A 41285-nucleotide genomic window follows, 5' to 3' on the forward strand; every position below is an offset into this window, starting at 1 on the left:
ATCTAAAATCATAGGATGGGTAATCGTATGGTTAAGCGTTGCCATCACATAGGCATGACCTTTCTCGGTGTACTTCATCGGTAAAGTGAGCGATTGTGGCGCGGTAGACGCGGTGATCCCACAACCTACGGTGGTACATGCCAATGCTGATAAAATAATTGCTCTCATAATCTTGCTCTCAAACTGTTGATGTCGTTGTTGAGCTAACTATGCCGAGCAATTGTCAAGCAATTATCAAGTTAGTCGAGAAAACCGAAGTGAAAAGCTTGCGCCTTGATTTTCAGTGCTGGTCGCGGTCAATGTCGCCCCCATCAACTCGGCAAGTTGACGGCAAATTGGTAAACCGAGCCCCAAACTGGATGTATCGTGGCGCGACCCCTGCGCACGATAAAAGCGCTCAAACACCTGCTCGAGTTGATTAGGCGACATACCTTGGCCGCAGTCAGCAACCGTAATCACCAGTTCATTATCTTGATAACTGAGCTTTAAGGTCACAACGCCACCATCAGCGCCATATTTAAAAGCATTATCTAATAAGTTCACCACTATCTGTCTGACTCTTCCGGCATCAAGCGTCACGCTCACACCTTCTTGAATATCTGCGTCCAATTTCACGCCTCGCGCTTCGGCCTGTGCTTGGTAACGCACTAAGGTCGATGTTAACAGCTCAGAGAGATTTACTCGTGTTGATGACAACGTCAGCTGCTTTGACTCGGTTAATGACAACAAACACAAGTCGTCGATAATACGATTAACGTTGTGAAGGTCTTGGGTTATCACCGCTAACTGAGCCTTATCCATCGGCACTATACCGTCTTCCATCGCCTCCAAGCGCGAACGAATGCCGTTAAGTGGTGTTCTAAGCTCGTGAGATAAGTCGGAGTTCATTTGTTTATATTGCTGATGCAAACCTTGTAGCCAAGCCGCAAGATTATTGAAACTATTGATGATTTCACCCACTTCATCATGGCGTTTTAGCGCTAAGCGGGTGTCTAACTCGCCCGACTCTATCGCCTTAAAGCTACGTTTGAGCTGTTTAAGTGGCGACAAAAAGTACCACGACCCCAACCAAGCAAGTAATGCAGCAATAATCGATAAGATGACCAAAGTAAGCATAAAATCATCCAACATAGCTTGCTGCAGCGCTTCCTTTTCAAACGACCTATCTAGCAATACCTCAGGCAACCAAAACAACTCCCCCTGTGGTGATAACACATATTGCGCCTCATTAAATTGCACCACAAACGCCGCAACACCGGGGTGATGGATAGAAAATTGATGACCGGATTTGACCTGCTCATAGTCTATGGTGAGATCGGGGTTGAGGATCTTTACATCCGCTGTTGAGTTAGCATCTCGCCAAATAAATAGCTGCTCAGGAAAGGTTGATGCTAAAAACGTTAAGGTCGCTTCTGGGCTCGCAAAGGTTTTACCAGTCAATGCTTCTTCCACTAAGTCATCATCAAGCAATGAATGACCAAACGTTACCGCACTTTGCTTATTAAATGCTAAAAAAGTGCGCTCGGCTGAGTTTTTAGATAGTTGATAAAAGCTTCCGAGTAGCGCAAAAGTACAAAGCGCCACGAGTAAGGTAAATTTGGTTTTTAGCTTCATGAAGACACCTTACGCGCGATAAATTGATAGCCTTGCCCGTAACGAGTGGCGATAAACTTGGGCTCAGCCTTACTGTCGCCAAGTTTTTTACGCAAGTTAGCCAAGTGAGTATCGACTGCCCGATCCGTAATAGGCGCATCACTTCCCCATACTTGTTCGATTAATTGCGCGCGGCTAAATACTTGTTTCGGCTGCTTGGCCATGGTCAGTAATAACTCGAACTCCACAGCCGTTAACGCTGGTGTTTGCTGTGTTACCGTTACGGATTTGCTCTCAAGATTGATACTTAAGCCATCAAACAACAAAGCGGCACTCTGCTGACCACGATAGCTACGTTTACATAGTGCCTTTGCTCGTGAGATCACTTCTCGTGGGCTGTAAGGCTTACATACATAATCGTCCGCACCAAGCTCAAACCCCTCAAGACGATCAGTTTCAGACACTTTGGCGGTCACCATAATGGTAGGAATGTTGCGCGCAACGGCTTCTTTTAGTAGCTCACGGCCATCACCACCGGGTAGCATGACATCTAAAATAGCGAGTTGAAATGTTAGGTTTTGTAGGGCTCGGTGGGCATCTGGGGCGTTATCGAAATGGACAACCTGCATATCCGCTTGTGCCAGATATAAACGTAAGATCTCAGCACTGCTTGGGTCATCTTCTACATATAAAACTGTATATTGGTCAGACATAGGGAGGCGCTTTTTGTCCTGATTGTAATTATTAGATGTACAATTGTGAAGCACAAAAGTCGCGATGGCTGGAACCTATCGCGACCAAAAGACAATGAGAACAACAATGGAATCTAACTAATTTGCGCGCTGATCAAAGCTCTGATCTCACCCAAAGTGGTTTCTTTTAGTAACTCTCCATCTTCAAACACCACTTCTAACAAGCCTTGCTTTTCTTCTTCCTCGGTCACATTGTCCTTGCAGATCAACTCACCGTTTACGCGTTCTACTTTCAGCAGTCCCTTTGCTGAGCGCTTTTTGCTGTCGGTTCTTGGCTCTTTAAAAATTGCCACACGCTGGTTGTTTTTAACCACACTAGTTGCTTTTACCGCAGAGCCATGGGTATCGCGGGTGACATATTGGTAACTGTATGAGCCAATGCCGAGCACCACTTTGGACGCAAATCCTTTGTCCATCAGTCGCTGTAGAATTTGACGCTGACGCTCAAGGGTAATTGCATCGCCATATATTGCGCCAATATGCTCATCTAGCAATTTAAAGCCTTTATCAGTCACAGTGCCACCAAAGGTATCCCAGAGACATTCAATCAGTCCTTTTACTTCACACTCCTGCAGCTGCGTTGGGTGTGGTTCAACTGAATAGTAATTTCCCTGCCAACGATACGCTTCAAAGCCATCTGTCATTGCCATTTCTTGCGCTTGCTGCTGAGAGTCAACCAACTCGCTATATTCTGATACTGGTGAGACACAATACCCAGTCAGGATTTTCACCGGATCTCCGGAGTCTGGACGGATCACCACAGTGCCATCACGCGCCATGATCTCTGCTTTTAATTCCGGTAAATACTCGGTGACTAGCTTCCAAAAATCCCAAGTATCAGAGACCACACTGAGGATCCCGGTCGGTGACTGCTCACGCATCAAATATTGGAAAAACTCGATTTCACCTTCTTGGATCCAAGAACAGGTTACTGAGTGCTCGGTTGCATCTACTGAGCAGCCAACCAGCTCTTTGTCGACATCTGCGCCATAGTACTTTTCAGCAAATAGTACCGCAGGGATAGTATCCGTCCCTACAAGACCTGACGCGAGGTGACCAAAACCACTCATAGCCGCAGCGTGCTTACCAAACATACCGCGAAAGCTAAAATCATGACCCTGAAACGGCACGAACTCCTGAGGTAAGCCGGTTTTTTGAGCAAACTCTCGGAACACTTTTAAATATGCAACTGAGGTGGTAGTGCTCGTTTGAATTGGCCAGTTTTCGCAGCTTAATACCGTCTCAATCATATTGGTTAGCCATTCAAATCCAGGCTTGGTATTGACCACAGTGATGGGCGGCACCTGATACGGCACTAAAGTCCCTTCTGGCAGCGCTTTAATCCTCAGCGGTAAATAACCTAAGTCGTGTAGCGCCTCGAGATAACCCACGTCCACCGGATAGCCCAACATTGCTGTCATGATCCGTCTATGATTTGCCACAGCGGTGTGCTTGTCTGCTGCGAAAAAGTCTTGCCACTCTTCTTGTAAGTAACTTTTGATAAAATACTGCAGCCCCACAAAAGCCACTTTATCGTTATTTGCAACATTGCTTAATTTGCCGCTGCGTGAGGTAAAGTTTGCATAAACCTCTGTCACTTCAGGGTGATAAGCGCGGCTGTGAAATTCTTTATACACGTCTTTTTGCATACTTGCTGCGGTAATTGTCATGGCTATATTCCTTATAATTCAATCATGTTGAGTTGCACATCGTGGTGTTCGACCAAGTCGCCTTTATCACGGCACGAATTAGTCGTGTAAACGGTATCGATCAGTCCACTAAAAACGCCTAATCCTTGAGAGAAAATACCGTGTGTTACGTAAAGCGCAATTGAGTTAGCGCCTTGTGCTTTTAGTACCTTAGCAAGTTCAGTGAAGGTTCTGCCACCATCGCAAATATCATCAACGATCAGTAAATCTTTACCTTTTACCTCACCAAGTACCTGCGTTTGTACAATTTCACCCGTTTTAAGATTTCGTACTTTTTGTGCTTGGATAACCTCAACCTCACCACCAAAATGCTGCGCAATTTTCAGTGTTTTTTTACTCGCTCCAGCGTCTGGTGAAACTAAACTGAGTGCACCGCACTGCAACTGTTGCTTTAAAGCCGGACACTGCGATATCAATGTCGTTTGCTCAACATTCTCCACTCGCTCAAGGAGTGCAGGTACAACGTCGCTATGTGCATCCCACACGGTGACTTTGTCTAGCGCCAGTTGATTGATAAGTGACGCCATCACTTTTGCACCTAGCGCCTCACCCGTTACACATACTCTATCTTGGCGCGCGTAGGGGAAATAGGGTAACACTAATTCTATTGGCGTCCGCGCCAAACAAAGTCGCTTCAATGCATCCACCGCCATCAGTAAACGCATGATATGAGAAGAATTGGTCACTCTGGCTGTGATTTGAACTTTTTCGCAATCACGGAAATCAAATGCCTTGAAACGAATATGCTCCTCCCCACCAGAGAAGGTAAATGCTTCATATTGAACATCTTTTTTGTTTCCAGAGAATTCATAACTCGTGACTTTCATAACCTTTCCTTAATAATGTCCCTAAGACACAAATAAGGTATCAAACATTTTTTGATCAATCAACATCTTTATGTCCAAAAGACATTTAATGTTTATTTTTAACATAAGGATATTCAGTATATTTGCCATACTGACTACAATTGTTTATTGTGTCTAAAAGACACAAACCAAAAATATCATGAGCCCTGATTACGATTTAACCCAATACCAAAACCCACTGTTCACGGTAGACAGCGTGTTATTTACAATTTTGCAGGACAGCTTAAAAGTGCTGCTGGTGAAACGCGCTAACGCTCCCTTTAAAGGCCGCTGGGGATTACCTGGAGGGTTTGTTGATGTTGAGCTGGATGACAACACGGATATGAGCGCACTGCGTAAGATCAAAGAGAAAACCAGTGTTGCCCCACAATATCTAGAGCAACTTCAGGCCTTTTCTGGGATCAACCGTGATCCGCGAGGCTTTAGTGTCACCTTGGTTTATTACGCCTTGATTTCACCTCAGCAAGTGGCAACGCAAATAGACTCGGTAGATGATGTGAGATGGGTGGATCTTAGCGAGATCCCAGATCTTGCCGTGGCTTTTGATCATAAGCATATTATTGAAAAGGCCAAGGCAAGGCTGCAGCAAAAGGCGTTATATTCCATGATCCCGGTTTATTGTTTGCCAGATCAATTTACCATTGGACAACTCAAAACCGCCATCGAAGCCATTATCTCCAAACCCATTCAGCGCAAGAGCTTGGTAAGACGAATTGAAGCCTCAAACATGTTTGAAGCACTGGATGAAAAGGTAAAGTCAGGCGGACGGTTAGCGCAGCTCTATAAGCTAAAGCCTGATGTCGATATCGTGCATTTTGAGCGCAATCTGAGCTTAGGATAAAATGCGATTGTGCGGTGTTCATTACAGAGCTATCACTGCCCCTTGCAGATAATCAAGCTCCTGACACCGCATTTGCAGTAACTCAATAAAATCTCTGGTGTAAGTCGGTGGAGTTCGTTGATTTGGCCAAAGCGCGTAGATGTTGCGAGTAAATTGGCAGTCACCGATATAGCTAAATGCGGTTTGAGGTTGCACTGCCAACGCTGCAATTTCTGTCATCGGCAATACGCCAGCACCGTTAGCCGAGCCTACCAATTTACGCACTAAGGTAATATCACCCACATAAGAGACGTGACTAAACTGCGCCAGTAGTGCTCGCCACGCATCGGTTGCAGGCAGTTGCGATGCTTTAAAGGGCAAAAACAGGGTTTGTGTAGTCGCAATTTCCTTGGCGACCACCGCTCTTACCGCAATTTGCCCCAGCCGCTTTTGATAGACGCTTGAATCTTCCTGCTCCCCGACTCGTACGGTTAAATCAAACCGCTTTTGGCTGAGTAAGGCCACACTATTGGCAGGCTCCACATGCAATTGGATCTCAGGATGCTGGGCCTGAAACGATTGCAGCGCATTATACAAAGGACCAATCATTAAGTTTTGCGGACATAACAGATGGAAAGTGGACGCTTCTAGTGTTGATAGCGCCTCACTTTGCGCTTGCAAGGCGAGCAAAGACTCCGCCATTTTATCCACCACTGCCTGACCATGATTCGTTAATGTAAGTCCTCTGGCGCTACGCAGTAAGAGCGGATAACCAAGTTTATCTTCCAGCGCTAACATCCGCTTAGATAAGGTCGGCGCGCCTATGCCAAGGTCTTCTGCCGCCTTGGCAAAACTTCCTCGGCGGCTTACCTCAACAAAGAGTCGTAAGTCATCTAGCATAGTTATCTCCGCAATCTTAGCTTTCCATTTTTGCCATTCTGATCGGCTGGCAATTCCCTACAATCATATCAACAGCCAAAGGAGGAAACATGCAAAAACTCATTTTTACATTACTGCTGTCATTGTGCCTGTCGTTTATGGTGTCTGGATGGGTTACGTACATCAATTTGGGATTAGTGGCGGACTTTACTACGCGATGGGCGCATGCCTTTGCCAATGCTTGGCCGGCCTCGTTCATCGCCGCCTATGTTTTATCAGCCCCAGTTACCGCCGTTACTAAACGCATTATGGAGAAATACCATGGTCAACAGCCACAATAACGTCAACTTTATCGCCCATATCACGCCTAAAACCGAGCACTATCAAGATTGTATTAACGCCATCCAAGAGATCTTGCCAGCCACTCGAGCAGAAGCAGGATGTTTACGCTTTGAACTTTATGAAAGTGAAAACCGCACCCAGCTTACCTTAGTTGAACGCTTCGTCGATCAAGCCGCGTTCGATTTTCATCATCAGCAAGCTTACACCAAACAGGTATTTACACTGTATCAAGGATGGTTGGCAAAAGCGGTGGATATTATCGCCATCAAACCGCTTTAATTTGCGCTTTTAAGAAGTTAAGCGCTTCTTCAAAAGCAATGATAGAAGCGCTCAGCGTTAACTATGTATTTGACGCCAACTTAAACCAAATTTAGCGAGATATTTTTGCAGTCTTGTGGAGTCATTCACCTGTGACTTTTTGGTGCGGCTCACATTAAACAACTCTCTGCCTGCAGCCGCCATACTGGAGTGGCGAGCACAGATAGTAAGCACATAATTTAACTGGTTTATATCAAACGTATCTAACTCGGCAAGCTGTGCTTTGGATAAATACCTATCTAGATTTTTATCTCCCGAAACTTGTTCTCCTGCATACCAATTTTGCTCAAGCCGCTGAATTTCTTCCTGTACGTCGCTAACTGCTATCCGAGAGGAATCTGCCAAAGTGCACAAACGCGTGATAGCCGAACTTAAATCACGAAAGTTGCCTGACCACAAGGCTCGCTCCGACAAGGCAAAACGTTCAAATAACGTTTTTGCTTCTTTATTAAAGCGCACCCTTTCACCCATTTTTTGCGCGTACAGATCTATCTCGTAATCTATATTAGCCGGAATATCTTCCTTGCGGTCTCTTAACGCTGGTAATCGATACGTCCATAGGTTGATCCGTGCGAGCAAGTCTTCTCGAAATCGACCTTTGCAGACCTCTTTAAACAAGTCGCGATTGGTTCCTGCGATTAACTGAAAGTCACTGGTTACGGGTTGATCGCTACCGACTGGGTGAAACAACTTATTTTCTATTGCATGCAATAGCATGGCCTGCTCTTCAAGACCTAACTCACCGATTTCATCTAAAAACAACACGCCTTGGTTAGCAGTGCGTAAATACCCGTCTCGCGCTTGTTGTGCCCCTGTGAACGCACCTTTGGTATGACCAAACAATGCTGCCATGGCATTTTCGCCCTTGAGCGTAGCGCAATTTACCGAAACAAGTCTTCCGGCCAGCATCGCCCGCTTTTTCTTTAATTGAAAAATACGTGTTGCCAACTGGCTTTTCCCTGCACCAGTAGGTCCTGTTAGCAACATGGGATCTTTAGCGCGTATCGCCACCTTTTCAACTTGGGTGATCAGCTGGTTAAATGCCTCATTTTTAGTTTGGATCCCACCTTTTAAAAATGCTTTACCCTCTAGGTGCTCACTGTCGAATCGAGTAGCTAGCTGGTCGTATTTGGATAGGTCTAAATCGATTATTTGAACTTGCCCAACCGATTTGTTTTTATTGCTGTTGTCGGGAGAGGTTTGCACCAAGCGGCCAGGAAAATGACGGCTCTCAGTCAATAAAAAGCTGCAGATCTGTACCACATGAGTACCTGTGGTGATATGAAACAGGTACTCACAGTTGTCGGTATCGAATGCTTGAGCTTGGCACCAATCAAAAAGTTTGGCATACACCTCCTCAAAGTCCCACGGGTTACTGAAGTTGAGGTTGTGCAATGTAACTGTCGACTCTGGCGACACACTTTCAATATCAACCGCCACATTGTTGGCCAACCGTGTACTGTGATTGTCGTGTAATAAATGCAATTCATCAATGACCAGATCAGGTTGGCTACATAGGCTTACATTGGGCCGCCAACGCGCCCACCTATCCACTCGCTTACCAACAAAATCGAGCTGAGTACCAATCAAACTTACTGCTACTGTCTTTTTCAAAACCATATCCATATAGATATATTATATATCCTAACAATTATATTTAGATACTTTTCAAATCTCCACCAATTTCATAAACCATCACCAAAAATAGAAAATAAACCAATAAATTCAAAATGTTATTAATTTATTTTTAATTAATCCTCGTTATTGGCACATAGCTTGATATCTATAGGCTGTCTGGTTATGTGGAAGTGACTCAATCCTCACTCCGGTGCGCTGAACACTGTGACTGCGTATGCCTAACCACACAATAATTTAAGTAGCTCAGTCTGGTAGAGCAGCGAAACACGATTTCGTCGGTCATGGGTTCAAATCCCATCTTAAACCTTGGTAGCTCAATGGTAGAGCCGTGAACATTACTTCGCTTGTTGTGGGTTCGAATCCCACCCAAAAACTCATAAATATACGTAAATACATATTGTTAGTAAGCCGTCATGGCCGCTGACTGGTAACCGCAACATGTCGCCGGATTGGCATAGGCAGGACGCCACTTCCAATCACTAAACATGGCGCCGTTACCACTCAAGCCAGCGACCCTTACTAACACAACATAAAGGAAAACTAATATGTTAAGAAAAACAATTACGGTCAAAGAGAACGAAAGAGCTTTTGTATTCAAAGAGCAGCAACTAACACAGGTGTTAATACCAGGCAAACATGCTTTTTGGGATGTGCAAAATACTCTTTCGTTTCGCACTTTTGATATTAACGGCTTGTATTTTTCTGAGCCAAATGCGGAACGTTTATACCGTAATAACCCAATACTTCAGGAACACATAAGCCACTGGAAATTAAATAGTAATGAAGTTGGCCTGTTATACATTGATGATTTGCTACGCGGCATTGTGGCACCGAGTGAGCACCTGTATTTGTGGCAAGATGCTGGTGAAATACGGCTTGAGCGGATCGCTATTGATAGTCAAATAGAGCTCAATGAACGCATACTATTTTTAATCAACCGAGCGGGTGCAAACACAGCCTCAAGGTTAATTAGAAGTGATCGTACCGTTGCGATAAAACCCATTGCCGATGTCAGCGTGGCCGCAGAACATGTAGGATTACTCTATGTTGATGGCCGCTTTGTTAGACGCTTAGCACCTGGACAACACGCATTTTGGCAATTTAACCACAGCATCACGTTAAAATCGTTTGATACCCGAGCACAACTACTGGAAATATCTGGCCAAGAAATTTTGAGCAAAGACCGCGTGAGTTTGCGAATAAATTTAACCGCTGGGATCAAAATTGAAGATGCCGAGTTGCTCGCCCAAAGCGTGGAGAAAGTCGACGAGTACATATATAAAACGCTGCAATTGGCCTTGCGTGAAGCCGTAGGAACCAAATCATTGGATGATATCTTATTGGATAAGTTATATATCAATGAAACCGTGAGAGAACTTGTGACTGCGTCACTGGCAGGCATTGGCGTATCTTTACAAAGCGTCGGCGTGAAAGACATTATTCTGCCTGGAGAAATTAAAGCCATTTTAAATCAAGTGGTTGAAGCGCAGAAAGCAGCTGAAGCTAATGTCATTAAAAGGCGAGAAGAAACCGCAGCGACACGGAGCCTGCATAACACCGCAAAAGTGATGGAAAACAACCCAACATTACTGCGCTTGAAGGAGCTTGAGGCATTAGAAAAGGTTGCAGACAAAATCGAAAACCTAACCGTCTACGGGGGCTTAGAAGGTTTGATGAATAACACAGTCAAAATTGTCTAACGATAAAAAGAAAAATAACGATAGCATAAGGAACAAATATGTGTAGTAACTACAACACCATCCACAATGATGGAAACGCGCCCATTAAGGCATGGACACAAGGCGTACCTTTTGAAATAGAGGCGCAGCAACAGCTTAATAATATTGCCAGCTTGCCGTTGATCCATTCGCATATTGCGGTAATGCCTGATGTGCATATGGGCAAAGGCGCAACGATTGGTAGCGTGATCCCATCGGTAGATGCAGTGATCCCCGCAGCGGTAGGTGTGGATATTGGCTGCGGCATGGTTGCCACCAAGACATCACTTACAGCCAACCAGCTTCCAGATAATTTGGCTGGTATTCGCCATGCGTTTGAAGCGGCTGTGCCACATGGTCGTACCGGAGGAAAACGCGGAAAGCGTGACCGAGGAGCCTGGCATAACATCCCTGACATTGTTACCTCTGAATGGCAAAAGCTAGTATTAAGATTTGAGAAAATTTGCGCCAAGCACCCCGCTATCAAAAAAAGTAATCATGTGAACCATCTTGGTACAATGGGAACAGGCAACCACTTTCTTGAGCTTTGCTTGGATGAGCACAACGCAGTGTGGATTATGCTGCACTCAGGCAGCCGAGGCGTTGGTAATCGAATTGGCACCTACTTTATAGAGCTGGCTAAGAAGGAAATGCAACGTCATCAAATTCACCTTCCAGATATGGACTTAGCCTATCTAAAAGAAGGAAGTGACTACTTTGATGATTACGTTGAAGCGGTTGAATGGGCGCAGGACTTTGCCGCTAAAAATCGTGAAATCATGATGTTTAACGCGATAAAAGCTTTAAGGTCGCAGATCTCAACGCCATTTACAACCGCAGAAATGGCCGTGAACTGCCACCATAATTATATCTCTCGCGAGCACCATTTTGGTAAAGACTGCTACGTCACGCGCAAAGGCGCAGTACGTGCACAAAAAGGCGAAATGGGGATCATTCCAGGCAGCATGGGCGCACGTTCATTTATTGTAAGAGGACTTGGCAACCCCGACAGCTTTAATAGTTGTAGCCATGGCGCAGGGCGCATCATGTCGCGCACTAAAGCCAAAAAAGTATTTAACGTGAAAGATCAAATCGCTGCAACTGCTGGGGTAGAATGCCGCAAAGATGAAGCCGTTATTGACGAAATCCCTCATGCGTATAAAGACATTGAAAAGGTCATGGCGGCACAACAAGATTTAGTAGAAGTAGTACACACACTGAAACAAATTGTGTGCGTAAAAGGATAAGTTTTGAACATGTCATATTTAGTTATAGATGGCGCACAAGGAGAAGGAGGCGGACAAGTATTACGCACCGCCTTAACCCTATCGATTTTAACCGATCAGCCAATTGAGCTGATAAACATTAGAGCCAATCGCAATAAACCCGGCTTACTACGCCAACACCTTACTTGTGTACTGGCCGCACAGCAGATCTGTAATGCAAAAATAGAAGGTGCAGCGCTTGGCTCTGCGCGCATTCGCTTCACCCCTGGTAAAATAAAAGCAGGGAACTATCGCTTTGCCATAGGTACGGCTGGTAGCACCGTATTGGTTTGCCAGACCATTTTACCCGTATTGGCAATGGCTTCTGAGCAGTCTCATGTCATCTTTGAAGGTGGGACGCACAACGGCATGTCTCCTTCTTTATGCTTTTTAACGCGCTCTTATTTACCAATCTTAAAAAAGATGGGTATTGATTGCCAAATTGAGACTGAAAAGCTTGGGTTTTATCCAGCAGGTGGAGGAAAATGGACATTGACGATACACCCAACCAAGGCACTCAACGCGCTTCCAGAGCTCTCGGCGAGTAGCAGCCAGATTACCGCTGAACAATGTGCAATCACCGCTTTAGTCAGTAAGTTACCTGAACATATTGGCGAGCGAGAAGTGACTAAAGCAAAAAAGGAGCTCAATTGGTTTGGCGCAAAAACAACCGTCGTAAGCGCAGTCACACCGGGACCGGGCAACTCGCTACAGCTGATGATCGACCAAGGCTCGCACACGAGTTTGTTTGAGCAGCAAGGCGAATATGGCGTGTCAGCCGAACGCGTTGCCAAACGTTGCGCAGCCGAAGTAAAGCAGTTTTTAAAATCAGAAGCCGCGGTGGAAGAACACTTAGCAGATCAGTTATTGCTACCTATGGCTTTAGCGTACAGCGGCCAGTTCACCACCACCAAACCAAGCTTGCACACGCTAACCAATATTGATGTAATTCAGTTGTTTATGGACGTTAAATTTGCAGTAACTCAGCGCACAGAAACACAATGGAATATTAGCGTGGTAGGAAATTAATGATGACAAATAACAGTGAGCTAGAACCAATAGCAGCCGATATCAAAGCAGAAATACTTAAACGGATCCGTGCCGCAGAACAAGAGCATGGTGTAAAGGTATTGTATGCCGTTGAATCAGGCAGCCGCGCCTGGGGTTTTGCCAGCCCAAATAGTGATTACGACGTGCGGTTTATTTATGCGCATACAAAAGAGTGGTATCTCACCCTTGATGTCGAAGAAAAACGTGATGTCATTGAATACCCTATTGTTGATGAGATTGATATTAATGGCTGGGATGTAAGAAAGGCATTAAAGCTTTTTAGAAAGTCAAACCCTGCTTTTATTGAGTGGTTACAATCACCTATCGTTTATGTTGATGATGGCGTATTCTCGGCAAAAGCAAAACAGTTAATGCCTCAAATTATGTCTCCAAATAGCGGTATTTATCACTATTTACATATGGCGCAAGGTAACTATCGCGAATACTTAAAGAGAGAAACCGTACCGCTAAAAAAGTACTTTTATGTTCTTAGGCCTTTGTTAGCCATTATGTGGCTAGAAAAATATGCCACACCAGCACCTATAGAATTTGAGACATTACGCCAACTAATTGCAGATAATACGGCGCTAAATGATGCAATTGCTGACCTACTTGAACAGAAAAAAGTAAGCTTAGAGAAACAAGTCATTCCAACTGTGCCTGTAATAAACCAATTTATCGAGTCTGAACTCAACCGCCTTGCGGATTACCGAGCCAAAGAAAAACAGATGAAAGCCAATTACCGCGAGCTTAATGCACTATTTAAAAGCACCATTAGCTCATAGCTGCTCAGGCTGTCAGGCATGGGGTTCAAGCTTTACCCACGCTGCCAGCCTTTTAATCGCGACAAAACGACTTATTGTGTTCTCAATTGCTTGTTCCCGATGGAATTACATTGCTCTATCCTCTTCCTTACAATCTTATTAACACCCGAAATGGGCAGAGCTAAATCACTAAAATACTCGCGACGCTGTCTTGTAGTAGCGTCACTAGCTCGTCATCCATAAATTGATATTCGTCAGGAATATCCAACACTTGAACATTTTTATAGCGCAATAGATTGGCGTATAGTGCACGCAGCCGCGATTTATGTTTTTCTTCCATGACTAAAATAGTATCGGCCCACTCAATATCACTCGCATTTACGCTGCGACGTGCTCTTGGGCTTGTGCCTGCCGATCTCACGCTAATACCCGGATGATTTTTCCAGATACGCTCAGCGGTTGGACTGCGCCACTGGTTGCGACTACAGATGAATAACACATTAGTTGTCATGCGAAGTGCCTTTATTAAATGGCACCGTTGGGCTGAACTGGTTTCCTTTAAAAGTATTTTTAGGATTACCGCGTTGTAGCGCCTGATGCTGCTGCCACCTTGCTTTATCACGAGCCATTTCCTCAGCATCTCCCTGCGCGGCCAATTTCTGTAGCAATAACGCCTTTGCAACGCGCTTGTTGGCGTGCTGACTACGTTCACTCTCCACTCGCACACTCAATCCTGATGCTATATGCGTCGCTCGTACCGCTGAGTCTGTGGTATTAACATGCTGCCCACCAGCTCCTGACGCGCGACAAGTTTGATAGCGAATATCGGATGCCATTGCGATTTCATCTATCTCGGCCATGCTGCCGCTAAAGAACCAATTTTTCCGTTTATGTTTGGCACGAAATGGGCTCTGGCACACCCACAACTGCGGGCCATGCCAATACTCGGCAAGCGCTTTTGCGTCCCTCGAAAGCTGTAGCAATACGGATTTCATGCAGCCTTTGTGTGCATGCATTTCTTGCGCTAATACGGTACATTCTGCGCCTATTGCCTTGGCTTGTTTATCGACTAAGTTGAGCGCCAATGCAACAGCTTTCCCGCACTCTGCTGGGCCTTGACCGGCTGAAAGTTGCAACAAGATCATGATGAACAGTTCCCGTTGGTTTTAAATGTCAGTACCGGACGCAATATGGCGATCACTTCTATCAATCCAGCGTCAACCAAATCACTGACAATGGTTTCACACTTTTTATAAGCCTGCGGCGCTTCATCGTAAAGCAACTCCTTATTGCCACAGATCACACGACTCCCCAATGCTGTGCGATAAAGATCTTCGCGTTTATATTTGTGACTCAAGCGGCTTTGGCAGTCACCTCGCTTCCACTTTCGACCAGCACCATGAGCCAAAGAATATAAACTGGCCGTTAACGCAGGCGCATTGTTTAAAGGCTGAACCACATAGCTATAGTCACCTCGTGAGCCGGGGATCACGACAGCACCTTTGTCACTTGGGGTCGCACCTTTACGGTGCAGCCAACCAGCGCGGCCATCAATAACTTTTGGGCACACGAGGTTGTGATTAACATCTAGAGTACATTCACCATCGCTACGAATGGCTGCGAAAAATCTTTTTGCAATCAAAAAGCGGTTTAACTCAGCCCAGCGCACCGCTTCATCATGGCGTGCCAAATAGCGTGAACTTTCACTACCTTGAGCCGCTTCAGCCACCAAACCATCATGATTAAAACGCGCAACATGGTCGACTAAAATGGCTTGCCCAAGCCCACGCGAGCCTGAGTGAACCAGCAGCTGTAAATACTTTTTATCAAGGCCAAGCGCAGTAAACGCGGCTTCATTGTAAACACGTTCCACCGCTTGAAACTCGGCGAAATGATTACCGCCGCCAATCGTACCCAGTGCACTTTCAAATAATCCAGCTGAAATATCCCGGTGTGTCATTTCAGCTTGAATCGTCTCTTGCCAACTGGCATCGAGCGGTTGCTCGATATCTTCTAGCCGTTTAGCAAACTTATCGACATTAACTTTGGCAACCTTTGTAGTGGTCTGCCACAGCGCCATACCACAGCCAATATCGTTTCCGACTAACGCGGGATACAGCCTATCTAGGCTAAAAAATGCCGCGCCGATCGGATAACCACGTCCCGGGTGCAAGTCAGGCATACCTGCAACACGATGCATACTGGCTAGTTCAGCGGTTTTTGTAAGTTGTTGGATCGCAGCGCCTTCAATCCAAGTGTCTTGAGATGCAAATAGACACACGCGATCAGAAATTTGTTGGACGGATCTGCCCATAGTTACCAATACCTTTCAATGGGGTTTAAAAATAATTGTGTATTGGCAGGTCTAGAATGGCTTAGTTATAGCAATCAAATGTTAGGTTACATAGGCAACATAAAATCGCTAAATACAGCTTTCGCAAGCTAGGAAATATTTATTCGCGCTCGCGAATTACAGAGAAAGACCTGCAAAGGATAAAGTTGTTTGTGTCATGTTTTTTCTCCTCTACAGTGAATGAATGGTTAGAATCGCGGCAAGTGTAAACAGTTTGGGAACGTAATGCAACCTTGGATTGCCTGTGCGCTGAATGATAGAATTGCAACTTGTGATATTAACCTAAACAAGGCAAGGATAGCAGCTAGATATTCAGCAACAAGCGCTTAATCACTCACTCCTGCGACTATTATCGATTAAGGAAAACAAATATGACGCAATTCTATTTTGGAGGTTGGTACAACGAGGATACTCCAACTCGCCTCGACGCCTTAAAACAAGCTTTATCTCAACAAGATAAGGCAAAGGTAGAAACCTTATCGGAAACCCTGTTTGAAAGTTATTTGGATGTCACCGCAGCACTCACGAAAGCACAAATTATCCAGTATGCCGACTTGATGGGTGATGAGTTGAGTACGATAGAGCTCGATATTTGTATGGGAGAATTAGTTGATCATCACCACCCAGACGATATCGAAACGGCCTGTCGTCATTGCCTAGAACTTGGCATTGATTTTCCATTCGCCGACTACTTTTTGATGGAAATGACGGCGAATCGCTCAGAGTTCGACATTGAGTTTTTTGAGCGCACCGTAGCCCCCTCTTTTATGGAACTACGCAAAGCAGGCAAAATGTCTGTCACAGACTACTTTGCGCTGATGTGCGAAATTGTTTGTCGCCTTGATAAGTGTGAATATGGCGCGAATTGTTTAGAAAAGTTACTTAAAGACCCAGAGCTCGATTTAAGTCAGCTAACCGAAAACGACTACACTGCGTGTTTAGATACCTGCCACTACGGCTACTTTCTCAAACCTGAACTGTTTCGCTTGTTTGTGAAGAAAGCGAATGGTCGTCAAGTAATCGAATCCACAACAGAATGGCAAGAATCGGGGGAGTATTTTCTTATCACCTATCAATTTAAGTCCATTTTCGGTGAAGCCAATGCATATTGTGGCGGTTGGGAAGAATATAACGACAGTTTTACCGATGCCTTTATCGAACTAAAGCGCAGCAACTTAGTTACTCAAGTAGAACAACAAGTTATCGATTGCTTAGAAAGAGGTGGTCACCATGATCTTGCCCAAGCTTTTATCACTGCGTAGTCAAGCTAGCTAAATAGAAGTGCTTAAAGCAATGGAAGGTGTACACACTTTCCATTGCGAAATAGCAAAGCTTAGAAGCTTAGCATTTTTTTAACATGACAAACTTGAGGTAATACATTTTTTTGCACCTCAATTTGTACTCTATCACCTTCTGAGATAGTCGCTGCGATGTTCGTTACTCTTTCAAGAATAGCAGGATCGCTGTAGCTTGAAGTGCCATTCATTACGCAGCGGAACTTACGTCCATTAGAGTCTTGAGCATTTACAGTTAAATGGTTTTCGCTCACATTCATAGAGAAAGTGCCTGCTTGGCTGTGGTTTAACACAACATCAGCAGTTTGGATGACCACGCTACCATAATCTACTTCTGTGATTTTTACTTCAGCAGCAGAAGCCGACCCTGCAGATACACCTAGCGCTAAAACGGTTGCACCAAAAACTTTGTTCAATACTTTCATTGTATATTATTCCTTTATACATTTATTAAGTTCATTTATTAGAAAAGCCCTTGAAATTTAAGGCATTGCAAACCTAACACATAACAAATTTAAATAAAACAAAACAAGTTTAAATATTTTTTAACACGCTGCGTAGTTAGTTTAAGATTCAATTTGAACAAGCATAAGCAGACAGCATTACCGCATTAATAGCCTAGGGCGCAGTATTCCCCGTTGCCGTGCGCGATACACTAGTTTTAGTGTCGAGAAATACGTAAACACCAACAGCTACCTTATTTTAGAAGCGCTTTTGATACGAATAATGAACAATTTAGTACAATGCTAAGTCGAAACTGTCATAACCATGGTAAGCAAATACTAGTGGGTGTCGGTGTTGTTTCACTTTCGGTGTTGTTTCACTTTCGGTGTTGTTTCACTTTCGGTGTTGTTTCACTTCAGTGTCATTTCATTGTTTGCTGTTTTTTCACTTTCAGTTCGCTCAACCCTGCTTGGAAAGTCTCGTTATCAGGGTGGAAGTGTAAGCCTAACTGATAAAACGTTATCGCTTCTTGTTTTCGCCCTTCGTTTCGAGCATGAGTAGCAAGTCTTTCAAATGTCGTTATTCGCGTTAATAGCGTATTTGGGTATGCTGCGACCCAGCTTTTATACGCATTTAAGCCTATTTTATATCCACTGTTCCTAGCATGCACAAAAGGAGGTTGGATGTCCTTGGTAATGCGTGTGAGCGCAGTTGCAGGTTGGTCAGCACCTTTGTGAAAAAATGCAATATTACCTTTGTACAAGCCAATCTCGGCACTAACAAACTGATCTATTCGATAACGGCCATTCTCTGTTGGTAAGAGTTCGTATGGCATTCTGGTGCCAAATGAGTTATCTAAAAGTAACCTTCCATTTTTTACAAAGACGGTAACTGTTTCATTAAACGGCGAAAAAAAGCCTCTATTGATATTGTAATAATGCCCCACCATATCCGAATGCTGAGATTTATTTGACACAATTTTAGTGCCATTGATTTCTCGTCCCCAGTTGCGTTCACTAATTATGGAGCTAATTACGGATTCAATAACAGGGACGCGGCTTTTGTGTGCTCCGTTGCCAAAAATGATAATTGCTTTCCCTCCCTCCATCGTCGCCATCACTTGTCCGCCAAACCCCGTTCCGTAGCCTGAATGAGAAAACCACTCTAGGTTTCCGTCAGCCATATACCTCATCCAACCTAATCCCCATCCACCTGCCTTTTTTAGTGTCTGAATTTTAGTTGTTTCTCTTGCAACTTTTGATGAAATTACTGTTCCAGACTGGTGCCGTAAAGCACGTTGAAAATCAATTATCAGTTTTGCCATATCTGTCGGAGTCGTCCACATCCCCGCAGCAGCCACTTGCGGATAGATAGGAAGCCCTGTCCCACCGGCAAGTGTACCGTCAAAATTGTGCGCTTTAGCTACATTCTTTGGGAAATTTGGACTACCGTATTGCTGCAAGGTGCTATTGGTCATTCCAATTGGCTTAAAAAGCATATTCTGAGCTATCTGAGCTATGGGTTGCCCTACCACATCCTCAATAACCATCTGCGCAATAACAAAACCACCTCCGCTATAACTAAAGCGGCTTCCAGGTGAGGATTGAACAGTAATAGGGTCCGCAGGTTTCTTTAATTTTTTACCGTTTAAACTTTCAACCAGAGTAGGTATATCATCTCCCGTAAAATAAGCAGAATATCCGCTTTGATTCACCCCACCGCTATGACTGAGCAAGTGGCGTAACGTAACGGGTTGTTCGGTTGTATATTTGTTTTCAGGGAGTTTCCACCTCCGCAGGTAATTGTTTACAGGCACATCTAAATTCAGTCTGTTTTGTTCCGATAATTGAGTTGCAATAATGGCAGTTATCACTTTAGAAATAGAAGCTGCGCCAAAAGCGGTATGCTGATTTATGTATGCTTCAGCACCATATTCCTTTTTCCCATACGAGCCAATAAATGCCACTTCGTAATTCTCCACTACCGCAACACTTAGCCCGGGCAGATTGTGCTGCTTGAGTAATGCTTCGAAGTCCACGTTCGCAAAATTAACAGGTTGCTTTGCTAATGCCGCAACTGAAAACAAAGCAAACAATAAATATAAACACCTTAAAAGCTTCATAAAACTGCTTTTCCTCTTAATAAATGTGCAGACCGCAGTGGTTGTGCTGTCATGTGTCTGAAAGTTATATAGAATGTGCGTTTGAATATATCTACGATATTCCTTTTTGCTCGCTTTTTTATGCTAACGGTCGGTTTTTTTATGCTAACGGTAGGGTTTTTTCAGGGTGTCACCTGTCTTTTTTCCAGACATGCTTCAATTTGTGCTAGCCACGTTTTACGTTTTTGTATGGTGATAAGTCTCTTTTATTCAATAATGGTAAACGCCACCTCAACCTCTCCCGTTCATATCTCATCAGTATCTATCTGTCAGGATGTATCTAAAAATACACAGGGAACACTGACAAAAGTCGAAAACTGTAGACCAGCGTCAATCAATCAGGTCAACCCAAAGCAATCATTAGTTTGGATACAAGTTCATTTCGATGTGGCAAACGCAGGGCAACCTAGGGAGCGCCCTCTTGGACTGGTTTTGTCAGCCGAAGCATCTACGACGGTTTATCTTAATGGAGTAAAGATCGGCCGCAATGGCTCGCCAGCTGAGGAAGCAAAAAATGAAGTTGCCGGCCGCATAGATAAAAGCTTCTATTTACCCGACAGCCTCCTGATAAAACAACATAATACTTTAGTCATCGAACTATCTTCACATAACAGGCTATTGCAGATTGATCCGCCTATACAAAGGTTGCTTATCACCGATTATCAAACACCCAAGGACTATCTTACAAACCACTACCTACCCGTGTTTATCCCGCTTGGTATTTTAATTATCGGTTTTATCTACTCAACAGTATTAGCCTTGCAAAGTAATAACACCAAGCAAAATCTATTCATCCCTATTGCATCGCTTTTCGCAGTTATCCAATTAATTGCTGAAGTATCACGCGGATTGTTTGATTACAGTTACCCATACAATGGGATCAGGATGCTAACTATTCTTTGCTCAAGCTTAATAGTTTCATTCTTTTTATTGAGTTATGTATGTAAACGCTTTTTAACAAAAAGGGGAAAAACAGCCTTAACCGTTGGTTGTTTAGCGACCCTCATATTTGTCTTGTTATTGGATCATATGGAATCAAAAACGCTTGCATCAGTACTGCTCCCTATGGGGATAGGGACACTAATTACCGGATATGCTGCGATAAAGAAAGCCCGCAACGCGCTGCCACATAGCATTGCACTGTTTGCATTTGTTTTATTGACTGCTAGTAGCCCAAACCAGTTTTTAGATATTTACTACTACTATTGCATTGCTTTGCTTTTCGTCTTCTTTTTTGCTCAACATGCTATCGATTATAAGAAAGAACAGGAAAAAAAGCGGTTTGAGCAAGATCGGGCAGATCGACTACAGCGCATATTGGACGAACAGAAAGAACGGGAGCAACCATCTAAAATAAAAATCAGCCATGCTGGAAAAACAGACTTTATATCTTGCGAAGAAATCTGTTTTTGTAAGGGGGCAAGAGATTATGTTGAGCTGGTTATAAATAATAGGGGAAGTGTATTGCACCACAACAGCTTGTCTGAACTCGAAAGTACACTTCCTGCCACTTTTTTACGGGTTCATCGCTCGTATATAGTGAATACTCAGTTCATAACCTCCTTATCCAGAAGCGCATCAGGAACTGGCATTTTACATTTATCGACAGGTGACGAAGTCCCTGTTAGTCGCAGGATCATGCCCAAAGTTCGCGACGCATTAGGTTAGACGGCTATCCAAATTAGACACTATTAGGCAAAAAAGCCGTTGCAATTAGTGTGTGACTTAGGAATATAGCTTCTATCCTTGGGCTGATGGAGTAGCCCCTTTATTGTTCACCCACATCTGATGTCGCCCAGCAATAAAGAAGTGCATATTGAAACTATATTCCTAAGTCACATCTGATGTCGTCCCGCAATATAGTTTCATACTGAGCGGGGCTGTAGGGTCTGTGTTTTGGTTTGGGAATTTGAGGTTGGGAAAATAGAGTTTCATACTCAACCCAACCATATATCTAGAGAGTCTCAAAAGTTAGATAATAAAGTGTCATACAAGGCTTTTTATACTCAGTAATGTATCTCTATAATTTAAAACTTTATGCCTGAGCGATAAAAAGTCTTCTTTCTCGAACTTACTCTCTTTCATATTGTTTCTGACAGTGTAAATTCCTCCTGTGGAGTCAATTTCCATTGAGTGAGCCAGTCTATTTCTAGGTTGGATTATATCCTCACAATATCGCTTTAGGTTTTCTACATGAGTAAACAGCTGTTCATCTTCTAATTCATTAAGAACTTTCAGGAGTAGCTCTATTTTAGGCTGGCTAGTCAGCAAGTGAGTATAATCAGAAATATCGCCAGTTCTGTCACTTTTCCCTATTTCATTGGCCTTCTTCTGATGAAATTTCAAGACAGTATCGAAAATATGATCAATAGTGCTTTTTTTTACATTACTACAACTAATCTTACTAAAGGAGTTATGGATTATTTCATCAATGAGATGATCAAAATCGGCAACGGCGGCTAAGTATAACCCCCTCATTTGATTTAAATCTAACAGGCGGTTTAAACGAGTTTCAATCAAGTGTATTAGCTGATTTGGAAGATCTGCGCGGTTAAAGCAATAAACACCATCGACGTTTATCTTAGCTCTCAAGTTTTGAGGTGTATCACTACTATAAAATGCTATATCTGTCGCTGTACAGTGCCTTCGAATAACCTTAATCAGTTCGCTACCATCTTTAGCACCCTGTTGCATTTTATAATCTACAACCAACAGGTCATACTGGATAGATTTAAAAAGACCTTTTAACTCAGAATCATTATTTATTTTGCTAACTTTCTTAAGTTCTAATTCAAACCCCATTCTAGCAAGCTTTTCTCTCACACGGTTTTGCGCTTTCTCAACCTGATTTTGACGATCATCAATCCAGAGAATATTGTATGTTTGTTTCATCGTGCGAACCTCACAACAAACTTAGCTCCATCCTCATATTCCAGATCAACTTTTATACTTCCACCCATACTATTGATAACTTGTCTAACATGATAAAGTCCTAACCCAGAACCATCTGTAGTCGTTACGCCCATATCAAAAACAGATTCAATATCAAGTTGCAAATGTTCTGCGAAACCTAACCCGTCATCAAAAATATCAATCTCTAGTCTATCTTTGCTAGTAGTTCTTGATGCAAATGTAATTTTAGTACAACCAGTATTTGGCTTCGCAGCATTATGGACAAGGTTATCAATAACAATCATTAACTCCAGTGGCATAAACTCCATTACCCACTCAGTATTATCAGTCGTCCAAGAGACCTCTATATCAGGGTGGTATTGGCTGGCCACATTTTCCAAATATTGCTTTGAAAACTCAATAATATCATCCGTTATACTTTCAGCACTCATCCTGTAATCAGCTAGCGTTGCTATTCGGCTAATAGTTAAAATCTGTTGATTTCTAAAGCTAATTTCTTCTAATAGAGATTTTGCATCGTCTATGCTCAACGGTTCCCCATGGTTTAAAGTATCTAGCTTATGCTGAATGTAGTGACTGATATTCGAAGAATATATTCCGATCTGATGGTGAAAGTTCCGGACTGTATCTATTTCAACTGAAGATGCTTGCTTCAAGAATAAATTTCTTTTCTTTTCTTCAGTTAAGGCTGATTCAACAATACCAATTTTCTTCTCCGCACTTTTTAGTGATTGAGAAGCTTTATCTCTCTCCTTTTCAGCAGCTAGTTTTTCATCTCTGGCTCTCTTAGCTTCAAGTTCTGCTGCAAACCTAATTTTCTTTTCCCGCTCAGCTTCTTCTCTCGCAGCAGCCTCAGCAGCCTTTAGATCATTGTATCTATTTAGAGCCAAATCTATTTTATCTTGCAAATTTTCTGCATCGGACTTTTCTGCAAAGACCTGCAAGTTTCTGATAGTGCTTTCAAAGCTTTCATCTCTTATGCTGATTGTATCAATCATCGATTCACTAAATTCTAGTAATTTAATATTCTTGCCAGAAATAAGCTTTGAAAGAACTTCTATTACGCGCGTTTTCCCTTGATCCGTCAAAATACGGCTTAAATCAGCAGAGTCAGAGTCAAGCTTATCAGGCCATGATACTTTGCTAACATATGCTTCTAATCGCTTTAGAGCCTTTTCAAATACATATTCACTCAACTCTGTTGATGCTTGTGTAGGTATTAACCCTTTATCTCGACTACTTGCTTCTCTGAATTTAGAGTTGTCACCCTTTACATCAATTAACCCCAACACCTCTCGAGTACCCAGGTATCTAGCATAACCTTGTGCCTTTCTTGCGTTAAGTTGAAAATAATCATCATTGGGGTCTCCAATAGGCACAACCCGAAATCCGTTTAAAAAAAGGAATACTGAACCAAACTGATTTACCGGGACTCCCATTGACCTAGTAAAATTAATCTTAGCAACAGTATTCATATAATATAATTCAACAGATAGCGATGTTGAATGAAGAGCTTTAAAAGTTGAAGGTTCTTCAATCTTATAAACTCTCTCTCCCCTATCTATTAGCTCAGTGGTAATTTTTGTACAATCATTAGAGAGTATAGTTTTTATTCTTGTCGTTTTAGCCGCTAGCCTTTCAAACACTAAGTTACTAATTTTTCCATTGATAATATCAAAGTAAGGAGAATCTTGGTCAACATCACTGTTATTTAATAGCTCCTTTTTATCCCTGTCTTTTTCCGCTGGAGCATGTATATAGATATCGAAATCTTTTTTGATACCAAAAGGGTCTATCAACTTCGCAATTGAAGCTTTGAGCTTTTTCAACTTCGCCCGATCCCATGATTCTGGATCTCTTAATCTGGATATCTCTAAAATAGTGCCAGTATCAAACTGCAAACCGGAGAGCTCTTCTGGTAAACTAAAATCTCGCTCTTTATGATGCTCTATCAGAACATCCTGAAATTGCATGTTCTGATCTACTTCAAACTCTCCCCAATCTATAGTAACCAGATTAACTTCTGTTTCAGAGGAGCTTTTTGACTGAATAGTAAGGTTTGCTCCCAAACGATCACATGAGAATCGTCCGACTCCTTTATTCCCCGCATAGGACTGCCTTGTTGCCCTCAAATTTTTACGATAATCATTACTTAATGCTTTATCTTCTGTTTTATCTGACTTCGCAGAATAAGCAACAAACAGCCACTTATTCTCAATGTCTGATTTAGACATGCCTTTGCCATTATCAATAAGATAAATTTTATCTTCATCAAAATACAAATCTACTCTGTCAGCATATGCATCAAATGAATTTTTAACCAGCTCAAATATAGCGACAAAGTCGTCCACTATTAGCTCTTTTCCTATAATATCTTTTAGACCAGAGCTTATTTTAAACTTCACTTTTAAGAACTCCTTTCGTTCAGTAGGCCAATTAAACGGCCCAAAACTTCTCCCATTAAAGGCGGAACAGCATTTCCTACTTGCGTATAACGAGGGCACTCCTGCGTTCGTCGGCTACCACCTGTGGTATATTTCCCTTTAAACTCAAAGTCGTCAGGAAATGATTGGATACGTGCATTTTCTCTTACTGTCAAAATTCGAGGTTCCGAATAATGAAGAAGATCATCAGGTAAAGTTGTTAGTGTCCTAGACGGTTGCGATGGATCTAGAACCGTTATGACTTGCTTTCTAGTTCCTATCAACTGTTTTTGCTCGTCGGTTAGACCTTTTCCTGGAGCACATATACTTTGAATCTTTTTAAATTTCTCGACCGTTTCAGGCTTGTGGCGAGCTATTCTCAAACTGTTCGGCTTAAACTTACTTTGCAACCCTTTTCTCATAACTTTTTGATAGGGAGTTAACCTCTTTGGAGAAGTGTAGTTTAGCTGCTTAAAGCCATTATTTTCAGATCCTGAGTGGTAGATGATTTCTGAACTGCTTTGTTCAAGATCACTTATTGCAGCTCGAACACTTACAGGCTTACTTGGAAGCTGTTTTTCTTTTAAAAAGGGCTCACGAAGCTCTTCTAATATTGAAAATGGATCTAATTCTGAGTGAAGCTGGTCTTTTCTCACCCCGACCATAATAAATCTAGTTCTATTTTGAGGAACACCAAAGCAAGCACTATTTACAAAGCCAGTAAAAATTTTGTATCCCAACTCTTCAAGTCTAGCTTTCACTATTTCTGAGTAAGGTATTTTACTTCGATTACCAGTACTATCTTTAAACGTAGAGTTGAAACCTTTCACATTTTCTAGCACGAGATACCTCGGAGAAATAAGCTGTACCATTTTAATGTACTCTTCTGAAAGCTTATTTCTTGGATCATCCATCTTTCTCCTACCTGCCATTGAAAACCCCTGACAAGGAGGCCCTCCCGCGATTAAATCTACATGCCCATTTAATTCAACGAGTTGACTTTGGTAGTTTGTTAACAGTTCTTGGATTGTGGTTTCTTTTTTAGGTAACCAGTCTGGCCATCTAAAGTGATTATATTTACCGTCAATTAAGTTATGTTTAAAGGTTTCAAAAGCCATATGATCTTTTTCAACAGCAAATAAACCGGTCCACCCGGAATGGCCTAAACCCAGAGATAAGCCACCACACCCTGAAAAGAGGTCAATATAAATTCCCTTTGTTTTTCTTTCACCTAACCCCATTTAAAATACCACTCTAAAAGCTAAAAAAGCCCTCTTAACTTTTTAGTCAAGAACTGCAAAAATTTCCAGGTATGTTACTCAAAATATCTCATAACACAATATAAAAACCTTTCACAGTAACATAAATTTAAACTTTTTTGAAAACCTCTCACTCCAAGCAATAATCTCTTCCTCACTCAATCTACCTTCATTCTTTGAAGGCTGATGCGACACACTTTTATGATTGTCTTCACCAACCAGTGCATCAAAGTATTTCTTTGGCCAGCAGAATTGGTTGCTGAGCAACCTTCTTTCTATCTCGGGTATAAAGTCTCGTAACTTGCCTTTTGGCGCTAATGCTCGCGCTGAAATGACTTTGGTGGCAATGGAAGCTCTGCCATCAGAGGTATCCACCTCTAATAAGAAATAACCTTCGCTTTGATGTTCAATCTTTACAATAGCCATACATCTAGGCGAACCGTCTACCATAAGGTGGCTCTCACTGCGTCCCACTTCTGGTAGCTTACGAACAATGGGCTTATTTTGTTTAACACCATGTTCTTGTTCTAATATCTCCAGCATTTTGAAGAAGCTATCGAATTTATTGAGATATAAATCGGCGTTGTCGGTGAGGTCATCTAAGCCATCGATGGCGGCTCTGGGTGTATCGCCTCGCGAATTAGGGTCATCGGTGCTTACGGCAGGTGGTAAGGTGTTGGGTTTATCTTCGTCTTCTTTACCACCAGAGCTTTTTCTAGGCTGTGCATTGACTTTACGAGTGCGTGGCACCCTGTTGTATATGCGCTGTGTTGCATCACAGAATATCAATGCAGACTCGTTATCTTGGCTACCGTCGCTGTTTTCGTCGATTTCTCGCTGTGTAGGCAGTTGTGGGTAGGTACCGCCTTTTCCTTTACCCGAACCTGATTTATTTTCGATGAAATCTGGATGTGAAAAGCCAACGTCCGAAATATCAGGGAAGAACAAACCATCTAACAATTCTATGCGATTGATAAACCATGTGCTTTCATCAGACGATTTCCAGCCTCTTGCGGCTACTTTTACACCCTTGAGCTCAGGTGGATCGAATCGAAACGTCCAACGCTCTACGTTAGGTGCCCTAACTCGCTCTTGCGAAAAATACTGATAAATGCTGTTAAACGCGTTTTTAACGTCACTGTTTAACAATAACCAAGCGATTTGATGTCTAAACCCTTCATTATCAAACAGTACTTTTGGGCAAAGTGTTGTCGGCAAGGCGTTGATCACGAGATCTAAAGGAAACTCTTTATCATCGTTGTTGGGGTGGTGGTCAACGTAAAACTCTAAGTCGAGCGCACTATTAATGAGTGCGGCATTTGCTAGGTAGTTGTTTGTAAAAAACAACGCCCTGGCCAGTTCCAACTGTGGCAAGTAAATGGTTTTGCCTGCACTTTCAAACACAAAGCATTTTTGCGATTGCTCTTCGCTCAGCTTATACGTCACTAAACCGCTGTCGCCCACCGTGGCGGTTGGCCAAAATGCACGGTCGGGTAAAGTAAATTTAATCGGGAAACCAGACGGTATGGCATCAACTGTTTGGTTTAGTACGACTTGTCGGCTTAAATAGGGTAGCTGGCTAAACTTAAGGCCTTTACGCGTGGATTGCTTAAAGCGAACACCGATATCCCAAGTTTTGCGGTCATTGTATTTAAACAGATTACCTATCGCCTGTATTCTGGCGCTGTCTGGTAGCGTTTTAAATCTATCAACTTGGTTCATACTTTACTGCAAATCCTAGCAATTGCGACGCGAGTGGTCGGGTCCTTCTCTCGTTTAGCCCTGCCATACGTTCAATTCGCCAAGTTCTGAGTATTTGATGTTTTGCAATACAACGAATACATGCCACAGCGATACGACGGCATTGATATTCCTCTATAGTTCCACAATATTTATTAAAAAACAATTTACATAAAGGTAACTTGTGTGTTTTTTTGATCTGAGACAATGGAATGTTTGCGTGGGTTGCGAACCAAGTGATTGTATATCGCGCTATATCTAATTGATTTTCAGATTTATTCATTAAATTAATTAGTTGCCTAACAAATTTCTTGTCTCTTTTCGACCAATCGACCCTACTTGATTCTGCAACATTTGGTCGCATCGCGCCTTGATTAAATTGCATCAGCCACTGCTTATCATGCCGATATAGCCATGTGTATAAACCCGCAAAGCTGTCTTGCCTCGCGCCTTTAATGCCAAACTTGGCCACAGCTTGTTGCCACTTTGCGCGACGAGTTTGGTCAACCACCACAGGCTCAGTGCTCAATGCCATTTCATCGTATGGGGTATGCGGCAATGCTGAAGCTGTAGTGAGTATGTTCGCTATATCCAACTGCTGCTCATAGCATGCTTGCCATACCAATAGATGCTGAAGGTAGCTAAAGGATTTTCTGTGCTTTCTAAACAAACACTTCAGCCAATTTGTGTCTTCTGCCTTGTTTATATTGAGCCCAAAGCTTGCGAGGGTATAACTGCCCCAATACCCTAAAACCAATTGTGCGATCAGCTCGTGCTCAACCTGCTTACCCCTTACAAACCCCAGCTGATAAGCCAAGTGATGATAAAAATAGCGCCATTGCAACGGATGTATATGGTGCTCTGATAAGTTCAGCAGTTGCTGTGCATATTCCGCTAGTAGTGTGATTTTGTGGTTTGTTTGATTTGGATTTGAATGCAAAAGCACATAAGGGCTCAACGCAATAAATTGGTGCCTATGCAACTCACTTATCAAAATAGGGCTGTTTATCAATTGCACACCATGCTCCGCACAAACAGATAGACCTGGTAGTTGCCAGCGCCGTGTCCAAAAAGGTTCTCCATATTGCTCTATTTGCGTTGTTACGCATAATGGGCAGTAACGCAGGTAGTGCGGGCTTTTAACTTTAGATGCGGCTTTGCCTAGCTGTACTTCCGCCGAGTGCCTGCAATCAGTCAGCAACTCATGTTTAGCTTGAGCTGCAATGTTGGGATGCACAAAAGGTGAGTACAACGGAAAAAGCGTATGCCTCTGTAACAGTTTATATGGCGTTAAACTAGCGTTACCTTGATAATGAACGGAGATCTGCGATAAGTGCCCTTGAAAGGCTACTGAGGCGATTATTTGGCGATTTTGGAATACCTCATCAAGCAATTGCTTGGGTGAAGTGATACCTGCATGCACTCCGTACCTTGCGATGACGCTATACAGCAGCTCATCGGGGTAAGGTACGGGTAAACAGGCCATGCTACACGCTTTGTTTAAGCCAAGCGGTCATATCAAAAATCTTTCCTTGTTGTTTGTAGTATTGATAAAGCTCACCCGATTGCTTTTTGTGTTGAGAATAGCCAAAACGCAAATCGTCACTCGGCAGTGTATGCCAGTCTTTTGGCTTGATGAGTACTGGATTTTCTTTGAACTCCTCCACTTCGTCTGGCGTTTGCTCATACCATTCAAGAACGAGTGGAATAAGCGCTCTTACCTGCAGGTTTGGGTGATCTTTAATGGCTTTTTGCACTAATGGTACCAATAACTCTGATTCACACCCCATGCCTAGCAAAAGGTTATAAAGCCTCATGGCCTCTGAGTCGCTGGCAAAAGGGAGTGTGTCTGACTTAGCAGCGGCAACTTCAGAGATCTGCTGACTGAGTTCCAACAACCGTTTATCAATCTCTTTGTATTTTAAGTCTGAATACTTGGCAATGCTCTTAGCTTTACCAGACTTGAGCGCTTCAATCATGGGATGGATCGGCTGCAATTCGGATTCATATACCTTCACAAATAGTTTTGAAGATAGCCGTTCGACGCCAGTTATAATGGCGCGTAATTGTGCAAGCACAAATAACTTAACCACAATGTCTAGCACGCCTTGAGACAGCTCAAACCAAGTATTGCGGATCTCTTCGGTGAGTGGTTCATCGCGGTGAATAAGCCACTGGTACTGCCAAAGCTTGTCTGTCAGTAATCGCCACTCTGTGGGCTTTGGTTTACCCGTCGCTTGATCGATTCTATTTTTGTGCTGTGGCAGGGGCGCCCACACCATAGAGCCAATCCCAGTACTGCGTCTTGCTGATTGCAGCTCTAGTTCGAATATGGGCCTTGCTTTAGGAGTACCAACCAAAATCACCGGCACACCAATTATATTCACCAAGGCCACAAAAAACTCGAGCATGCGTTCTTGCCCTTCCCTTTGTTTGCGGCCTAAACGCTGTATTTCATCAATAACTAACACACCAATGGCATATTGATTGGCGACTTGCCCCATAAATGACAGCAGCACCTCAGTACTATGGCGTTTGTAACCGTATCTCTCTGTGAGATCAGTACTAAGATGTTTATCTACCTCTTTAAAGAAGTTTAAGCAGAGGCTTTTTAATGACCCATCTACTGGGCATTCGATACGCAAATAGGCGAGCTGGTACGTATTATATTTCTCGTGATAAATCGCTTGTGGGTAGGTGGCCAATATTCGTAGCACGCTGGAGCTTTTACCACATCCAGAGCAACCAATAAGTGACAAGCAACGTGCCGTAGAGGGCGCTTCGGCAAAACGAAAACTGCTAATGTCGCCCGTCATCAAGCGTTCGTAGCCATTTTGTAGATGCTGTTGGAGCTGGCCAGTTGCAATATTTCTGGCAACATAGCCCCCGCGTATCATCAGCGCTATTTTTTCCTCAAGCGCCACATGCATCGAAAGCGGCTGGAAGAAGTCATCAAGCAAGCCACATAACTCGTGAGCACGCTGCCTTGCGTCTAAATAACCTGCCGCAGGGTTGTATTTTACTTTGCCCTCCAGCTTAGTTTTCAGCTCTTCTATTTTGCTCACTCTTGGTAACGCTTCAATAAACGGGTTGCCCTTGTAACGCTCGATCTCAGACTCCTGATACACCGCACGGAAGATGTTAGAGGGTAAAGTCATACGTCGTCATCCTCTTTAAACAACTGATCTGAAAAGTCTGGAAAGTCCAAATCGTCATCGGGCTCAGAGAGATAATGCACTTGCGCTGATTTACTGGTGTCGATGTCTACAGGTTTATAGGCGCGCTCTTTACGCTCTTTGGCTTTCTCTTCTGCGCGGTTGTCGCGAATATTGCGAATGCGCTCCGCATCCGACAAACCAATGTGTTTTGGCGCGGCCTTTTCAGCCAGCTTAACCACTTCTATTACTTGTCGCTCCAAGGCACGCTTTTGCTCATCAGCGACTAATTTTGCATCAGCATGCGTCTGTTTTAACTCATCATTTTGCTGCCACACATCCCAAAAACTCGCACCTGAAAACTGTCTTGAGCGTGCTGCCAACTGACACACAAAATAATCATTGCTGTTAGGGCCGTGATAAATGTAGATGTAGTCTGCCGTTGCTAAGTCATAGGCAACTTCCACACTTTTAGGGCGTTTAACCTCCTTGCCACGATGCATCCAGCCCAATTTTAAAAGCTCAGCACTGGTGTAATACACGCCAAATATACAGGCTCCCGAATCAGATATCGTTGCCCGAGCTCTTGGCATCAATGCCACACGAAGATGCTCAGCTGCTGGCTTTTTCAACCGACCAGTGCGATGCTGCAAGCCCCAATTCCATATCGCCAGTGGGTTATTTGGTAAGTCCGTTGGCATATCAGCGGCTTTGTCATAACTTTCAATTTCGTGATATTGATTATGATAAAGTACTGCGCCCAAAATGATTTTAGTAAACTCTTGAATAGTAAGCTTAGCATCCAAGCGGTAATCTCTATCGCCTTGCTTTTTAATTTTGGTACCAGTGACCACACCAGGTGCAAACGGTTTGAATGCTTGTTGAAAGGTGCGGAAGGCTCGTTCGACAACCCCTTTAGCCTCGCTTCTAAACGGAGGCGTATTTTCAACGCGAACACCAAAGCCCTTTTCAAGGCATTCAATTTGATGACCCATTAACTCGCCTCTGTCAGCCAACAATGCTGAAGGTAAGCCAATACACGGCCATTGCTGCGGGGTTACGTCAAAACCGAACTGACGGCAATAGTCTGATTTATCCGTCGTGGCCATATGGATTGCCTGAATGGCAGCGGCATATGAAGGGTTTTCAAAACCAATATAAAACCCAGCCACCATGCGACTAAATACATCAATAACCATGTAAATCACTGGACGGCCAACAATATTGCTTCTTTGGGAGTCAGAGACTAAATAAATATCTGCGATTGTGGCGTCAATTTCATAACGCATACCAGGGCCCAAAACATCTGCGGCGGCAGTACCAGTTAGTGGTCGAATATCTTTCTTTCGCTTTATCTCACCCGCCTGCGCTTCTATTTTGTCTACTTGGCGATACTCACGTTTGTAGAAATGCTCCATTTGCCAATAGGTGGGTAACTCTTCTTCAGGTAGCTCTGGAAAGTACTGACTATAGATATCTTTTAAACGGTTGTGTGCATAGCGAAAAGTTTTACCTTTGTCGGTTAATATGTGCCTTTCAATCGCTATGCGGAAAAGCTTCTCTGCGAAATCATCAATTAAAGCGCCAGTGCCTGGCATGTATTTGCGCGGTCGCCCTAACTTTGTTGTAGCTCGACGCTTTTGGCCCTTGGCACCTGAGTTTTTATAATCGGGTAATAATGCGTTGGGGATCTGGCCACGTTGCCAGTATCTGCGAGCAAAACGATAAATAGACTGTTTGGTTTTGCCTGTCTCAGTCATTATTTGGTTAACCACTTTGCCACGCGCTTTCGGTTCGTAGCAGTTCTCAAGCTCTACCAATGGCTTAATTGCGGCATAGTTTTCATCACGTTTTAACTGAGCGGTAGAACCTGGCTCTGGAATTACAGTAGCAATGTCGCTATATGGGTCGGCTGCACGTTTGAGCACTTCATCTTGAAAACCCTGTTCTAACTCAGTTATTTCAACAAGTTCAGGAAAGGCTTTGTCATCGTGCACTTTTATCCAAAGCACGTAATAATCAAATACCCTCAAAATGCGATACAAGGTTTGTTCGTATTGCAATACTTCATTGATTTGAAACACGAAACACCTCCTGAATTTGCTCAACGTTACCCAGTTTAAGATAGCCCACTTGCAGCTTTTGTACTGGCGTAAAAGTATCAAAGGTAAAGTAACGGTCAGCCAACAAAGCTCTTATCTCAAACAACGACTCTCCTAAGTCTAGCCCATAGGCGGTATCTATCTCTTTGCAGGCGTTTATAAGGGTTTTGGTTGGGTGTTTTGCAAAGTAATCAGCATAGAATCTGGCTTGCTCAATGGCTGAGTCTGAGGCTTCATCATGTTCACCTTGCAATGGGTAAATCCACTCAACATTCGCTTTAACCACTTTGGGGATCTCTTGCTCAGTGACTATTTGCCAAGGGATCTGCTTTTCGTGCCAAAAGCGTTTCTCCAGCTCAAGTATTTCTATTTTTCGTTGCTCTTCAAAAGCGCTGACATATTTGGCTTGTAGCGCAAAATAGGGGAGATCTCGTGAGGTGGTTTCAACGAGAAAGTCGCTCGAAAGGTATTGGTCAACGCCCCGAACATTTGGGTGCTTGATGCCCGCAGATTCGGCTAACTCTTGTGTTATCTCACGTTCAAGCGGAAACTGTTCTTTAACTTGCAGCACATCCTGCCGCCACTCGAGCAAATAGAACATGGATAGTTCAAGATCGGATAATAAATGGTGTGTTCGTTTGGACTTATAACCAAAGACTCGGTGTACACGGCCATCGGATGGCGCATCATAAACCGTTAACCACGGCTTGTAATCCTGATACTCGCCAGTACCGCGTCCTTCTTTGATCCATTTATGATATTGCGCCTCAGTATGGCCAATCTTCCTAGACATAATATACCGCTATAACTGATTGAAATTTCAGCATAGCTCAAAGTAAAGTAGAATATCAATTAGAACGAGGTTGAATGAAACTAAGGAATAAAGACGGTGAAAATTGGAGAAAGAAAGCTATTAACTAGCAATATACAAAACCTAAATTAAGGCCTTTAAAAGACGAAACCCCGAGAGGGACACTTGTCTGTCTCGGGGATCTAATATAGATTGTTGAGGACGCTTGTATTAAACAGAGGGGTCACATCAACTGCTCTGATAAGGAACATATCAAAGAAATGGCCGAATGTCAAACTCAATATTGCTATACTTCAACAAGTGATGAATTAAAAAAGAGTCTCTCGGAAAACAGGTTCTTACCTTACTTAAAGAAGGCCGGTTACGACAATTCATATGCTTTTAATCTATACCTATACAATGCGAGACTTTCAAAAGCCTTTTTATATCCTCTTCACATTTTGGAAGTTTGCCTTAGAAATAGAATAAGCGCAGTATTAGAAGAAGATTTTGGTGAAAGCTGGCCATTAGCACAATCATTTAGAAGCATTCTATCAAAAGAAAGTTTAGCTAATCTTGAAAAAGCAACGGAGCGTTCAAAGTCACATTCAACAGGTGACATTGTATCCACATTGACATTCGATTTCTGGTCGAATCTGTTTCGTGCTGAGTATGACCGCTCTCTATGGCAAACTCGAATAAACAAACTACTCCCAAATACAAACAAAACTCGTAAAGAGTTTCAGGGTGTAGTTAAGGAAATTAATAAATTCAGGAACAGAGTCGCACACCATGAACCAATTCATAACCTAAATACTCAAGAACAATATCAAAAGATTTTAGAAGTGATCAGTTGGATATGCGAAACAACAAAAGATTGGACAAAAAGCCATTCAACAATCAATTCTGTACTTCGTACATCTCCAAGTTCATCAGGAGAGCCTAAACCTCACTTTGGCGACAGATGTGACAAAAGTTATAAAAAGCTAAGATATGATGATTCGCTAACTGATATTGGTAACGAAAAGTTTTTTATCTGCCTTAATGACAAAGACCAAATATCAGCCGTACTCCAGAAAGAGCAATTCTTTGACTACCTTTACTCCCTCAGAGAAGAAGATGGTACTGCACTGTTCCTTGACCTTTCTGAACTAAAAGTTCAAAAAGTTTTAGAGAGCTTAAATATAAGAAGTAATTTTTCTATTTGTGGAGCTTCAGAAAGTTTACAAAAAGCAAAACTCTTGTTTAAAACTAGTCCTATCTCATATTTGCTAGTTTACGAGGCTGATGTCTTAAAAGGTGTAATATCTAAGTCTCATCGACAATATTGAAGGAAAAGCTCGAATTTCATTAAATTATAGTATGAAACTTTATTGTTTGGGATGATACTTTATTGTATGGGGTGAAACTTTATTGTTCACCCACATCTGAGGCGCTTGCGCGCCTTTTCTTATTCTACCGTTACACTCTTTGCGAGATTTCTCGGTTGGTCAACATCGGTGCCTTTGATCACGGCTACGTAGTATGAAAGTAGCTGTAGTGGGATGGTGTAAACCACTGGGGCGATGATGTTTTCTACGTGGTTGACGTTCATTACTCGCATGGTGTCGTCCGAGGCAAAGTTTGAGTCTTTGTCCGCGAATACGTAGATGATACCGCCGCGTGCGCGTACTTCTTCAACGTTTGATTTAAGCTTTTCAAGCAGCTCGTTGTTTGGTGCAACGACGATGATAGGCATATCTGCGTCGATAAGTGCGAGCGGGCCGTGTTTTAGCTCGCCTGCCGCATAAGCTTCTGCGTGGATGTAGGAAATCTCTTTAAGCTTAAGTGCGCCTTCCATTGCGATTGGGTATTGTGAACCACGGCCTAGGAACAATGAGTGATGTTTGTCGGCAAATTCTTCTGCAAGAAGTTCAATACCATCGGCCATCGTTAAGGTTTCTTCAAGCTTGGTTGGCAGGGTTTTGATAGCGTTGACGATTGCGCTTTGATCACGGCCTTTTTCCTGCGCGATTGACGCAGTTAGCATCAATAAGCCAACTAATTGAGTCGTAAATGCTTTGGTTGATGCCACCCCAATTTCAGCGCCTGCTTTGGTCATAAAGGCAAGATCTGACTCACGTACTAGCGATGAGCCAGGTACGTTACAGATGGTCATCGACGCCATATAGCCTTGTTCTTTGGCAAGACGCAGTGCCGCGAGCGTATCTGCGGTTTCGCCCGATTGTGAAATGGTTACCAGTAGGCTGTTTTCGTGAACGAATGAGTCGCGGTAGCGAAACTCTGAGGCGATTTCAACGTTACAGCTTACGCCTGCAAATTGCTCCAGCCAGTAGCGCGCCACCATGCCTGAGTGGTAAGACGTACCACACGCGATGATCTGTACGTGTTTTACATCTTTAAAAATTTCGTTGGCTTTGTCGCCAAATGCGTCGATACTAACGCGATCGTTGTCTAAACGGCCTTCAAGCGTATTACGTACGGCCATTGGCTGCTCGTAGATTTCTTTTAGCATGTAGTGGCGGTATTCGCCTTTGCCCGACACATCTTGCGTGATGTTAGACTCAACCACTTCGCGCTCTACAGGATTGCCGTTAATGTCGAAGATTTCTACCGTTTCGCGAGTAATGCGTGCTACATCACCTTCTTCTAGGAAGATAAAGCTGCGGGTTACTGGTAATAGCGCGAGTTGATCAGAGGCAATAAAGTTTTCACCAAGGCCAAGGCCGATCACCAGTGGGCTGCCTGAACGTGCCACGATGATTTCATCTTGGTTTGCTTTATCAAACAATACCGTGCCGTATGCACCTTCGAGCTGTTTTACCGCTGCTTGCACGGCAGCGAGTAATGTAGTGTGTTGCTGTCTGAGTTGATGGATCAAGTGCACCATCACTTCGGTGTCGGTGTCAGATAAAAACTCGTAACCGTCTTCTTTTAATGCCGCGCGCAAACCTTCGTGGTTTTCAATAATGCCATTGTGTACCAGCGCAATTTCGCTGTTAGAAATATGCGGGTGCGCGTTAGCTTCTGTTACGCCGCCGTGTGTTGCCCAGCGCGTGTGCGCGATACCGGTAGTACCTTTTACTTCTGCATTTTCAAGCGCAGATTCTAGGTTTACCACTTTACCTACGGCTTTCACGCTGTTGAGTGCGCCGCCTTCGCAAAGTGCGACACCCGCAGAGTCATAACCACGATATTCAAGGCGTTTTAGGCCTTCGATAAGAATTTTGTTTACTGGACGCTCAGCAACAGCGCCTACTATTCCACACATAATCTCTCCATTATTTGCACGTTGTGTGTAGTTCAGCACAGATAAGTTGTATACCACGCGCTTCGATCGCTTGGCGGAGGTCATCGGCCAAGTTGTTGTCGGTGATCAAAGTGGTGATCTGTGCCCAAGGTATTTCTAAATTCGGAATTTTACGGCCAATCTTGTCGGATTCGACCATCACAATCACTTCACGGGCTGACTTTGCCATCACACGGCTCAGCCCAATTAATTCGTTGAATGTGGTTGTGCCGCGCTCTACATCAATGCCATCGGCACCAATAAAAAGCTGGTCAAAGTCATAGGATTGCAGTACTTGTTCTGCTACTTGCCCTTGAAAGGATTCTGAGTGCGGATCCCACGTCCCGCCGGTCATCAATAAAGTTGGCTCATTTTCAAGCGATAACAATCGATTAGCGATATTCATCGCATTGGTCATCACGACTAAACCACGCTTTTGCGCAAGCTCCGGAATTAGGGTTTCAGTGGTTCTGCCGCTATCAATAATGATGCGATTGTGATCTTTAATCAGCTCAGCGGCCGCTTTCGCAATGGCCGTTTTACGTACAGAGTCTTGCTCGTCTTTACCTGATGCGGTGATCTCTTTAGGAAGGGCTATCGCACCGCCATAGCGGCGTAGTAACAGGCCGCTTTTTTCTAGTGCCGTTAAATCCTTACGAATCGTAACTTCTGACGTTTCAAACTCAGCGGCGAGTGATTCTACGCTTACTTCACCGTATTCATTCACCCATGAAAGAATGGTATGTCTGCGCTGTTGAGTGTTTCGTTTAGTCATCAAATAAGTTTCGTTTCGAAATTTAAGGCGATTATAGTCGAAACTTCAAAACCTAAACAAGTTAAATTTTGCACTGAACAAATTTTAACTGGAAATATTTTGGTCATCAGGATACATTTCCCAGTTGAGGTACTTAAAAGGATAATTAAATGAACAAAAACTTAATAACATCAATACTTTGTTGTTCACTATTACTAGCAGGATGCGGCGGTTCAGGCGGTGACACCACACCAGTCAATCAGGATAGCGGCAAAAATGGAAATAATGGCAACACGGATTCAAATAACGATAATACAGATTCAGGAACGGATACCACGACTAAGCCAGTCGCTAAAATTCAGGCAAGTGCCTTTGGGGAGACAGGCAACGTCATTCAGCTTAGCACTGCGGGAAGTACGATCCCTGAAAATGCCGAAATAACATGGCAGTGGCAAGCCAAACCCCAAGGCAGTAACGCTCAGTTATCTAACCCCAACACTAAGCAAGCGCAATTTACCGCTGATGTTGCAGGTAGCTACATTGTAGGGCTAATAATTAAGTCAGGTAGTAATGAATCGACAACACAGTTTGAGATCCGTGTAAAAGAAAAAACCACACCAAGTGTGAACACGCCTCCTGTCGCTAATTTCACACTCACAAAACAGGAAATTGCCATCAACGAGCATCTACAGTTAGATGCGAGCAACAGCTCAGACTCAGACGGCGATAATCTCAGTTATAAATGGCAAGTTACTGCACCTGCTCATGTTGATGAATACACATTGGTAAGCCCTAACAATAACCTTGCCTCTTTCGCCTCTAAATTTGCGGGTGAATACACTATTATTTTAACCGTTTATGATGGTAAATCGTCACATAGCAAATCAGAAAAAGTCATCGTTATAGATAACCAGCCAGCTCTTAAAGCGGTTATTTCAGCACCTTCAGAGGTTACATTAAGCTCAATGACTTTTGTTGAGCTGAAAAGCGATGGTAGTCAGTATCAAGGCGCTGTAACACCGCTTTGGAGTTTTGACAGCAAACCGAGCGGCAGCCAAGCCGCAATGGCAACACCAAATGGATTTCTCACCTCGCTTCAATTAGATAAGGCTGGACAATATAAAATCCGCTTTAGCCTTAAAGACAAACAGGGCCGTTTAAGTGAAGCAACCCATACCTTAACGGCCAAATTAGGCGAAGCAAACAAACCACTTGTATTCGTCGACGCGCCGGAGTCAACCAAAATCAATGAAGCCATCGAGCTTAGTGCCAAGCGAAGTAGAGATACAAGCGGAAGAACACTCTCCTTTAGTTGGACATTTAAGCCATTTGAAGCCGGTTTGACCTATTCCGTTACGAATGAAGATACCGACACGGTGATTTTTACGCCTCACGGAGAGGGGACTTACCGTTATTTTGTGGAGGTAAGTAACGGTGAGCTAAGCCAAACTGCCAGTGGCGTGATAAAGAGCCACCCTGAAAATTATGGACCTACAGCGTCTATGAGCCCACAAATATCTACAGCTGCGGAAGGGGAAACCAAAGTTTTTGTGATATCCGCAGAAGATAAAGACGGCGATCCGCTCACTTATCGCTGGTCGCTTGAAACGAAGCCTGAGAATAGCACGGCAGTGGTCAATAATGCTGATAATCGCGCATCTATTACCTTCGATGAAGCTGGCAACTATGTGCTGAAATGCATAGTGTCTGATGGCAAGGTTGAACTAGTAGTCGCAGCACTCATCACAGTAAATGCAGTTCAAAATAGCGCTCCTGTAATTACGGCACTGGACTATCAAGGTGTACTGAAAACAGATGCAGCGCTTTGGATAACTCCAACTGTTATGGATAGCGACAGCAACGCAGGCAATTTGACCTATTTTTGGAAGGTGGTTGCTCCGTCTGGTGAAGTGATTGACAGTACCGCAGCTCATGACTCGAACCTACAATTCACTCCTGTAGCATCAGGCGACTATCAGGTAAGTTTAAGTGTTGTTGATGAAAAGTCCGCTTCCGTTGCAACTAAAACGATAACACTCTCAGTAGAATAAGGTCTCTCTACTCGATAACTTGTAAGGCTTAAGCACTCACCAATGGGCGCTTAAGCCTTTTTGTTTAAACGGATATGTCGGATGGAGTTAAGTGACGGATCTCCATATTGCTGATATGCGTTCCCGAAGAGTCCTCTGGACCAATTTCATCATAGGCGGACTCAACTCTGAGGTAGGCTTGAGTTGCGCCGAGTTCCGCCAGCTTTGTCTCGGCCTCTCGCAGCGAGTTAAACGGCGTTAGTTTACCTTCGGCATGCATTAAGATATGCAAGTTCCCATCAACATCCTGACCACCAGCTAAGTAGTGATTTGAATCCGCGTAGCTAAGCACGATGGCATGAAGTTCTTTATTAGCAATTTTCTCTTTGAGTGTGGCAGCAAGCATAATGCTCTCCTCGTTTAACCGATTAATAATTAAACGACCCTTGTGCGTGTTTGGTTCACCTTGGTTGTCGTGAATGTTTTGTCGCAAACCTGTTGTCGTGATAAATCACGACCTACCATCCAAACGTTGGTCGAGGTTTACCTCGACAGATTTAATCGAGGGGATTATCTTTAAAATTCATCTCTCAATTGCAAGGAGTGCACATGAGCTGGAATGACCTGAGAAAAGGCAGGATATCAATCCCGGACGCGGAATACTTCATTACGTTTAACTGCCATAAACGCACGCCCTATTTTACGGATTATCGGCTGGCACGATTGTTTTGCCAATCTATCTCACATAATGAACAAAAGTTTGAGTGCAGCTGGCAAACATGGGTGTTATACCAGTTGTATTAAGTAAATGATCTATCTTGAAGCGGGGAAATAGCTTTAGTAGCAAGGCAAAAATTTTGCTA

The 41285-nt window shown here is 43.3% G+C and carries 35 protein-coding genes and 1 tRNA gene (1 of these 36 cut by a window edge); 13 read left to right on the top strand and 23 right to left on the bottom strand.

From position 1 onward, the window contains the following. From EXT47_RS17470 to prs, 5 genes are all read right to left on the bottom strand, one after another. Window positions 1–168: the 5' portion of a retropepsin-like aspartic protease gene (locus EXT47_RS17470; RefSeq protein ID WP_039493307.1), read on the bottom strand. It extends 708 nt beyond the left edge of the window; only the first 168 of its 876 coding nucleotides appear in the window; its start codon is at window positions 166–168; its stop codon lies off the left edge, out of view. A 66-nt stretch (window positions 169–234) separates the two neighbouring features. After that, window positions 235–1614: a HAMP domain-containing sensor histidine kinase gene (locus tag EXT47_RS17475; protein WP_039493305.1), complete on the bottom strand. Its 1380-nt coding sequence runs from the start codon at window positions 1612–1614 to the stop codon at window positions 235–237. Then, window positions 1611–2306 carry a response regulator transcription factor gene (locus EXT47_RS17480; RefSeq protein WP_039493303.1) on the bottom strand — a complete coding sequence of 232 codons (696 nt, stop codon included), beginning with the start codon at window positions 2304–2306 and terminating at the stop codon, window positions 1611–1613. Before EXT47_RS17480 ends, EXT47_RS17475 begins: the two co-directional genes overlap by 4 nt. A gap of 113 nt (window positions 2307–2419) precedes the next feature. Continuing rightward, on the bottom strand, window positions 2420–4015 hold the full coding sequence (locus EXT47_RS17485; protein WP_130127179.1) for a nicotinate phosphoribosyltransferase: 1596 nt from the start codon (window positions 4013–4015) through the stop codon (window positions 2420–2422). An 11-nt stretch (window positions 4016–4026) separates the two neighbouring features. Further along, a complete protein-coding gene (prs, locus tag EXT47_RS17490) occupies window positions 4027–4881 on the bottom strand; it encodes a ribose-phosphate diphosphokinase (protein WP_039493299.1) in 855 nt (284 codons plus the stop codon). A gap of 178 nt (window positions 4882–5059) precedes the next feature. Here prs and EXT47_RS17495 point away from each other — a divergent pair, with 178 nt between their 5' ends. Next, window positions 5060–5761, top strand: a complete 702-nt coding sequence (locus EXT47_RS17495) for an NUDIX domain-containing protein (RefSeq protein ID WP_130127180.1) — start codon at window positions 5060–5062, stop codon at window positions 5759–5761. Between the two features lie 21 nt (window positions 5762–5782). Here the strand turns inward: EXT47_RS17495 and EXT47_RS17500 are convergent, their stop codons facing one another. After that, on the bottom strand, window positions 5783–6640 hold the full coding sequence (locus EXT47_RS17500; RefSeq protein WP_130127181.1) for a LysR family transcriptional regulator: 858 nt from the start codon (window positions 6638–6640) through the stop codon (window positions 5783–5785). 89 nt (window positions 6641–6729) lie between these two features. Between EXT47_RS17500 and EXT47_RS17505 the strand changes: the two genes are divergently transcribed. Together EXT47_RS17505 and EXT47_RS17510 are read left to right on the top strand one after the other, a co-directional pair. Then, entirely contained in the window at window positions 6730–6960 is a 231-nt protein-coding gene (locus EXT47_RS17505; RefSeq protein WP_010606951.1) for a DUF2798 domain-containing protein, read from the top strand. Next, on the top strand, window positions 6941–7240 hold the full coding sequence (locus EXT47_RS17510; RefSeq protein ID WP_130127182.1) for a putative quinol monooxygenase: 300 nt from the start codon (window positions 6941–6943) through the stop codon (window positions 7238–7240). The genes EXT47_RS17505 and EXT47_RS17510 overlap by 20 nt, the downstream gene beginning before the upstream one ends. 57 nt (window positions 7241–7297) lie before the next feature. On the opposite strand, the gene rtcR is transcribed toward EXT47_RS17510, so the two are convergent. Further along, window positions 7298–8899, bottom strand: coding sequence for an RNA repair transcriptional activator RtcR (gene rtcR / locus EXT47_RS17515; protein ID WP_165383826.1), 1602 nt, complete (start codon window positions 8897–8899; stop codon window positions 7298–7300). 250 nt (window positions 8900–9149) lie between these two features. On the opposite strand from rtcR, the gene EXT47_RS17520 reads away from it, so the two are divergent. The 5 genes from EXT47_RS17520 (at window position 9150) to EXT47_RS17540 (ending at window position 13735) form a co-directional block, all read left to right on the top strand. Further along, window positions 9150–9220 (top strand) — tRNA-Arg (locus EXT47_RS17520). 242 nt (window positions 9221–9462) lie between these two features. After that, complete coding sequence (locus EXT47_RS17525) at window positions 9463–10617, top strand: slipin family protein (RefSeq protein WP_130127184.1); 1155 nt, start codon at window positions 9463–9465, stop codon at window positions 10615–10617. Between the two features lie 38 nt (window positions 10618–10655). Further along, entirely contained in the window at window positions 10656–11882 is a 1227-nt protein-coding gene (locus tag EXT47_RS17530) for an RtcB family protein (protein ID WP_039493289.1), read from the top strand. A gap of 9 nt (window positions 11883–11891) precedes the next feature. Then, window positions 11892–12929 (top strand): RNA 3'-terminal phosphate cyclase, encoded by a 1038-nt coding sequence (rtcA, locus tag EXT47_RS17535; protein ID WP_039493287.1) that lies wholly within the window; start codon window positions 11892–11894, stop codon window positions 12927–12929. Further along, window positions 12929–13735, top strand: coding sequence for a nucleotidyltransferase domain-containing protein (locus tag EXT47_RS17540; protein ID WP_052258220.1), 807 nt, complete (start codon window positions 12929–12931; stop codon window positions 13733–13735). Before rtcA ends, EXT47_RS17540 begins: the two co-directional genes overlap by 1 nt. A 160-nt stretch (window positions 13736–13895) precedes the next feature. Here EXT47_RS17540 and EXT47_RS17545 read toward each other — a convergent pair whose 3' ends face one another. From EXT47_RS17545 to EXT47_RS17555, 3 genes are read right to left on the bottom strand one after another with little or no spacing between them, the layout of a single operon-like run. Continuing rightward, entirely contained in the window at window positions 13896–14225 is a 330-nt protein-coding gene (locus EXT47_RS17545) for a low molecular weight protein tyrosine phosphatase family protein (RefSeq protein ID WP_039493284.1), read from the bottom strand. Continuing rightward, entirely contained in the window at window positions 14215–14859 is a 645-nt protein-coding gene (gene prfH, locus EXT47_RS17550; protein ID WP_052258219.1) for a peptide chain release factor H, read from the bottom strand. The genes EXT47_RS17545 and prfH overlap by 11 nt, the downstream gene beginning before the upstream one ends. Continuing rightward, entirely contained in the window at window positions 14856–16028 is a 1173-nt protein-coding gene (locus EXT47_RS17555) for an RNA ligase RtcB family protein (protein ID WP_039493281.1), read from the bottom strand. Before EXT47_RS17555 ends, prfH begins: the two co-directional genes overlap by 4 nt. Window positions 16029–16438: 410 nt before the next feature. On the opposite strand from EXT47_RS17555, the gene EXT47_RS17560 reads away from it, so the two are divergent. Beyond that, a complete protein-coding gene (locus tag EXT47_RS17560) occupies window positions 16439–17329 on the top strand; it encodes a hypothetical protein (RefSeq protein ID WP_039493279.1) in 891 nt (296 codons plus the stop codon). Window positions 17330–17400: 71 nt separating this feature from the next. On the opposite strand, the gene EXT47_RS17565 is transcribed toward EXT47_RS17560, so the two are convergent. Both EXT47_RS17565 and EXT47_RS17570 read right to left on the bottom strand, forming a co-directional pair. Next, complete coding sequence (locus EXT47_RS17565) at window positions 17401–17787, bottom strand: hypothetical protein (RefSeq protein ID WP_039493277.1); 387 nt, start codon at window positions 17785–17787, stop codon at window positions 17401–17403. Between the two features lie 440 nt (window positions 17788–18227). Beyond that, entirely contained in the window at window positions 18228–19928 is a 1701-nt protein-coding gene (locus tag EXT47_RS17570; RefSeq protein WP_052258217.1) for a serine hydrolase, read from the bottom strand. A gap of 81 nt (window positions 19929–20009) precedes the next feature. Here EXT47_RS17570 and EXT47_RS17575 point away from each other — a divergent pair, with 81 nt between their 5' ends. Then, window positions 20010–21635, top strand: coding sequence for a LytTR family DNA-binding domain-containing protein (locus EXT47_RS17575; protein ID WP_084204200.1), 1626 nt, complete (start codon window positions 20010–20012; stop codon window positions 21633–21635). 318 nt (window positions 21636–21953) lie between these two features. Here the strand turns inward: EXT47_RS17575 and EXT47_RS17580 are convergent, their stop codons facing one another. The 8 genes from EXT47_RS17580 to EXT47_RS17615 form a co-directional block, all read right to left on the bottom strand. Beyond that, window positions 21954–22859, bottom strand: coding sequence for a response regulator (locus tag EXT47_RS17580; RefSeq protein ID WP_130127185.1), 906 nt, complete (start codon window positions 22857–22859; stop codon window positions 21954–21956). Next, window positions 22856–25285, bottom strand: coding sequence for an ATP-binding protein (locus EXT47_RS17585; RefSeq protein WP_165383825.1), 2430 nt, complete (start codon window positions 25283–25285; stop codon window positions 22856–22858). The genes EXT47_RS17580 and EXT47_RS17585 overlap by 4 nt, the downstream gene beginning before the upstream one ends. A gap of 2 nt (window positions 25286–25287) precedes the next feature. Beyond that, entirely contained in the window at window positions 25288–26544 is a 1257-nt protein-coding gene (locus tag EXT47_RS17590) for a DNA cytosine methyltransferase (RefSeq protein ID WP_130127187.1), read from the bottom strand. A gap of 111 nt (window positions 26545–26655) precedes the next feature. Further along, window positions 26656–28284 (bottom strand): Tn7-like element transposition protein TnsE, encoded by a 1629-nt coding sequence (locus tag EXT47_RS17595; RefSeq protein WP_130127188.1) that lies wholly within the window; start codon window positions 28282–28284, stop codon window positions 26656–26658. Next, on the bottom strand, window positions 28271–29788 hold the full coding sequence (locus EXT47_RS17600; protein ID WP_130127189.1) for a TnsD family Tn7-like transposition protein: 1518 nt from the start codon (window positions 29786–29788) through the stop codon (window positions 28271–28273). The genes EXT47_RS17595 and EXT47_RS17600 overlap by 14 nt, the downstream gene beginning before the upstream one ends. Before the next feature lies 1 nt (window position 29789). Continuing rightward, window positions 29790–31460: an AAA family ATPase gene (locus tag EXT47_RS17605; protein ID WP_130127190.1), complete on the bottom strand. Its 1671-nt coding sequence runs from the start codon at window positions 31458–31460 to the stop codon at window positions 29790–29792. After that, window positions 31457–33541 (bottom strand): Mu transposase C-terminal domain-containing protein, encoded by a 2085-nt coding sequence (locus EXT47_RS17610; RefSeq protein WP_130127191.1) that lies wholly within the window; start codon window positions 33539–33541, stop codon window positions 31457–31459. The genes EXT47_RS17605 and EXT47_RS17610 overlap by 4 nt, the downstream gene beginning before the upstream one ends. Continuing rightward, a complete protein-coding gene (locus EXT47_RS17615) occupies window positions 33525–34352 on the bottom strand; it encodes a TnsA endonuclease C-terminal domain-containing protein (protein ID WP_130127192.1) in 828 nt (275 codons plus the stop codon). Before EXT47_RS17615 ends, EXT47_RS17610 begins: the two co-directional genes overlap by 17 nt. 278 nt (window positions 34353–34630) lie before the next feature. Between EXT47_RS17615 and EXT47_RS17620 the strand changes: the two genes are divergently transcribed. Beyond that, a complete protein-coding gene (locus EXT47_RS17620) occupies window positions 34631–35680 on the top strand; it encodes an Abi family protein (protein ID WP_010606959.1) in 1050 nt (349 codons plus the stop codon). Between the two features lie 119 nt (window positions 35681–35799). Here EXT47_RS17620 and glmS read toward each other — a convergent pair whose 3' ends face one another. Continuing rightward, window positions 35800–37620 (bottom strand): glutamine--fructose-6-phosphate transaminase (isomerizing), encoded by a 1821-nt coding sequence (gene glmS / locus EXT47_RS17625; RefSeq protein ID WP_039493253.1) that lies wholly within the window; start codon window positions 37618–37620, stop codon window positions 35800–35802. A 10-nt stretch (window positions 37621–37630) separates the two neighbouring features. After that, window positions 37631–38413 carry a DeoR/GlpR family DNA-binding transcription regulator gene (locus EXT47_RS17630; protein ID WP_010377680.1) on the bottom strand — a complete coding sequence of 261 codons (783 nt, stop codon included), beginning with the start codon at window positions 38411–38413 and terminating at the stop codon, window positions 37631–37633. A 149-nt stretch (window positions 38414–38562) separates the two neighbouring features. Here EXT47_RS17630 and EXT47_RS17635 point away from each other — a divergent pair, with 149 nt between their 5' ends. Beyond that, window positions 38563–40443, top strand: coding sequence for a PKD domain-containing protein (locus EXT47_RS17635; RefSeq protein WP_130127193.1), 1881 nt, complete (start codon window positions 38563–38565; stop codon window positions 40441–40443). Between the two features lie 64 nt (window positions 40444–40507). Here EXT47_RS17635 and EXT47_RS17640 read toward each other — a convergent pair whose 3' ends face one another. Continuing rightward, window positions 40508–40828 carry a DUF6482 family protein gene (locus tag EXT47_RS17640; RefSeq protein WP_095729450.1) on the bottom strand — a complete coding sequence of 107 codons (321 nt, stop codon included), beginning with the start codon at window positions 40826–40828 and terminating at the stop codon, window positions 40508–40510. 203 nt (window positions 40829–41031) lie between these two features. On the opposite strand from EXT47_RS17640, the gene EXT47_RS17645 reads away from it, so the two are divergent. Beyond that, on the top strand, window positions 41032–41226 hold the full coding sequence (locus tag EXT47_RS17645) for a hypothetical protein (RefSeq protein WP_130127194.1): 195 nt from the start codon (window positions 41032–41034) through the stop codon (window positions 41224–41226). Window positions 41227–41285: the final 59 nt, after the last annotated feature.

The sequence above is a fragment of the Pseudoalteromonas sp. CO342X genome (assembly GCF_004208915.1).
Taxonomy (GTDB): domain Bacteria; phylum Pseudomonadota; class Gammaproteobacteria; order Enterobacterales; family Alteromonadaceae; genus Pseudoalteromonas; species Pseudoalteromonas maricaloris.

What these genes read in the sequence shown, in the direction of transcription:
- EXT47_RS17510 (WP_130127182.1), top strand. Translation starts at nt 6,941, where the DNA reads ATGGTCAACAGCCACAATAACGTCAACTTTATCGCCCATATCACGCCT.
- EXT47_RS17475 (WP_039493305.1), bottom strand. Translation starts at nt 1,614, where the DNA reads ATGAAGCTAAAAACCAAATTTACCTTACTCGTGGCGCTTTGTACTTTT.
- EXT47_RS17640 (WP_095729450.1), bottom strand. Translation starts at nt 40,828, where the DNA reads ATGCTTGCTGCCACACTCAAAGAGAAAATTGCTAATAAAGAACTTCAT.
- EXT47_RS17605 (WP_130127190.1), bottom strand. Translation starts at nt 31,460, where the DNA reads ATGACTTTACCCTCTAACATCTTCCGTGCGGTGTATCAGGAGTCTGAG.
- EXT47_RS17505 (WP_010606951.1), top strand. Translation starts at nt 6,730, where the DNA reads ATGCAAAAACTCATTTTTACATTACTGCTGTCATTGTGCCTGTCGTTT.
- EXT47_RS17645 (WP_130127194.1), top strand. Translation starts at nt 41,032, where the DNA reads ATGAGCTGGAATGACCTGAGAAAAGGCAGGATATCAATCCCGGACGCG.
- EXT47_RS17500 (WP_130127181.1), bottom strand. Translation starts at nt 6,640, where the DNA reads ATGCTAGATGACTTACGACTCTTTGTTGAGGTAAGCCGCCGAGGAAGT.
- prfH (WP_052258219.1), bottom strand. Translation starts at nt 14,859, where the DNA reads ATGATCTTGTTGCAACTTTCAGCCGGTCAAGGCCCAGCAGAGTGCGGG.
- EXT47_RS17565 (WP_039493277.1), bottom strand. Translation starts at nt 17,787, where the DNA reads ATGAAAGTATTGAACAAAGTTTTTGGTGCAACCGTTTTAGCGCTAGGT.
- EXT47_RS17620 (WP_010606959.1), top strand. Translation starts at nt 34,631, where the DNA reads ATGGCCGAATGTCAAACTCAATATTGCTATACTTCAACAAGTGATGAA.
- EXT47_RS17580 (WP_130127185.1), bottom strand. Translation starts at nt 22,859, where the DNA reads ATGAAACAAACATACAATATTCTCTGGATTGATGATCGTCAAAATCAG.
- rtcA (WP_039493287.1), top strand. Translation starts at nt 11,892, where the DNA reads ATGTCATATTTAGTTATAGATGGCGCACAAGGAGAAGGAGGCGGACAA.
- prs (WP_039493299.1), bottom strand. Translation starts at nt 4,881, where the DNA reads ATGAAAGTCACGAGTTATGAATTCTCTGGAAACAAAAAAGATGTTCAA.
- EXT47_RS17570 (WP_052258217.1), bottom strand. Translation starts at nt 19,928, where the DNA reads ATGAAGCTTTTAAGGTGTTTATATTTATTGTTTGCTTTGTTTTCAGTT.
- EXT47_RS17555 (WP_039493281.1), bottom strand. Translation starts at nt 16,028, where the DNA reads ATGGGCAGATCCGTCCAACAAATTTCTGATCGCGTGTGTCTATTTGCA.
- EXT47_RS17590 (WP_130127187.1), bottom strand. Translation starts at nt 26,544, where the DNA reads ATGGGGTTAGGTGAAAGAAAAACAAAGGGAATTTATATTGACCTCTTT.
- glmS (WP_039493253.1), bottom strand. Translation starts at nt 37,620, where the DNA reads ATGTGTGGAATAGTAGGCGCTGTTGCTGAGCGTCCAGTAAACAAAATT.
- EXT47_RS17525 (WP_130127184.1), top strand. Translation starts at nt 9,463, where the DNA reads ATGTTAAGAAAAACAATTACGGTCAAAGAGAACGAAAGAGCTTTTGTA.
- EXT47_RS17495 (WP_130127180.1), top strand. Translation starts at nt 5,060, where the DNA reads ATGAGCCCTGATTACGATTTAACCCAATACCAAAACCCACTGTTCACG.
- EXT47_RS17630 (WP_010377680.1), bottom strand. Translation starts at nt 38,413, where the DNA reads ATGACTAAACGAAACACTCAACAGCGCAGACATACCATTCTTTCATGG.
- EXT47_RS17615 (WP_130127192.1), bottom strand. Translation starts at nt 34,352, where the DNA reads ATGTCTAGGAAGATTGGCCATACTGAGGCGCAATATCATAAATGGATC.
- EXT47_RS17540 (WP_052258220.1), top strand. Translation starts at nt 12,929, where the DNA reads ATGATGACAAATAACAGTGAGCTAGAACCAATAGCAGCCGATATCAAA.
- EXT47_RS17595 (WP_130127188.1), bottom strand. Translation starts at nt 28,284, where the DNA reads ATGAACCAAGTTGATAGATTTAAAACGCTACCAGACAGCGCCAGAATA.
- EXT47_RS17545 (WP_039493284.1), bottom strand. Translation starts at nt 14,225, where the DNA reads ATGACAACTAATGTGTTATTCATCTGTAGTCGCAACCAGTGGCGCAGT.
- EXT47_RS17480 (WP_039493303.1), bottom strand. Translation starts at nt 2,306, where the DNA reads ATGTCTGACCAATATACAGTTTTATATGTAGAAGATGACCCAAGCAGT.
- EXT47_RS17635 (WP_130127193.1), top strand. Translation starts at nt 38,563, where the DNA reads ATGAACAAAAACTTAATAACATCAATACTTTGTTGTTCACTATTACTA.
- EXT47_RS17530 (WP_039493289.1), top strand. Translation starts at nt 10,656, where the DNA reads ATGTGTAGTAACTACAACACCATCCACAATGATGGAAACGCGCCCATT.
- EXT47_RS17600 (WP_130127189.1), bottom strand. Translation starts at nt 29,788, where the DNA reads ATGGCCTGTTTACCCGTACCTTACCCCGATGAGCTGCTGTATAGCGTC.
- EXT47_RS17485 (WP_130127179.1), bottom strand. Translation starts at nt 4,015, where the DNA reads ATGACAATTACCGCAGCAAGTATGCAAAAAGACGTGTATAAAGAATTT.
- EXT47_RS17560 (WP_039493279.1), top strand. Translation starts at nt 16,439, where the DNA reads ATGACGCAATTCTATTTTGGAGGTTGGTACAACGAGGATACTCCAACT.
- rtcR (WP_165383826.1), bottom strand. Translation starts at nt 8,899, where the DNA reads ATGGTTTTGAAAAAGACAGTAGCAGTAAGTTTGATTGGTACTCAGCTC.